53 protein-coding genes, 2 rRNA genes and 1 pseudogene (1 of these 56 running past the window's edge) are annotated in these 57671 nt (G+C 66.5%); 28 read left to right on the top strand and 28 right to left on the bottom strand.

What is annotated here, in order from left to right; translation table 11 throughout:
* The 7 genes and pseudogenes from rrf (AB4Y63_RS14885) to AB4Y63_RS14915 all read left to right on the top strand — a co-directional run.
* A 5S ribosomal RNA gene (rrf, locus tag AB4Y63_RS14885) occupies positions 1-94 on the top strand; the annotation flags it as partial.
* 151 nt (positions 95-245) lie between these two features.
* Positions 246-362: ribosomal RNA gene (gene rrf, locus AB4Y63_RS14890) — 5S ribosomal RNA — on the top strand.
* Positions 363-525: 163 nt separating this feature from the next.
* On the top strand, positions 526-1290 hold the full coding sequence (locus AB4Y63_RS14895; RefSeq protein WP_441791848.1) for an alpha/beta fold hydrolase: 765 nt from the start codon (positions 526-528) through the stop codon (positions 1288-1290).
* 62 nt (positions 1291-1352) lie between these two features.
* Positions 1353-2009 carry a GNAT family N-acetyltransferase gene (locus AB4Y63_RS14900; RefSeq protein WP_441791849.1) on the top strand — a complete coding sequence of 219 codons (657 nt, stop codon included), beginning with the start codon at positions 1353-1355 and terminating at the stop codon, positions 2007-2009.
* 81 nt (positions 2010-2090) lie between these two features.
* On the top strand, positions 2091-3047 hold the full coding sequence (locus tag AB4Y63_RS14905; RefSeq protein ID WP_441791850.1) for a DMT family transporter: 957 nt from the start codon (positions 2091-2093) through the stop codon (positions 3045-3047).
* A 9-nt stretch (positions 3048-3056) separates the two neighbouring features.
* Positions 3057-3350 (top strand): annotated as a pseudogene (locus AB4Y63_RS14910) (chorismate mutase); the annotation flags it as partial.
* A gap of 143 nt (positions 3351-3493) precedes the next feature.
* Entirely contained in the window at positions 3494-4426 is a 933-nt protein-coding gene (locus tag AB4Y63_RS14915; RefSeq protein ID WP_441791851.1) for an SDR family NAD(P)-dependent oxidoreductase, read from the top strand.
* Here AB4Y63_RS14915 and AB4Y63_RS14920 read toward each other — a convergent pair whose 3' ends face one another.
* The 6 genes from AB4Y63_RS14920 to AB4Y63_RS14945 all read right to left on the bottom strand — a co-directional run bounded on the left by AB4Y63_RS14920 (position 4427) and on the right by AB4Y63_RS14945 (position 9749).
* Positions 4427-5287: a MurR/RpiR family transcriptional regulator gene (locus AB4Y63_RS14920; protein WP_441791852.1), complete on the bottom strand. Its 861-nt coding sequence runs from the start codon at positions 5285-5287 to the stop codon at positions 4427-4429.
* Positions 5271-6137, bottom strand: a complete 867-nt coding sequence (gene phnE / locus AB4Y63_RS14925) for a phosphonate ABC transporter, permease protein PhnE (RefSeq protein ID WP_441791853.1) — start codon at positions 6135-6137, stop codon at positions 5271-5273. The genes AB4Y63_RS14920 and phnE (AB4Y63_RS14925) overlap by 17 nt, the downstream gene beginning before the upstream one ends.
* On the bottom strand, positions 6134-6928 hold the full coding sequence (gene phnE / locus AB4Y63_RS14930; RefSeq protein ID WP_441791854.1) for a phosphonate ABC transporter, permease protein PhnE: 795 nt from the start codon (positions 6926-6928) through the stop codon (positions 6134-6136). Before phnE (AB4Y63_RS14930) ends, phnE (AB4Y63_RS14925) begins: the two co-directional genes overlap by 4 nt.
* Positions 6925-7680: a phosphonate ABC transporter ATP-binding protein gene (phnC, locus tag AB4Y63_RS14935; protein WP_441791855.1), complete on the bottom strand. Its 756-nt coding sequence runs from the start codon at positions 7678-7680 to the stop codon at positions 6925-6927. Before phnC (AB4Y63_RS14935) ends, phnE (AB4Y63_RS14930) begins: the two co-directional genes overlap by 4 nt.
* Positions 7631-8818, bottom strand: coding sequence for a phosphate/phosphite/phosphonate ABC transporter substrate-binding protein (phnD, locus tag AB4Y63_RS14940; protein ID WP_441791856.1), 1188 nt, complete (start codon positions 8816-8818; stop codon positions 7631-7633). The genes phnC (AB4Y63_RS14935) and phnD overlap by 50 nt, the downstream gene beginning before the upstream one ends.
* Before the next feature lie 133 nt (positions 8819-8951).
* Positions 8952-9749 (bottom strand): HAD family hydrolase, encoded by a 798-nt coding sequence (locus AB4Y63_RS14945; RefSeq protein WP_441791857.1) that lies wholly within the window; start codon positions 9747-9749, stop codon positions 8952-8954.
* Between the two features lie 220 nt (positions 9750-9969).
* Here AB4Y63_RS14945 and AB4Y63_RS14950 point away from each other — a divergent pair, with 220 nt between their 5' ends.
* Positions 9970-10641 carry an amino acid deaminase gene (locus AB4Y63_RS14950; RefSeq protein ID WP_441791858.1) on the top strand — a complete coding sequence of 224 codons (672 nt, stop codon included), beginning with the start codon at positions 9970-9972 and terminating at the stop codon, positions 10639-10641.
* Between the two features lie 145 nt (positions 10642-10786).
* Here the strand turns inward: AB4Y63_RS14950 and AB4Y63_RS14955 are convergent, their stop codons facing one another.
* The gene (locus AB4Y63_RS14955; protein WP_441791859.1) at positions 10787-11758 is read right to left on the bottom strand and encodes a DUF559 domain-containing protein; all 972 of its coding nucleotides are present in this window, start codon (positions 11756-11758) and stop codon (positions 10787-10789) included.
* A 389-nt stretch (positions 11759-12147) separates the two neighbouring features.
* Positions 12148-14469, bottom strand: coding sequence for a phosphoribosylformylglycinamidine synthase subunit PurL (purL, locus tag AB4Y63_RS14960; protein WP_441791860.1), 2322 nt, complete (start codon positions 14467-14469; stop codon positions 12148-12150).
* Positions 14470-14690: 221 nt separating this feature from the next.
* Between purL and AB4Y63_RS14965 the strand changes: the two genes are divergently transcribed.
* From AB4Y63_RS14965 to AB4Y63_RS14990, 6 genes are read left to right on the top strand one after another with little or no spacing between them, the layout of a single operon-like run.
* A complete protein-coding gene (locus AB4Y63_RS14965) occupies positions 14691-15626 on the top strand; it encodes a phosphate/phosphite/phosphonate ABC transporter substrate-binding protein (protein ID WP_441791861.1) in 936 nt (311 codons plus the stop codon).
* 53 nt (positions 15627-15679) lie between these two features.
* Entirely contained in the window at positions 15680-16570 is an 891-nt protein-coding gene (phnC, locus tag AB4Y63_RS14970; protein ID WP_441791862.1) for a phosphonate ABC transporter ATP-binding protein, read from the top strand.
* Entirely contained in the window at positions 16567-18369 is a 1803-nt protein-coding gene (locus tag AB4Y63_RS14975) for a PhnE/PtxC family ABC transporter permease (protein ID WP_441791863.1), read from the top strand. The genes phnC (AB4Y63_RS14970) and AB4Y63_RS14975 overlap by 4 nt, the downstream gene beginning before the upstream one ends.
* Positions 18366-19637, top strand: coding sequence for an FAD-dependent oxidoreductase (locus AB4Y63_RS14980; RefSeq protein ID WP_441791864.1), 1272 nt, complete (start codon positions 18366-18368; stop codon positions 19635-19637). Before AB4Y63_RS14975 ends, AB4Y63_RS14980 begins: the two co-directional genes overlap by 4 nt.
* Before the next feature lie 10 nt (positions 19638-19647).
* A complete protein-coding gene (locus AB4Y63_RS14985) occupies positions 19648-20535 on the top strand; it encodes a phosphonatase-like hydrolase (protein ID WP_441791865.1) in 888 nt (295 codons plus the stop codon).
* Between the two features lie 44 nt (positions 20536-20579).
* A complete protein-coding gene (locus tag AB4Y63_RS14990) occupies positions 20580-21761 on the top strand; it encodes an alcohol dehydrogenase catalytic domain-containing protein (protein ID WP_441791866.1) in 1182 nt (393 codons plus the stop codon).
* A gap of 149 nt (positions 21762-21910) precedes the next feature.
* On the opposite strand, the gene AB4Y63_RS14995 is transcribed toward AB4Y63_RS14990, so the two are convergent.
* On the bottom strand, positions 21911-22372 hold the full coding sequence (locus AB4Y63_RS14995) for a DUF3817 domain-containing protein (RefSeq protein WP_441791867.1): 462 nt from the start codon (positions 22370-22372) through the stop codon (positions 21911-21913).
* A 165-nt stretch (positions 22373-22537) separates the two neighbouring features.
* Complete coding sequence (locus AB4Y63_RS15000) at positions 22538-24121, bottom strand: AMP-binding protein (protein WP_441791868.1); 1584 nt, start codon at positions 24119-24121, stop codon at positions 22538-22540.
* 179 nt (positions 24122-24300) lie between these two features.
* Here AB4Y63_RS15000 and AB4Y63_RS15005 point away from each other — a divergent pair, with 179 nt between their 5' ends.
* Together AB4Y63_RS15005 and AB4Y63_RS15010 are read left to right on the top strand one after the other, a co-directional pair.
* Complete coding sequence (locus AB4Y63_RS15005) at positions 24301-24993, top strand: TetR/AcrR family transcriptional regulator (RefSeq protein WP_441791869.1); 693 nt, start codon at positions 24301-24303, stop codon at positions 24991-24993.
* Positions 24990-26651 carry a DHA2 family efflux MFS transporter permease subunit gene (locus AB4Y63_RS15010; protein WP_441791870.1) on the top strand — a complete coding sequence of 554 codons (1662 nt, stop codon included), beginning with the start codon at positions 24990-24992 and terminating at the stop codon, positions 26649-26651. The genes AB4Y63_RS15005 and AB4Y63_RS15010 overlap by 4 nt, the downstream gene beginning before the upstream one ends.
* A 204-nt stretch (positions 26652-26855) precedes the next feature.
* Here the strand turns inward: AB4Y63_RS15010 and purQ are convergent, their stop codons facing one another.
* The 5 genes from purQ to kynA form a co-directional block, all read right to left on the bottom strand.
* The gene (gene purQ, locus AB4Y63_RS15015; protein ID WP_441791871.1) at positions 26856-27554 is read right to left on the bottom strand and encodes a phosphoribosylformylglycinamidine synthase subunit PurQ; all 699 of its coding nucleotides are present in this window, start codon (positions 27552-27554) and stop codon (positions 26856-26858) included.
* The gene (gene purS, locus AB4Y63_RS15020; protein ID WP_441791872.1) at positions 27554-27826 is read right to left on the bottom strand and encodes a phosphoribosylformylglycinamidine synthase subunit PurS; all 273 of its coding nucleotides are present in this window, start codon (positions 27824-27826) and stop codon (positions 27554-27556) included. The genes purQ and purS overlap by 1 nt, the downstream gene beginning before the upstream one ends.
* 229 nt (positions 27827-28055) lie before the next feature.
* Complete coding sequence (locus AB4Y63_RS15025) at positions 28056-29414, bottom strand: kynureninase (RefSeq protein ID WP_441791873.1); 1359 nt, start codon at positions 29412-29414, stop codon at positions 28056-28058.
* Positions 29411-30352: an amidohydrolase family protein gene (locus AB4Y63_RS15030; protein WP_441791874.1), complete on the bottom strand. Its 942-nt coding sequence runs from the start codon at positions 30350-30352 to the stop codon at positions 29411-29413. The genes AB4Y63_RS15025 and AB4Y63_RS15030 overlap by 4 nt, the downstream gene beginning before the upstream one ends.
* Positions 30353-30452: 100 nt before the next feature.
* Entirely contained in the window at positions 30453-31307 is an 855-nt protein-coding gene (gene kynA / locus AB4Y63_RS15035; RefSeq protein ID WP_441791875.1) for a tryptophan 2,3-dioxygenase, read from the bottom strand.
* A 251-nt stretch (positions 31308-31558) separates the two neighbouring features.
* On the opposite strand from kynA, the gene AB4Y63_RS15040 reads away from it, so the two are divergent.
* Entirely contained in the window at positions 31559-32260 is a 702-nt protein-coding gene (locus AB4Y63_RS15040) for a TetR/AcrR family transcriptional regulator (RefSeq protein WP_441791876.1), read from the top strand.
* A 33-nt stretch (positions 32261-32293) separates the two neighbouring features.
* Here AB4Y63_RS15040 and AB4Y63_RS15045 read toward each other — a convergent pair whose 3' ends face one another.
* Positions 32294-33163 (bottom strand): VOC family protein, encoded by an 870-nt coding sequence (locus AB4Y63_RS15045; RefSeq protein ID WP_441791877.1) that lies wholly within the window; start codon positions 33161-33163, stop codon positions 32294-32296.
* 152 nt (positions 33164-33315) lie between these two features.
* On the bottom strand, positions 33316-33690 hold the full coding sequence (locus AB4Y63_RS15050) for a VOC family protein (RefSeq protein ID WP_441791878.1): 375 nt from the start codon (positions 33688-33690) through the stop codon (positions 33316-33318).
* Positions 33691-33885: 195 nt separating this feature from the next.
* Here AB4Y63_RS15050 and AB4Y63_RS15055 point away from each other — a divergent pair, with 195 nt between their 5' ends.
* The gene (locus AB4Y63_RS15055) at positions 33886-34749 is read left to right on the top strand and encodes a glycosyltransferase (RefSeq protein ID WP_441791879.1); all 864 of its coding nucleotides are present in this window, start codon (positions 33886-33888) and stop codon (positions 34747-34749) included.
* A gap of 19 nt (positions 34750-34768) precedes the next feature.
* Here the strand turns inward: AB4Y63_RS15055 and AB4Y63_RS15060 are convergent, their stop codons facing one another.
* Positions 34769-35740 carry a phosphoribosylaminoimidazolesuccinocarboxamide synthase gene (locus AB4Y63_RS15060; protein ID WP_441791880.1) on the bottom strand — a complete coding sequence of 324 codons (972 nt, stop codon included), beginning with the start codon at positions 35738-35740 and terminating at the stop codon, positions 34769-34771.
* A gap of 174 nt (positions 35741-35914) precedes the next feature.
* On the opposite strand from AB4Y63_RS15060, the gene AB4Y63_RS15065 reads away from it, so the two are divergent.
* Positions 35915-37522: a DHA2 family efflux MFS transporter permease subunit gene (locus AB4Y63_RS15065; protein ID WP_441791881.1), complete on the top strand. Its 1608-nt coding sequence runs from the start codon at positions 35915-35917 to the stop codon at positions 37520-37522.
* A gap of 107 nt (positions 37523-37629) precedes the next feature.
* Here AB4Y63_RS15065 and purD read toward each other — a convergent pair whose 3' ends face one another.
* Together purD and AB4Y63_RS15075 are read right to left on the bottom strand one after the other, a co-directional pair.
* Positions 37630-38910: a phosphoribosylamine--glycine ligase gene (gene purD, locus AB4Y63_RS15070; protein WP_441791882.1), complete on the bottom strand. Its 1281-nt coding sequence runs from the start codon at positions 38908-38910 to the stop codon at positions 37630-37632.
* Positions 38907-39140 carry a hypothetical protein gene (locus AB4Y63_RS15075; RefSeq protein WP_441791883.1) on the bottom strand — a complete coding sequence of 78 codons (234 nt, stop codon included), beginning with the start codon at positions 39138-39140 and terminating at the stop codon, positions 38907-38909. Before AB4Y63_RS15075 ends, purD begins: the two co-directional genes overlap by 4 nt.
* Before the next feature lie 125 nt (positions 39141-39265).
* Between AB4Y63_RS15075 and AB4Y63_RS15080 the strand changes: the two genes are divergently transcribed.
* From AB4Y63_RS15080 to AB4Y63_RS15090, 3 genes are all read left to right on the top strand, one after another.
* On the top strand, positions 39266-39631 hold the full coding sequence (locus AB4Y63_RS15080) for a sterol carrier family protein (protein WP_441791884.1): 366 nt from the start codon (positions 39266-39268) through the stop codon (positions 39629-39631).
* An 89-nt stretch (positions 39632-39720) separates the two neighbouring features.
* Entirely contained in the window at positions 39721-40281 is a 561-nt protein-coding gene (locus AB4Y63_RS15085) for an SAP domain-containing protein (protein ID WP_441791885.1), read from the top strand.
* Between the two features lie 83 nt (positions 40282-40364).
* Positions 40365-41540, top strand: coding sequence for an IS30 family transposase (locus AB4Y63_RS15090; protein WP_441792040.1), 1176 nt, complete (start codon positions 40365-40367; stop codon positions 41538-41540).
* A 90-nt stretch (positions 41541-41630) separates the two neighbouring features.
* Here the strand turns inward: AB4Y63_RS15090 and AB4Y63_RS15095 are convergent, their stop codons facing one another.
* From AB4Y63_RS15095 to AB4Y63_RS15110, 4 genes are all read right to left on the bottom strand, one after another.
* The gene (locus AB4Y63_RS15095; protein WP_441791886.1) at positions 41631-42548 is read right to left on the bottom strand and encodes a ribokinase; all 918 of its coding nucleotides are present in this window, start codon (positions 42546-42548) and stop codon (positions 41631-41633) included.
* A 205-nt stretch (positions 42549-42753) separates the two neighbouring features.
* The gene (locus AB4Y63_RS15100; protein WP_441791887.1) at positions 42754-43536 is read right to left on the bottom strand and encodes a heme ABC transporter ATP-binding protein; all 783 of its coding nucleotides are present in this window, start codon (positions 43534-43536) and stop codon (positions 42754-42756) included.
* Complete coding sequence (locus AB4Y63_RS15105; RefSeq protein ID WP_441791888.1) at positions 43533-44699, bottom strand: FecCD family ABC transporter permease; 1167 nt, start codon at positions 44697-44699, stop codon at positions 43533-43535. The genes AB4Y63_RS15100 and AB4Y63_RS15105 overlap by 4 nt, the downstream gene beginning before the upstream one ends.
* Positions 44692-45837 (bottom strand): heme/hemin ABC transporter substrate-binding protein, encoded by a 1146-nt coding sequence (locus tag AB4Y63_RS15110; RefSeq protein ID WP_441791889.1) that lies wholly within the window; start codon positions 45835-45837, stop codon positions 44692-44694. The genes AB4Y63_RS15105 and AB4Y63_RS15110 overlap by 8 nt, the downstream gene beginning before the upstream one ends.
* Before the next feature lie 248 nt (positions 45838-46085).
* Between AB4Y63_RS15110 and AB4Y63_RS15115 the strand changes: the two genes are divergently transcribed.
* The 4 genes from AB4Y63_RS15115 to purM all read left to right on the top strand — a co-directional run bounded on the left by AB4Y63_RS15115 (position 46086) and on the right by purM (position 51721).
* Positions 46086-48470, top strand: coding sequence for an HtaA domain-containing protein (locus AB4Y63_RS15115; protein WP_441791890.1), 2385 nt, complete (start codon positions 46086-46088; stop codon positions 48468-48470).
* 138 nt (positions 48471-48608) lie between these two features.
* A complete protein-coding gene (locus AB4Y63_RS15120; RefSeq protein WP_441791891.1) occupies positions 48609-49019 on the top strand; it encodes a hypothetical protein in 411 nt (136 codons plus the stop codon).
* A gap of 12 nt (positions 49020-49031) precedes the next feature.
* A complete protein-coding gene (purF, locus tag AB4Y63_RS15125; protein WP_441791892.1) occupies positions 49032-50621 on the top strand; it encodes an amidophosphoribosyltransferase in 1590 nt (529 codons plus the stop codon).
* Complete coding sequence (gene purM, locus AB4Y63_RS15130) at positions 50618-51721, top strand: phosphoribosylformylglycinamidine cyclo-ligase (RefSeq protein WP_441791893.1); 1104 nt, start codon at positions 50618-50620, stop codon at positions 51719-51721. Before purF ends, purM begins: the two co-directional genes overlap by 4 nt.
* 210 nt (positions 51722-51931) lie before the next feature.
* Here purM and AB4Y63_RS15135 read toward each other — a convergent pair whose 3' ends face one another.
* Positions 51932-52186: a DUF3073 domain-containing protein gene (locus AB4Y63_RS15135; protein WP_441791894.1), complete on the bottom strand. Its 255-nt coding sequence runs from the start codon at positions 52184-52186 to the stop codon at positions 51932-51934.
* A 132-nt stretch (positions 52187-52318) separates the two neighbouring features.
* On the opposite strand from AB4Y63_RS15135, the gene AB4Y63_RS15140 reads away from it, so the two are divergent.
* Entirely contained in the window at positions 52319-53428 is a 1110-nt protein-coding gene (locus AB4Y63_RS15140) for an NAD(P)-binding domain-containing protein (RefSeq protein ID WP_441791895.1), read from the top strand.
* A 130-nt stretch (positions 53429-53558) separates the two neighbouring features.
* On the opposite strand, the gene AB4Y63_RS15145 is transcribed toward AB4Y63_RS15140, so the two are convergent.
* Positions 53559-55718 (bottom strand): APC family permease, encoded by a 2160-nt coding sequence (locus tag AB4Y63_RS15145; RefSeq protein ID WP_441791896.1) that lies wholly within the window; start codon positions 55716-55718, stop codon positions 53559-53561.
* Positions 55719-55865: 147 nt separating this feature from the next.
* Positions 55866-56315 carry a MarR family winged helix-turn-helix transcriptional regulator gene (locus AB4Y63_RS15150; RefSeq protein ID WP_441791897.1) on the bottom strand — a complete coding sequence of 150 codons (450 nt, stop codon included), beginning with the start codon at positions 56313-56315 and terminating at the stop codon, positions 55866-55868.
* Between the two features lie 56 nt (positions 56316-56371).
* On the opposite strand from AB4Y63_RS15150, the gene AB4Y63_RS15155 reads away from it, so the two are divergent.
* The gene (locus tag AB4Y63_RS15155; RefSeq protein WP_441791898.1) at positions 56372-56653 is read left to right on the top strand and encodes a hypothetical protein; all 282 of its coding nucleotides are present in this window, start codon (positions 56372-56374) and stop codon (positions 56651-56653) included.
* Between the two features lie 81 nt (positions 56654-56734).
* On the opposite strand, the gene fgd is transcribed toward AB4Y63_RS15155, so the two are convergent.
* Positions 56735-57671: the 3' portion of a glucose-6-phosphate dehydrogenase (coenzyme-F420) gene (fgd, locus tag AB4Y63_RS15160; RefSeq protein WP_441792041.1), read on the bottom strand. The gene runs 68 nt beyond the window's last position; 937 of the gene's 1005 nt are visible here — the last part of the coding sequence; the start codon falls outside the window, past its right edge — the gene reads right to left on this strand; it ends in the stop codon at positions 56735-56737.

The raw sequence follows: 57671 nt of genomic DNA on the forward strand, positions 1-57671 counted from the left end.
GCCCGGTCACATTCTTCCGAACCCGGAAGCTAAGACTCTCAGCGCCGATGGTACTGCAGGGGGGACCCTGTGGGAGAGTAGGACACCGCCGGACTTAACTTAGCAACACCAAGAAAGCCACCCCACGGGGTGGCTTTCTTGCGTTAACGACCCGGCCCGAAAACGGGAATCGCCGGCGGTAAGCGGCCGCGGTCAGAGGCCCGGCTGAAGCCGTGTAGGCTTATGACATATCAACTATGTGCTGTTTCGGTGGCCATAGCGAGTGGGAAACGCCCGGTCACATTCCGAACCCGGAAGCTAAGACACTCAGCGCCGATGGTACTGCAGGGGGGACCCTGTGGGAGAGTAGGACACCGCCGGACTAACATTGTGAGAAAGCCGCCCCTCGGGGCGGCTTTCTTGCTTTAACCGGTGGGTGTGCAGAGCTGGTGCTCCGGGCATCCGTTTCTTCTCTTCCGGTGGGGTGGCTCACTGCGTAGGGTGAGCCTGAGGCGGCTGCAGCAGCCGGCCGGAGGAGGCATCCCGATGGACCACGTCACGTCGACAGATGGAACCCGCATCGCGTTCGACCGCACGGGGAACGGCCCGGCAATCGTGATGGTTGTCGGGGCATTCTGTACCCGTCTCACGACGAAAACACTGTCCTACGTCTTGGCGCCTCACTACACGATCTTCGAGTACGACCGACGTGGGCGCGGGGACAGCGGTGACGCACCCAGCTACGCGGTGGAGCGTGAATATGAGGACCTGGCCGCAATCATCGCCGAAGCAGGAGGGTCAGCCTTCGTGTACGGTCACTCCTCCGGCGCCGCGCTGGCCCTCGGGGCTGCGGCGCAGGGCGTGCCGATGAGGAAGATCGCCGTGTACGAACCACCGTTCTTTCCGGGGCAGGAATCTCCCGGGGCCTTTACCGAGGAGGTGCGCGAGCTGCTGGCGGCCGGTGACCGCGAAGAGGCGGCGTTACGCTTCATCGTCAACACCGGCGCGCCGCGGGAGGCCGCCGAGCAGATCAGGAACGCGCCATTCTGGCCGGACATGTTGGCCATTGCTCACACTCTTCCCTCTGACTTGACGCTGAGTGATCTGGGCGCCGTCGACCTGAACTGGACCGCGGGCATCCGGGAGCCGATTCTCGCCCTGTTCGGCGGCGAGAGCGCCGACTGGGCCTCGAACGCTGCCCGGCTGATTGCGGAGACGGCCCCAGATGCGCGCGCGAGCGTTGTCGAGGGACAAGCGCACGGAGTGTCAGACGAGACGCTCGCGCCCGTGCTGCGAGATTTCTTCGTCTGAAACGGTGTAAATGACACCTGTCGGTAAACGACAGGACACCTCGTGCTGCGAGAATTTTTGGTATGAACGCCCTCCGCCCCGAGCCCACCACATTGGTGGGTCAATTCATCTCGCTCGAACCGCTGACCCCGGAATTGCTGCCCGAGCTGCATCGTGCGATTGCGCAGCCAGCCGTCTTCGCCGGCGGGTTCGGTGGCGGCCCCGCCGGACTCCACGTGGATCGGGAGGCCTTTATTGCGTGGGCGGGACGCTACTACCAGTGGGCGGGACTCCCGTTCGCGGTTCGCGTGACTGGAGGCGCACACGATGGCGAAGTGGTCGGTGCGACGGGGCTCGGCGACCTTGATCTGTATAACGAATCGGCCCAGCTCGGCTGGAGTGCCTATGACCCGCGGGTCTGGGGAACTGCGGTGAATGCGGAGGCCAAACTGATGCTGCTCAGTCTGGCGTTCGACCACGGATTCGGTCGCGTCATGATCCAGGCGGATGCGGTGAACGAGCGTTCCCGCGCGGCGATCGTCGGCATCGGTGCGACTTTCGAGGGCGTACTGCGACGCAACCGGCAACGACCAGACGGAAGCTGGCGGGACAGCGCCATCCACTCGGTCGTCGGCGACGACTGGCCGCGGGTACGCGCCGGCTTGCTCGCCCGGCTTGACCGGTTCGACGGACAGCCGGTCGCCTACCGCACCCGGGAGTTGGCGCACTCGCTGCCCTGATTCGAGCCATTCTTCGGCACATTCCAGACAGATGGCCGCCGCTCGAAACACGGGCCTAGTGAGCCACGATACTGTCGGATGATGAGTGAGATTCCAGTGCGACGCACGAGCACCATCACCCTTCAGTTTCTCGGCATGGGGCTCATCTGGGGTTCCAGTTTTCTTTTCATGAAGGTTGCGCTCGAGGGTGTCTCGTTCGGCCAGATCGCCTGGTCCCGGCTGATCCTCGGCGGGCTGACGCTGGGGCTGATCGTGCTCGCCACCCGGCCTCGAGTGAATGGCGGGCCGGTGCTCCCCAGAGAGCCGGTCGTCTGGCTGCACTTCGTGCTGATCGCAATCACCGGATGCGTCATTCCGCACCTGCTCTTCGCGTGGGCCGAGCAATACGTGTCATCGAGCCTCGCCAGCATCTACAACGCGGTGACCCCGATCACGACGGCGGTGCTCGCGACTCTCGCCTTTCGGGTTGAAAAACTCGGCCGCAGCCAAATCATCGGCGTCTTCGTGGGCATCGTGGGAGTGTTCGTGATCATCGCGCCCTGGCAGTACTCCTCACTCACCGGTGACTTCTGGGGCCAGCTCGCCTGTCTCGGGGCTGCGGTCTCGTATGGAATCACCTTTGGGTACACCCGTAAGTATTTGAGCGGCCGCCCGATCGCCGGTTCTACCTTCGCCTTTCTGAACATCGGCCTGGCCGGCGCGATCATGCTCCTTCTCACTCCGGTGTTGGCCCTCAGCCCAGTCAGCCTCACCTGGCCGATCGTGCTCGGTCTGCTGGCGCTCGGGGCGCTCGGTACCGGAATCGCCTACATCTGGAACATCAACGTGCTGCGCGCCTGGGGTCCGACCAACGCATCGACGGTTACCTATGTCACACCAGTGGTCGGAGTGGTGCTCGGGGTGCTTGTGCTCTCCGAACGATTCTCCTGGCATGAACCGCTCGGCGCGGGTCTCGTACTGGTCGGCATCCTGCTCACCCAGAAACGACTGGGATTTGCTGCGCGAGGCACGGCGCCCGACCTCGCCAGGGCGCGCTAGGGTCGAGGAATGGCACAGGACGAGCATGAAGCGTTGGAACAACTGACAAGCATCAGGCAGAGCATTGACAATATCGATGCAGCTCTGATTCACCTGCTTGCCGAGCGGTTCAAGTTCACTCAACAAGTTGGCCGACTGAAAGCAGCTCATGGGCTTCCTCCGACGGATCCCGATCGCGAACGTCGGCAGACGCAACGCCTGCGCACCCTGGCCGAGGGGGCACACCTCGATCCCGCCTTTGCCGAGAAATGGTTCAACTTCGTCGTCGCCGAAGTGATTCAGCACCACGAGGAAATCGCGGGTGGCGCGGCCACCGGCAACGCCAGCACCGGCAACGTCACCACCACCAGCGCGCGACCCGCTCCGGCAACGGATGCGACCCCGCACCCGACCCCGCACCCAGGCGTGCACCCGGTGCCGCATCCGTCGCCGTCACGACCGACCTCGTGACCTGGAACCCGACCGCGCTTCCCTCCGCATCGGGTCAGACCTTCGTTGTGACCGGCGCCAATGCAGGGCTCGGCTATTTCACGTCCGAACAGCTCGCACGAACCGGCGCCCAGGTCGTGCTGGCCTGCCGCAATCCGGTGCGGGCGGATGCCGCCGTCGCTGCCATCCGCCGGCGGGTGCCCGGCGCCGCCGTGTCGACCCTGTCGATCGATGTGTCAGATCTTGCCTCGGTGCGTTCAGCCGCGGAAGCGCTGCAGGAGTTGCCGCGGATCGACGGTTTGATTCTGAACGCGGGAATCGTGCATCCTCCGCGCCACCGCGAGGTCAGCGTCGACGGCAACGAACTCGTCTTCGCCACCAATTTTCTCGGCCACTTCGCACTCACCGCGGCGCTGCTGCCGCGTCTGGTGGAGACGCCCGGCAGCCGAGTGATCGCGCTCGGCTCCATGATCAGCCGGCTGATGGACTCTTCGCTCGACGACCTGCAGCTATTCGATCGCTACAATCCGTGGACGGCGTATGCGCAGTCGAAGATTGCCATGCAGGTCTTCGGGTTCGAGCTCGACCGCAGGGTTCGCGCCGCCGGTCAGGGCGGGGCAGCGGGCGTGCAAGCGTTGGTCGCGCACCCCGGCTACTCGATCTCGGGACGCACGCCCGGCATCCGTGGGGTCAACGAGCCCGGCCGTGCGAAACGATTCGTTGACAACCTGCAGGCACCGATCACCCAGGGGAAGGATCGCGGCGCGTGGCCCATTGTGCGTGCGGTGCTCGACCCGACCGCGGTCGGCGGCCAGTACTACGGGCCGCGCTTCACGACGAAGGGGCAACCGAGTCTGCAACAGCCCACGCGCACCTCGCGTGACAGGGAGGTTGCCGCCCGATTGTTCGCGCGTGCGGAAGATTTCGCGGGCGTCGCATACCCGGTCTAGCTACTCGCTCAGGTTGTCGCTCAGAATCTCAAGCACCGACGACCGAGTGGTGCGCGCGCGTTCACCGAGACGAACCGCGACCACTTCGACGAGCGACTCCAGCAGGATGACGTGCGGAACACGCGAGGTGTGTTCCAGCTCGTGCCGGAACGAACCGTGCGCCGGAGCGACGACGAGCGCCACATCAGCCAGACTGACGAGTGGCGACGCCGCGAACGAGGTCACCACGATCAGCGCTGCACCCGTCTGCTGCACCGAGCGAGCGGCTTTCAAGCTGGACTCGTTGGCGCCGCTGCCGCTGATGATGAGAGCGGCATCCGTGGCACCGAGCTGGCGCGCAGCGATCTGTTGGCCGATCGAATCAGCGACGAACTCGGTCGGACGACCGATTGCGGTGAGACGCATCGCGAGGTCGGAGGCGAGCGGCGACGACAATCCATTGGCCAGCGCCAAGAGCCGGGTCGCGCCGGTCAGCGTGACGACGGCCTGCTCAACGGCGGTTTCGGTGAGCGCGCTGGCAATCTGGGGAAGCGATGCGGCGAGGGTGTCGATGTCCGAGCGGATGCGGCCGAGCGCCGATTCACCATAGTCTTCGGTCCGACCACTGAACTGGGCGAGCTGCCGCGTCAGCGCGACCCGCAGCTGCGGGTAGCCGCGATAACCCAGGCTCTGGCAGGTGCGGATGACTGTCGAGCGGGCAACACTGGCGCGATCGGCCAACTCCTGCGCGGTGAGCTCGAGCACGCCCTCCGCATCGTCGACGATGAGCTCGACGACTCGGCGTTCGCTCGGGTTCAGCGAGTTCAACACCGTGGCGATGCGAGTCGTCACGGAGGCGTCGGGGTTACCGGTCCAGCTCACGAATTTTTGCCCCTTCGGTGATGCGTCGGCGAATCGCGCCCGACACCGCGTCGAGCGCCATGGTCACGACCACGACGACGAGGAGCAGAACGCCGACCGTCGACCATTCTCGATACTGAGTGTACGAGGTGAGCATGTCGCCGATGCCGCCGACACCGATCAATCCGAGAACGGCCGATGACCGCACGTTGATCTCGAAGCGGTAGAGCCAGAACGAGATGAATTCGGGGGTGACCGACGGCCAGACACCCCAGCGAATGACTTGCGAGGTCGATCCGCCTGCTGCCCGCACGGCTTCGATCGGCCCGGGGTCGGCCCCTTCGATTGATTCGTAGCCCCACTTGCCCAGCGTGCCGATGCTGTTCACCGCCAGCGCGAGCGCGCCGGTGAGCGGTGTCAGCCCGGTGACCGAGAGGATGATGATGGCGATGATGATCTCGGGGACCGCGCGGATGACGGCGAAGAGCACCCGCAGGATCCATCGGGTCGGCGCCGGGGCGAAACCACGGGCGGAGAGGAAGCTGAGCGGCAGGGAGATCACCAGACCGATGACGGTGCCCACCCAGGCCATTTCGACGGAACGCCAGGTTTGGTACAGGGCTTCGCCGAGCTTGTCCCAGTTGGGGTTGGAGAACATCAGCCAGAGATAGCGCACGACATCGGCCGGCAAGCTCGACAGTCTGCTCCAATTGATGTCGATCGACCAGAACGCGACAACGACGATCAGGGTGACGATCACGGTCGCGGCCAGCCGCCCCCAGCGCGCCGGTTTGGCCGGCAGGGTCAGCGCGTGGTGCAACTCCGGGGTGGGCTGAGGCGCCGCAGGGCGCGTGGGGGTGAGGAGACTCATACGAGCCTCCGCCGGATGGCGTCGCTGACAGCGTCGATGACAAGAACCACGATGAGGATCTCCAGGATGATCAGCGAGAGCTGGTCGTAGCGGTAGAAGGTGCGTACGGCATCGATGAGCAAGCCGAGGCCGCCGGCGCCGACGAGACCGAGCACCGTCGAGGCGCGCACGTTGAGTTCGAGCACGTACAGGGTCTGATTGATGAACGCGGGCATCGCATCCGTCAGCGCAATGGCGCGATTGATCTGCAGCTGGGTGCCGCCGGCCGCGCGACCGGCCTCCAGCGGCCCGGCATCGTTCGCCTCGATCGCCTCGGACACCATTTTCACGATGATGCCGACGTTGAACAACACGAGGGCGATGATTCCGGGCAGCGCTCCGACACCGACCATGGCCACCAAAATGGATGCATAGAGCAGGTCAGGGATGGAGCGCACGGCGTTCAGGAGCGTGCGCAGCGCACCCCGGGTCCACCGGTTCGGGTTTGTCAGCCGGGCGGCCCAGAGGCTGAGCGGCAGCGAGATGACCGCACCGATGAACGTGGCGATGACCGCCATCTGCAGCGTCTCGACGAGTGGCGGAATGGTGCGGGGGAAGAAGGACCAGTCGGGCTGCAACAGCTCGACAATCTTGCCTGCACCGTTTTGCCAGTTGCGCACGATGGCGTCAAAACTGAAGGCGATGCCCCATTGCGGGCTGAGCGTGATTGTCGTGATGACGAGAACGACGGCAAGCGCGAGCCACGGCTTCCAGCGTCCGCGTGGCTTCGGAGGCAGTTCGAGCGTGCTCACGCGCCGAGCACATCCTCGTTCTGGATGGAGCGACCGTAAATCTCTTCGAAGACCGCGTCGCTCGCGGTGGCCGCCGGTCCGTCATAGACGACTTCGCCCGCGCGCAGGCCGATCAGACGCGTGCCGTACTGCCTGGCCAGGTCGAGCAAGTGCAGGTTGGTCAACACCGTGATGCCGAGCTCCTGGTTGATCTGCCGCAGGTCGCGCATCACGCCGTGAGCGGTGGGCGGGTCGAGACTGGCGACCGGTTCGTCGGCCAGTACAAGCTTCGGTTGCTGGGACAGCGCCCGTGCAATCGCCACGCGCTGCTGTTGCCCGCCGGAGAGTGAGGATGCCCGGTCGTAGGCCTTCGCCAGGATCTCAACCCGGTTGAGCGCCTCGTAGGCGATCTGTTTGTCGGCTGCCGTGTACAGCCCGAGCAGGGTGCGCCAGGTCGACGTGTGAGCGAGGCGGCCGACCAGCACATTATTGAGCACGCTCGTGCGCCTCGCCAGGTTGAAGCTTTGAAAGATCATGCCGATCTCGCCGCGCAACTGGCGCAGTTCCCGGCCGCGCGCGGACTGAAGCTGGTGTCCGCCGACCTCGAGCGAGCCCGAGGTGATCGGAACGAGGCCGTTGATCGTACGAATCAGGCTGCTCTTGCCGGAACCGGAGAGCCCGACCACTGACACCATCTCTCCTGCGTTGATGTCGAGCGAGACCTTATTGAGCGCGATGACGCCGTTGGGGTAGCGCACGGTGACGTCCCGCATCCGGATCGACCAGGGTGCGGCTCCGTCTGACGCTGGTGACGACGGCACTGAGGCGCGAGGCGAGGCGGGTGAGGCGTGTGCTGATGCGCGTGCTGAATCCGCCGGCGCGGCGGCCGGGGCGTGTGCCCCGGTCGCCGCAGTGGTGTGTTGCTGAGTCATGGATTACTGCAGGCCCAGCTTCGTGGCGGCATCCGCGACAACGCTCAGCGAGTCGGGGTCGGCCGGTGCGAGCTTGGTGATCGAGTAGATCGAGGTGAGCACCTTCGAGCCCTCCTCGGTGGCGGAGTAGTCGGCGAGAGCATTGGTGATCTTCTTCTGCAGCGGGCGAGAGGTCCTTCGTCACGGCGACGCCGTCATTCGGGATTTCGGTGCTGAGTGCGAAGACGACGACCTTCTGGCCGACATCCGGGGTGTCCTTCATCACGATGTCGCGGGCATCCCAGAAGCTGAAGCCGACCTCGGCGTCGCCGTTGTAGACGGCGAGAACCGAGGCGTCGTTGGCGGTGACGGGGATCTGCTGGATGTCGGAGTCGGTGTCGAGCCCGGCATTCTTCAGGGCGAGCATCGGGTAGATGTAGCCGGCGGGCGAGCCCGGGCCGAGTACAGCAACCTTCGCGCCGGCGATCTTCGTGATCGAGTCGAGGCCGGCCGGGCCCGCGAGGGCATCCGCACCGTTGCAGTAGAGCTTGCCGTCACGTTCGACGGGGGTGTCATCGCAGTACTTGTCGGGGTTGTTGGTCATGAACTGAGCGGGGTAGGTGATGTTTCCGTTGCGCTCGGTCTGCAGAACGACGGATGCGCCGTAGCGGTCGCTGGCCTGCCACAGCTGCAGCGACGGCAGGAAGCCGATCTGGGCCTGGCCGGCGCCCATGGCTTCGACGGCGGCCTGGTAGTCCTTCGACACGACACCGGTGACGGGAATACCGAGTGCCTCGGTCAGCATGTCGGTGAGCGGGGCCGCGGTGTCGACAAGCCCGGCCTGGTCTTGCGACGGAACGAGGGCGAGGGTCAGCGAGGTGGGGTCGGCGGCGGCTTCGGGCGTCGCCGGCGAGTCGGTGGTCGCTGCCGAACAGCCGGCCAGGGTGACCACGGCGAACGACGCCAGCGCGACGAGTGAGAGGGCTTTCTTGGTGAACACGTGTCTACCTTTGTTTGGGGTGAGGAACAGGTGGAAGTGGCGGAGCAGGTGATGCGGGTGGTGCGGGTGATGCGTGGAGCGGGTAGTGAGGGTCGTGCGGGTTATGCGGTTCGTGCGGGAGTGAAGTTGGGGGTTAGAGTGCTGCGGCGGCGGGAACGACGGCCGGAGCGGTGAGCCAGGCGCGAAGCGCGGGGTACAGCTCCGGGAGCTGCTCGGCCTGAAATGTCGGCGTCGCGTCGGGGGCGGGACTGCCGCCGACCAGCGCCGTGCTCGCGCCGCGACGGTGGGCGGGCGCCAGGTCGTTCACCCAGACGTCGCCAATGCTGAGCAGCGCGTGAGCGGGTGACACGCGGCGCTCGCCGGCGGTGGACGGGCCCGCCCCGACCCGGTCGAGCCAGGTATCGAGGATCGCGTCGAGCCCGCCCGGTTTGCCGACCGAGGGATGGATGGCGTCGAAGGCGCCGGCCAGCCCGAGGGCGTCCAGCGCCTCGTTGAGGCGGATGTCCGGGGCATTGGTCGCGAGCACCAGGTGCGCATGCTCGCGGGCCTCAGCAAGAAAATCCGCCAGGCCGAGGGGGGTGATGACGGGCGCCGCATCCGTGGCCAGCTCGAACCGGCTCTTCATATAGGCGGCGTCGCGATCGGCCGCCGTGACGGGAAACTGCAGCGACAGGAGCCGAACGAGGTCGTACCCGTCGATCGGCGGGGCGCCGTCGGCGGTCTGGGCGGTGCCAGAGAAATCCGCCCGCGCCTCAGCGACGAGGATGCCAGAGGGCCGGGCCAAGCCGCCATCGACGGCGGCGAGGAAGGCGTATGCCTCGTCAATGGGCAGTCCTTGCGCGATGTACCGTGCATACGAACGAACCGGTCCGAGCCCGAGGGATACCGTCCCATCAAAGTCGAAAACCAGTACTCGATCGCGAAGTGTCACGCTCATCCTTTCGGTGTGGCCACGCAGCTCGTGGACGCAACGTCCACCGTAGACACGCTCTATGGACGAAATCACTATCATTTGGTTACGGGCGGGTGAACAATTCCGTGAACGGGATGCGCCACTGGCGCTTCGATGCCAGAGGAATGGCGGGTCGACCGGGCGTCTCCCGCGCGACCGGCGACTGCGGAGTCGGCCGTCGGCTGCCTAACATGGTCAGGTGATGTTCGAGCAGATTGTGCAGGATGCGCGGGCCGGACGGTTCGCGGCGTGGGGCTGGTCGACGGTCGTCGACGAGAACATCGGCGTGCCGGTCATCGAGCGTGCGGAGTTCGATCGGCTGCATGCCGCCGCGGGCGTGGGCGCTCGCTGGCCGATCGGCAACGCGGGTCTGATTCACGTTTACGGCTATCTGCTGTCGAGGGTTGAAACGCCGTACGGGCTCAAGCGTGAGCGGTGGGAAGGCGGCCACTTGGCGCGCGCCTTCGGCCTGCCTGCGCAGGCGTTCCTGCTGGCGGATGCGGCCGCCGCCGGAGAGACCGTGCTGCAACGCGTGACCGACGCGGTGATGCCGCATCTGGAGAATCCGGCCCCGGAAAGTGGCGACATCCTGGTCTTCGACGACCGGGTGGCCACCGGGCGCGGGCCGTCATTCCGGACGGTCGTCGTGCATCGTGTGTTCGACGCGGCGCACCCTGTTCCCGCGGCACTTCTCTATGGCGTGCACGACGGTGAACGGATGCGGGCGATCACGACGTTCCCGCTGGCATCCGTTTCGCCGGAGTCACTCGCTGCTCTCGAGCAGGATCAGCCGCGGATGCGCTACAACGCGGCACTGCCGCTGCCGGCACCCGACGCGCTGCCGCCGCGCTCGCCGCTCAGCCGCGCCTAGCCGGCCCACACCTGCGACCGATGCCGACGAAGCTGGCGCGTGCGCTCAAACTGTCGGCTTCCTGGCGAGGCGCGCGACGGTTTGAGCGCACGCGCGAGTATCGGGGCGGCGATTAGTCGCTTCGAAACGCGGAGGCGGGTCCGTGTCACTCGCCGGGACGCCACCCGGCGTCCAGGAGGGCGCGGCGAATTCGCTCGGCGGTTGCGTGTGAGGCGCTCCCGAGGTGCGTCTTGTTCACCTTGATCACACGCCATCCCTCCGCCATGAGTGCATCGAGTCGATCGATGTCGCGGTGGAATTGCACCTCATCGTCGCGATGGTGCCCGCCGTCGTATTCGATCAGAATTTTGTACTGCCGATAGACCAGATCGCCATAAGCCAGAAACTCGCCGAATCGGTTCGTCAGGGCCGGATTCACCTCCGGTTCGGGAAGTCCGGCCCGCACAATGAGCAGTCGAGTCTGAGTCTCTCGAGCCGAATCGGTGCGAGGGCGCACCAACGTGAGCGCCTCTCGAAGCCGACGGGCTCCAGGGTGGCCCGTGTGACGCACGACTGCCGCTGCGAGTTCCTCCATGGTGGCCAGCGGCTTGTGCCGACGAACGAGCGCATCGCCCAACATCACCAGTTCATCGAGGGCGAGCACGGCCGACAGCTGAGTCCAGACATCGATGGYGGATGAGACGGGGAGTTGATCGACGAGGATCACGTGCGCGTGTTCGACGGGTATCAAATGCCCTCGCACGCCACGCCCTTTCCTGCGACGAGTTCGCAGAATCGTGGCCACGTCCACGTCGGTCTGCTCGAGGAGGCGGAGCGGCAGCGGTAGTCCGTGGAGGAGCGCGGCAGTGACATGACTGAAGAACTGGCCGGTCGGCATCCGCACCGCGTACTCGCGAGCGCGTTGCCGGGATTCGTCGCGCAGACGGAGCCACCGGGGCGACCTGCTTTCGCCGGGGGCATCGGCAACGGATCGGATGGCGGGTGCGCGGATGCCGTGGAAGGGACTCCGGAGATCGCGTCGACGCAATCGTTCGGCGCTGACACCCTGCATCTGAGCGAGTGCCACATCGAAAGGAACACCGTGGAGCTCGAGGGGGAGCTTTGTCGGCTTGCTCATCGCACGATGGTGACAGGTGCCCAGCGCTCCCGCTCGCGTTATCCACACCCTTCCCGTCCAGGGACGCCTGTGCGCTCAAACTGTCGCCTGGCAGGCGAGGCAAGCGACGTATTGGGCGCACGCGCGGTCGCTCGCGGGCTGCCCGATCGGGACCGTCGTCACGCGTGCGCTTGAATCGTTGCCTGGCCGACGGGGGAGGCGACGATTTGGGCGCACGCGCGGATTTCCGGGGGATATCAATCGCGACCGTCGTCACGGCTGCGCTCAAACTGTCGGCGCCACGGAAGGGGAGGCGACGACTTGGGCGCACGCGCGAGAAAGCGCGAAGGCGAGCCCGGCCGAGGCCGAGCCCGCCTTCAGCGAGTTGCGCGAGTGTGCACGCGGAGGCGTTAGCCCCCGACGACCGGCCCGAAGTGCGCCGGCAACGTGCCGCGGTGACGGGCCTGCAGCTCGTCGAGCGAGACCGTGAACTGGTCCTGAATCTCGATGCCGGGCGCCGTGGCATCCGTCACGCCGATGCGCAGCACCGGGTAGTTGCGGCCTTCGCAGAGTCCGAGGAACTTCACGTCGTCTTCGCGCGGAACCGAGACGATCACGCGACCGGTCGATTCCGAGAAGAGGGCGACGGATGCGTCGATCCCGTCGCGCTCGCAGATGTCACCGATCCAGACGCGGGCGCCGACACCGAAACGCAGCACGGCTTCGGCCAGGGCCTGAGCGAGCCCGCCCTCGCTGAGGTCGTGAGCGCTGTCGACGAGCGAACCCTGCGATGCGGCGTGCAGCAGACCGGCGAGGTCAGCCTCACGGCCGAGGTCGACAGCCGGCGGACGGCCACCGAGGTGGTCGTGCACGACGCCGGCCCAGGCCGAACCATCGAGTTCAACAGAGGTGGTGCCGAGCAGGTAGATGTTGTGTCCGTCGTCCTGCCAGCCACTCGGAACGCGGCGGGCGACGTCGTCGATCACGCCGAGCACGGCGATGACCGGCGTCGGGTGGATCGGCACATCGCCGGTCTGGTTGTAGAACGACACGTTGCCGCCGGTGACCGGGATCTCCAGCTCGAGACATCCGTCGGAGAGGCCCTCAACGGTCTGCACGAACTGCCACATGACCTCGGGGTTCTCGGGAGAGCCGAAGTTCAGGCAGTCGCTGATGCCGACCGGCACCGCGCCAGTGGTGGCCACGTTGCGGTAGGCCTCGGCCAGGGCCAGCTGGGCGCCCTGGTACGGGTCGAGCTGGCAGTAGCGGCCGTTGGCGTCGGTGGCCACGGCGAAGCCGAGACCTGACTCCTCGTCGATGCGGATCATGCCGCCGTCGTCGGGGAACGACAGCGCCGTGTTGCCGAGCACGTACTTGTCGTACTGGTTGGTGATCCAGCTCGGGTCGGCCAGGTTCGGCGAGCCGAGCAGGTCGAGGAACTGTGTGCGGAGGGTCTCGGCGTCGAGGGCACGCGGCAAAACGGATGCCGTGTCAGCCTGCAGCGCGTCGAGCCAGGCCGGGTAGGCAACGGGACGCTCGTAGACCGGGCCGTCGACGGCGACGGTGCGCGGGTCGACGTTGACGATCTCTTCGCCGTGCCAGTTGATGATCAGGCGACCGGAGTCGGTGACCTCGCCGAGCACGCTGGTTTCGACATCCCACTTGCTCGTGACGGCGAGGAAACCCTCGAGCTTCGACGGCTCGACGATGGCCATCATGCGTTCCTGGCTCTCCGACATCAGAATCTCTTCTGCGGTGAGGTTGGGGTCGCGCAGCAGCACCTTCTCGAGCTCGATGAACATGCCACCGTCGCCGTTGGAGGCCAGCTCGCTCGTGGCGCAGGAGATGCCGGCGGCACCGAGGTCCTGGATGCCCTCGACGAGCTTCTCGCGGTACAGCTCAAGGCAGCACTCGATGAGCACCTTCTCGGCGAACGGGTCGCCGACCTGAACGGCCGGACGCTTGGTCGGGCCGCCCTCGCTGAAGGTGTCAGAAGCCAGAATGGATGCGCCGCCGATGCCGTCGCCGCCGGTGCGGGCACCGAAGAGAACGACCTTGTTGCCGGGGCCTGTGGCGTTGGCGAGGTGCAGGTCTTCGTGGCGGAGCACGCCGACCGAGAGCGCGTTGACGAGCGGGTTGGCCTGGTAGACGGAGTCGAAGACTGTCTCGCCACCGATGTTCGGCAGGCCGAGGCAGTTGCCGTAGGCGGAGATGCCGGCGACGACGCCGTGCACGACGCGGGCGGTGTCGGGGTCGTCGATGGCGCCGAAGCGGAGGGCATCCATTACGGCGACCGGGCGGGCGCCCATCGAGATGATGTCGCGCACGATTCCGCCGACGCCGGTTGCGGCGCCCTGGAACGGCTCAATGTAAGAGGGGTGGTTGTGGCTTTCGATCTTGAAGGTGACGGCCCAGCCCTCACCGACATCGATGACGCCGGCGTTCTCGCCCATGCCGACCATGAGGTTCTTCTTCATGGCGGGGGAGACCTTCTCGCCGAACTGGCGCAGGTACATCTTCGAGCTCTTGTAGGAGCAGTGCTCGCTCCACATCACCGAGTACATGGCCAGCTCGCCCGACGTGGGGCGGCGGCCGAGGATCTCGCGAATGGTGGCGTACTCATCGGGCTTGAGGCCGAGCGCGTCGTACGGCTGCTCTTTCTCCGGCGTGGCGATGGCGTTGGTGACGGTGTCAGGGACACCACGGACGGAGGGATTGGAAACAACGGTCACGAGTGGCGAACTCCTCAGAGAAATCGGGTGCCTGACGCGTTCAAGTGTACCCGGCTGGCTTGCCTGCTTTGGAGGGGCGGTTCACGGTGGGAAATGAGTCGCGTCGTCTGGGATTCACCTGCCTGTAACCCTTTCGTGGGGCGGCGTTAGGCGCGCCTGCTTAGCGTGGGGACACGAACACAGCATTCGTTTTCTCGCCCTCGTAGCTCGAAAGGCCCTTCATGAAACTCAGCATCAAGACCCTGATCGCCGCCGGTGCGGTGACTCTGCTCGCCGCCGGTCTCAGCGCCTGTTCCGCGACTCCGACGACCGGTGGGGCGGATGGAGCAACTGACGATGCCAGCACCGTCAGTTTCGCCGTCGACGAGAACACCCTCGTCTTCGGAGTCGTCCCCGACTCGGTCGACACCGAGACCAACTACCAGCCGCTGATGGACTACATCGCCAAGAAGACCGGCAAGACCGTCGAGTACCACGAGTCCACCGACTACGCCGCGCTGATCGAAGCGTCGATCGCCGGCAAGATCGACGTCGCCTCCTTCTCGGGCTTCACCTACGTCACCGCCAAGAACAACGGCGCGAAGATCACGCCGGTCTCGTCGATCGTCACCGAAGAGGGCCAGGAGCCCGGCTACTTCTCGCAGGCCATCGTGCCGGTCGGCAGCGACATCAAGACCATCGCCGACATGAAGGGCAAGAAGGTCTGCTTCGTTGACCCGTCGTCGACCTCCGGCTACCTGTTCCCGAGCTACAACCTGCTGCAGGCGGGCGTTGACCCCGAGAAGGATGTCACCCCCGTCTTCGCCGGCAAGCACGACGTCAGCGTTCAGAAGGTCGGCGAAGGCAAGGAGTGCGACGCCGGATTCGCCGAGGACAGCGAGGTCGCCAAGAGCGACAAGGTGACCGTCATCGACCAGACGATGGTTCCCGGTGCACCGGTTGTCGTTTCTGACACCCTTCCCGCCGACTTGAAGGCACAGCTGACCGAGATCCTCGCGCAGGTCAGCATCGACCAGATCATCGCTGCCGGCATCGACAGCGCCGACTCGGATGCCTTCCGCAGCGTCTTCTTCGAGACCCAGCCGGTCGACGACGCCTACTACGACACCATCCGCGACATCTGCGAGAAGACCAACGCCACCCAGTGCCAGGGCTAACCCCCTTCTCGCACTGACCCGCTGAATCGACTCCACCCGAATTGAGACTCACCATGAACAGCACCCCGATCATCGCCGTGGCCGACGTCACGAAGACCTTTGGCCACACCGTTGCACTTGACGGGGTATCGCTCCAGGTGAATCCCGGCGAGATCGTGGTGCTGCTCGGATTGTCGGGATCGGGCAAGTCGACCCTGCTCCGGCACCTCGACGGACTCGAGGTTCCGACCAGCGGAACCGTCACCGTGCTCGGCGAGGAGGTGTCGTCGCTGTCCGGGCGACGCCTCCGCGCCCTGCGCGGTCAGGTCGGCTTCGTCTTTCAGCAGTTCGAGCTGGTCGGCTCGCTGACCGTGCTCGAAAATGTGCTGACCGGTGCGCTCGGCACCCTGCGCGGACCACGGCTCGGACTGTGGAGCTACCCGCGCGCACAGAAGCTCACGGCGCTCGGCCATCTCGACCGGGTCGGCCTGCTTGCTCGCGCCTACCAACGCGCTGACACCCTCTCCGGCGGTCAGCAACAGCGGGTGGCCATCGCCCGCGCACTTATGCAAGACCCCAAGATTCTGCTGGCCGACGAACCCGTCGCCTCGCTCGACCCCGAGTCGAGCGACCAGGTGATGGCGCTCATCCGTGAGATCGCTACCGACCAAAACCTCACCGTTGTCTGCAGCCTGCACCAGGTGGATCTCGCGCTTTCATGGGGCGACCGTATCGTGGGCCTCCGACACGGGCAGGTCGTGCTCGATACGCCGACCCAGGGGCTGTCGAAGAGCGAAGTGATGGAGATCTACGGCCGCGTCGCCACCACGACCACCGAGCTCGAAGCGATTCAGACCGAGCTCGGCATCACCGACGACCTGACCGAACCGGCCGGCGAACTCGCCGGCGAACTCGCCGCTGATCTGACCGGCGGCCGCACCCCGAGTGAGCTGTCGATCCGATGACCGCGCTGGCCCCCGCGCGCTTCGGCGCATCGGACCCGACCGGGCTGCTGGCCCGAATGCCGCGCCGCCGGGTATCGCCCGAGCGCATCGCCGCAGGGCTGACCATCGTCGCGCTGCTCGTCGCCTCCGCCGTCTCACTGGCCGGCATCGACATCTCGATTCCGAAGATGCTGGAGAGCGCCGCCAACGCCAGCCGCTTCTTCGCCCGCGTCGGAACGATCAGCTTTCCCGAACCCGCCGAACTGCTCTACCTCACCGCCTTGACCGTCGGCCTTGTGCTCACCGGCACCCTGCTCGCCGCGGCCGTGTCGGTTCCGATCGCCTGGATCTCGGCCTCGAACACCACGCCCGGCCCGGTCTGGCGAGTGGCGGGCCGCTTCTTCGGGGTGCTCACCCGCGCCGTTCCGGACGTCGTGTTCGCGATGGTCTTCGTGCTGATGTTCTCGCTCGGTTCGCTGCCCGGCATCCTGGCCATCGGCATCCACTCGATCGGCATGATCTCGAAGATGTTCGCCGACGCGATCGAGCAGATCGACGAGGGCCCCCGTCTGGCGATCCGCGCGGCCGGCGGCACCCGGTTCCAAGAATTCTTCTCCGGCGTGCTGCCGCAGGTGCTGCCGTCGTGGGTGGCGACGGTGCTGCACCGCAACGACATCAACCTGCGCGGCTCGGTCATCCTCGGCTATGTCGGGGTGGTCGGCCTCGGCATGGAAATGTCACACGCCTTCAAATCGCTGAACTACTCGCTCGGCCTCGGCATCGCTCTGGTCATCTTCGGCCTGTGCGTGCTGATGGAGATCATCTCCAGTGTGCTGCGCACCGCCATGCTCGGCATAGCACCGACCGGGCGCGGGCTCGGCGACCGGATGCTGCGCGCGGCATCCCGGCGTCGGCAGGCGACCGCGGGTTCGGCCACGCGGGCCCATTCCGGATCGTCGTCTGCCGACACAGTTCAGCTGCGCACCCAGACAACGACCCACGCGCCCGCGCCCCAGGGTCCGGACGCCCTCACCGCTGCCCTTCACCGCCCATGGGATGCTGCACGCATCCGCAACACGGCCTGGGGTTGGATCGCACTCGCCGTGGTGATCGGCGGGGTGCTGATCTGCAACATCCAGTGGGGCGACCTGCTGACGGTCTGGGGCTACATCCCGCAGATCGCCGCGTCATTCTGGCCGCCGAGCTTCGGCAATTACGGGGCAGCCACCCTGTTCGCCGCAATGGGCCAGACCATCGCGATCGCCCTGGCCGCAACACTGCTCACCCTCGTCTTCTCGCTGCTGATCGGCTCGTTGGCGGCCCGCAACGTGGCCCCGAACGGCGCGGTGCACGCGTCGATGCGGCTGCTGCTGGTGATCATCCGAGGCATCCCGGAGATCATCCTCGCCATCGTGCTCATCGTCGTGACCGGGCTCGGCACCCAGGCCGGCACCATCGCGCTCGCCTTCGGCGGGGTGGGCCTGCTCGGCAAGCTCATCGCCGACTCCTTCGAAGAGGTGAAGCCGGGGCCGGAGCGGGCGCTGCGAGCGACCGGGGCAAGCCGCAGTCAGGTCTACGCCGCTGCCACCCTGCCGCAGGGCATGAAAGCATTGATCGGGCACGGCTTCTACATGCTCGACACCAACATTCGCGCGGCGACGATTCTCGGAATCGTCGGCGGTGGCGGCGTCGGTTACTACTTGCTGAACGCCGGGCAGGGGTCGAAATACGACCTCGTCACGGCTATCGTGCTGATGATTCTGGTCACCGTTCTGGTTGTCGAAGGGCTTGCAATGTGGATGCGCCGGGTGTTCCGATGAGCGGGACCGCGGTGAATTCATCGCAGTTCGATGTGGCCGTCGTCGGCTCGGGAATCGTCGGCCTCGGCCACGCGCTCGCCGCGGTGCGCCGCGGGCTCCGCGTCGTCGTGATCGACCGCTCGGCCGAGATCACCGGAGCTTCGGTACGCAATTTCGGCCACCTCTGCTTCACCCCGCAGGCCGGCCAGGCGCGTGAGTTCGCGCTCGCCTCACGCGAGATCTGGCTGAGCGTAGCGACGGATGCCGGCATCTGGCTGCGCGAATCGGGCACGTTCGTGATCGCCCGGCACGACGACGAGATGCACGTCTTGAGCGGCTTGGCGGAGGCGCGCAGCGCGGCCGCACGCACCGGAACGCTCGGCCCAGAATTGCCCGGCCCAGAATTGCCCGGCCCAGAGTTGCCCGGCTCCGCCGTGCCCGTGCCCGGCTCCGCCGTGCCAGGCAACCGGGCGGAGGTCGAACTCCTCACCGCGGCCGAAACCGAAGCGCGCATGCCCGTCGCACCCGGCAGCGCGGTCGGCGGAGCCTTTCTGCCGTACGACCTGCAGGCTGATCCGCGCCAGGCCGCCGGCGCGCTGGCGGCCTACCTCGCGCGCCGGGGCGTCGAATTTCGCTATCGCACGGCGGTCACCGCCGTGAGTTCGGGCCGGGTCGAGACGACGCGCGGCACGATCACCGCCGGAACCGTCTTCGTGGCGGTCAACCACGACATCGACCAGCTGTATCCCGAGATCGCCGCCGATCACGGCATCCGTCGGTGCGGCCTCGACATGCTCCGCGTCGTCGCCGATCTGAGAATGCCGCTCGCCGCACCCCTGCTGACCGGCTGGTCGCTGGTGCGTTACGGAGCTTTCAACGCCACCCCGGCGGCCGCCGTGCTGCGGGAACGACTCGACCGGGAATATCCCGAGCTGGCCGCCCTCGACCTCAACCAGATGTACACGCAGCTGCCCGACGGCTCGCTGATCGTGGGGGATACCCACTACCGGGGCGACGCGATTACGCCCTTCCAGAGCGAGCACGCGTTCGATGAGCTGCTGCGTCTCGCCGCCGAGCTGTTCGGTGTGGGGCGTCCGCGGGTGCTCGAACGCTGGCAGGGCGTGTACGCGTCGGCACCCAGTGAATTTCTGATCGAGCAACCCGAGCCGGGCGTGCACCTCGTCGCCGCGACCACCGGCATCGGCATGACCTGCGGCCTCGGCCTCGCCGAGCAGGTGAGCGCCCGCGCGCTTGACTCCACGCTTTCTTCACCCCGATCCACACTCTGAAAGGCACATGATGAGCACGTTTGACGGAATCGTTCCCGCAACCGACCAGGCCGGCGAGGCCGACGCGACCAACTCGGTCGCGCACCCCGAGAAGGCCAAGCGAGACAGCGGAGTTGCGCGTACCGGCGCTCTCGAGGTTGACGCTGTCGACATCGAAGCGCTCGTGCTCGAGGCGTTTGAGGCCAGCATCGACGACGAAGCCGACGAAGAAGGCGGAGTCACGGTTGAGGTCGAACTCGTCGTCTTCGACATGGCCGGCACCACCGTGCGCGACGATGGATTGGTCGAACGGGCATTCGTGCTCGCAGCGGATCGCACCGGCATCACGTCGAGCCCCGAACAGCGAGAAGAAGCGATCGACTATGTGCGCGAGACGATGGGGCAGTCGAAGATCGAGGTGTTTCGCGCATTGACCGGCGACGAGGATGCCGCGGTGCGCGCCAACGAAGCGTTTGAGCTCGCGTATTCCGAGCTGGTCGCATCCGTCGGGGTCGAAGCCATTCCCGGCGCCGCTGAGGTGATGCGGGAACTGCGCGAAGGCGGCGTCAAGGTGGCGCTGACGACCGGATTCTCCAGGGTCACCCTCGACGCCCTGCTCGACGCACTCGGCTGGCACGATATCGCCGACGTGACTCTGGCGCCGTCGGATGCCGGGCGCGGCCGCCCGTTCCCGGACATGCCGCTGACCGCACTGCTCCGCACCGGAACGACGAACGTCGGCGCCATGGTCGTCATCGGCGACACCGCGAGCGACATGCTCTCGGGCGTCAACGCCGGCGCCGGCCTCGTGGTCGGGGTGCTGAGCGGTGCACACGACGAGGATGCGCTCGAGGAAGCGGGAGCGGATGCCGTGATCACGAGCGTCGCCGACCTGCCCGACCTGCTGGGGCTGCGCTAACCCGTCGCAACCAGCGAAGATCCAACACCAAACCGAGGAACACCATGCACCAGTCAACTCTCACGGGCCGCAGCGTCGACGTTCTCCTGCGCCCATCCCCGCACGCGATGGTCTGGTCGGGGGTCGGCCAGCCGCACGATCAGCTTGCGGTTCCCGGAGTGTCGCTGGCCCCCGGCGATGTGCTCGTCGAGATCGAGCTGGCCACGGTCTGTGGCTCCGACCTGCACACGGTGCACGGGGATCGCGGGGCGGCGACCCCGCTGGTGCTCGGTCATGAGCAGATCGGCCGCGTCGTCGCACTCGGCGAGAACGCACGCACCGCGGCGGGGCTGCCCGTGGCTCTCGGCGACCGAATCATTTGGACGGTCACCGTCAGCTGCGGCGTCTGCGACCGGTGCCGTACGGGGATGACGCAGAAATGCCGCACCCTCGCCAAGTATGGGCATGACCGGGTACACCGCGGCTGGGAGCTGAGCGGCGGATTCGCCACCCACGTCCATGTGCTCGCCGGGTCGCCGATCGTGATCGTCGACGATGCGCTTCCGGCCGAGGTCGCGGCGCCGGCCTCCTGCGCGACGGCGACCGTTGCTGCGGCGCTTGCCGCGGCATCCGCTCTCGTGCCGGTGGGGGGCGCCACCGTTCTCGTGTCGGGCGCCGGGCTGCTGGGGCTCACGGCGTGCGCGATGGCGACGGATGCTGGCGCGACCGTCATCGTCACCGATCCAGATCCGGAACGTCGCCGCCGCGCCCTCGCGTTCGGTGCGGCGGCGGTGGCCGACCCGCTCGCGAGGCCGGCCTCACCGAGCTCGCTGGCCGCCGTGCTCGGCGGGATGCTGGTCGGCGGCGACGACGAGGTATCGATCGCGCTGGAGATGTCGGGCGCACCGGCGGCGGTGCGCACGGCGATTGACGCGGTCGGCGTCGGAGGCGTCGTCATCCTGGTGGGAAGCGTCTCGCCGGGCCCGAGCATTGCGCTCGACCCGGAATCGATCGTGCGCCGGCTTGTCACGATCCGGGGCGTGCACAACTACACCGCCGCCGATCTCGAGCGGGCCGTGGCCTACCTGGCGGGCGCGTGGCGGCGCCATCCGTTTGCCGGGCTGGTCGGCGAACGCTTCGCTTTGCACGACTTGGATGCCGCGCTCGCTCATGCGGCGACGGGTAAAGACGTGCGGGTGGGAATCGACCCGCGGCGGCCGGACTCGGCCGGGAATCCAGCCGAATAGCGGAAATAACGGCCAATCACAACGGGGGAGTGGGCCGGAACCAGGGGGAATCGCAATCGGGCACACCGAAACGAGGGCATACAGAAACGGCCGGGCGTTGCCGCCCGGCCGTTCGTGTTAATCGGTAGATCGGTAGATCAGTCGATCGGTTACTTCCAGCCGCCGGGAGGGCCGACGATCAGGAATGCGCTCATGATCACAATGATGCCGACGACGAACAGGGTGACGAGCGTCTTCGGGTGGTTCAAAAACCAGCGCAGCAGCTTGGACACCCAGGTGTGGTCGCGCGGGTGATCGGTGGCCGTCGTGCGCCAGATGCCTTCGAGCTTGCGGTTGCGGTCGAGCCAGATGTCGAACGGAATCGTGGCGTAGGGCACGATCGCGGTGAACACGGCGAAGACGATGAGCTTGACGCTCCAACGCTGGTTGACACCGACGAGCACGGCGGTCAAGGCATAGGTGATGAAGACGAAACCGTGGATCGATCCGGCAATGAGCACCGGAAGGCCGCCCATGTTGCCGACATATTTGAGCAGCATGCCCGTGATGAGCAGTGTCCAGGTCACCGCCTCAGCGATAGCGACGGTGCGGTAGAACAAGCGTGGAGACACGGGGCATCACTCCAGAAATGGGCAAGACGGGGGAGGGGGACTCTCAATACTCGCAGTCCGGCGCTGAGAGACGCATCGAACGAAAGTTTGAACCCGTGCGCGCCGGTGGTCGAGCTTGTCGAGACCCGGTCACCCGGTCTCGACAGGCTCGACCACCGGCTTCTGCTACACCGTGACCCGAACCCGCAGGTCCTTCCTCAGAATCTTGCCGGAGCTTGACTTCGGGATGATGTCGATGAACTCCACCCGGCGCACCTTCTTGTGCGGCGAGACGCGCTCCTCGACGAACGCCATCACCTCGTCGCCGGTCACCGTCGCGCCGGCCACGATCACGACGAATGCCTTCGGAATCTCCTGGCCATCGTCATCCAGCACCCCGATCACGGCCGAGTCGGCAATCAGCGGATGCGTCAGCAGCAACGCTTCAAGCTCGGCGGGCGCGATCTGGTAGCCCTTGTATTTGATCAGTTCCTTGCTGCGGTCGACGATCCGCACGACGCCCTCTGCGCTGACTGTGGCGATGTCGCCGGTGTGCAAGAACCCCTCGGCGTCGAGTGTCTCGGCGGTCGCCTGCTCATTGTTCAGATAGCCGAGCATGATGTTCGGCCCGTGCACGAGCAGCTCGCCCGGTTCGCTCACGCCCTCGGCCGGCACCTCGATCTCCTCACCGGTCGCGGTGGAGATCAGCTTGCAGACGACGTTGGGAATGGTGAAGCCCACCGATCCGGGCGGTAGATCGAGCGCGTCCTGCGGAATCAGGTGGGTGACCGGGCTCGCCTCCGTCATGCCGTAACCCTGCAGCATCCGGCAGCCGAGACGGTGTCCGACGGCGTCGGAGAGCGCGCCGTCGAGTGGGGCCGCTCCGGAGAGGATCGTGTGCACGCTCGACAGGTCGTAGGAGTCGACGAGCGGATGCTTCGCCAGGGCGACCGCGATCGGCGGGGCAATGAACACGTAGCTGCAGGCGTGGTCCTGAATGATGCGCAAGAACTCGGGCAGCTCGAACTTCGCCATCGTCACGAGCCGGGCCCGCTGCTTGAACGCGAGGTTCAGCAACACGGTCATGCCGTAAATGTGGAAGAAGGGCAGCAGCGCGAGCAGCCGGTCATCGGCCACGACCGTGAGCAGGTTTCTGGCCTGCTCGACATTGGCGACCAGGTTGCGGTGGCTGAGCATGACGCCCTTGGGTCGCCCGGTGGTGCCCGACGAGTAGGGCAGCACAGCGACGTGGGTGGCGGGATTGAACGTGACCGCCGGGGCATCCGCTACTTCGGCCAGCAGATCGGCGAGCGACGGATGCCCCGCCACGCTGTCGATCACGATGAGATGCTCGGCGTCGAAACCGACAGACTCGGCGGCCGGCTGGGCGGAGGGGAGCAGCGGCGAGATGGTGAACAACCAGGTGGCGCCCGAATCGACGAGCTGGTTCGCCACATCCTGGGCGGTGTAGAGCGAGTTGATGGTGGTGACGGTAGCCCCTGAGCGCAGAATGCCGTGGAAGACGCTTGCAAACGCTGGAATGTTCGGGCAGAGCAGGCCGACGACCGTGCCGGGCCCGACGCCGCGATTGGCCAGTGCGCCGGCCACCCGGTCGATGTGCTCGATCAGTGTGCGATAGGTCGTGCTCGCCCCGGTCGCCCCGTCGACGATGGCCACTCGGTGGAGATCGGCGCCGACCAGATCTCCGAAAAGGTAGTCGTAGATGCTGAGTTCGGGAATCACGACATCGGGGAAGGGGCTTCTGAACACGAGCAATCTCCTTTGATTGTGGTGAGCACAGTATGCCGGTTCCTTCCCCGACAGCCGGCCGGGCGAGCTGAAAATTCCCTGATTGTGCACTGCTGCATCGTTGCAATCATGTAATCTTGCAGTCGTGCAATAATTGATCTGCACAGAACCGCCCACCGGTCAACAAAACGAATGGCCCTATGAACACCACCGATAATCTCGGTCTCCGCGATCGCAAGCGCCGGGATACCCGCGCCCGGTTGGAGGCCGCCGCCGTCAGCCTCGTGCTGCGCGACGGGTTGGAGCAGACGACGGTTGACGCGATCAGCGAACTGGCCGACGTCTCGCCGCGCACCTTCTTCAACTATTTCGAAAGCAAAGACGCGGCGATCCTCGGAGTGCGTCATGTCGAAGTGACCGACGAACTCGTCATCGAGCACCTCGCCGACAGCGCCGGGCTCGGACCGGTTGAGTCGGTCGTGCGCTTCTTCCTCAGCCTGGTCGGTTCGCCATTGTCGCATTCGACGATCCAGCAGGATCGAATGACCGTGGTGCGGCGCTACCCGCAACTGTTGACGAGCCAGTTTCTGCAGATGACGCAGATGGCCGAACGACTGAACCTGGCCGTGCAAGAAATTCTCGCTCAGCATCCGCAATTCAGCACCGATGCGAGAGCCGATGCGAGCAGCAACCCGAGCGCCGACACCGACGCCGCCGGCCAAGCCGCCCGGGCCGAAATCATGTTCGCCCTGTGCAGCAGTGGCGTGCGCGTCGCAATGAAGGAATGGGCGGCCGGCGAACCCGGAGCTGACTCCGATGCCGACACCGCCCGCACCGAGATTGAACACCGAGCGATCGCGCTCGTCAGAGAGATAACAGAAAGACTCACATGACCGACACCGTTACGGCGCCACCCCAGGCGTCACCCGAAACCAAACGCCACATCCTTCTTGTCTTCGCCGGGCTCATGGTCACCATGCTGCTCGCGTCGCTCGACCAGACGATCTTCAGCACCGCGCTGCCGACCATTGTCGGTGAGCTCAACGGTGTCGACCACATGCTCTGGGTCACGACCGCCTACATTCTGGCGTCGACCATCATGCTTCCCGTGTATGGCAAGCTCGGCGACCTGATCGGGCGCAAGGGCCTGTTCATCGGCGCGATCGCACTCTTCATCGCCGGTTCGGTCGTCGGTGGGCTCGCCCCCGACATGACCTGGCTGATCACCGGCCGCGCCATTCAGGGCCTCGGTGGCGGCGGCTTGATGATCCTCTCGCAGGCGATCATCGCGGATGTCGTACCGGCGCGTGAGCGTGGAAAGTACATGGGCATCATGGGCGGCGTGTTCGCGCTCTCGTCTGTGGCCGGCCCGCTGCTCGGCGGCTGGTTCACCGAAGGGATCGGCTGGCGCTGGGCGTTCTGGATGAACATTCCCCTCGGAATTCTCGCCATCGCATCCGCCATCGTCTTCCTGAAGCTGCCGAAGTACGAGCACGCCAAGCCGCGCATCGACGTCGCCGGCATGGGTCTGCTCGCCATCGCCTCCACCTGCCTCGTGCTCGTCACGACCTGGGGCGGCACGACCTATGACTGGGATTCGCTGACGATCATCGGCCTGATCGCCGGAACCGTCATTGCCGGTGTCGCGTTCGTGCTGGTGGAGCGTCGCGCCGCCGAGCCGATCATGCCGCTGCACCTGTTCAAGGACCGCAACTTCAACCTCACCACGATCGCCGGTCTGATCACCGGTGTTGCGATGTTCGGCGCGATGGCCTACATCCCCACCTACCTGCAGATGGTGACCGGGGCCAACGCCACCGAAGCCGGCTTCATGATGATCCCGATGATGGCTGCGCTCTTGATCAGCTCAATCGGTTCGGGCGCCCTCGTCAGCAAGACCGGTCGCTACAAGTGGCTGCCGATCGTCGGAACCGCCATTGTCGCCCTCTCGCTGCTGCTGATGTCGACGATGACCCCCGATCTTGAGATCTGGATCCTCTGCGCCTACCTCGCGGTCATGGGCATCGGCCTCGGAATGAGCATGCAGATCCTCATCCTGATCGTGCAGAACTCGTTCCCCGTCACCGAGGTCGGCACGGCCACCGCGTCGAACAACTACTTCCGTCAGATCGGTGCCTCACTCGGTTCCGCTGTGGTCGGCAGCCTGTTCGTCGCCCGGCTCACCGAGCTGATGACCGAACGGATGCCCGCAACCGGTGGGTCGGCGGAGGGCGGCTTGAACTCGCTCACCCCCGCTGTCGTCAAGGGGCTGCCGGAGTCGGTGCGCAACATCATCATCGGCGGCTACAACGACGCTTTGACGCCGGTGTTCCTCTACATGGTGCCGCTGATCCTGGTCGCCGTGATCCTGCTCTGCTTCGTCAAGGAGATCCCGCTGGCAACCACGATCGATCGTGGGCCGAAGGCTGGGTCGCTCGAGGCCGAGGCTGCGGCATTGATTGAAGCGGATGCGTCGGCTCTGGCCGACGCCAACACCGGCGCCGACAACGGCGATGCGGTGCCGGTCGGCGCGGGGAACGACGGCAAGTAGCCCCTCTCGTTGGTCGAGGAGCGCCCGACGGAGTCGGCCGCGTCTCGAGACCACGCGAGCCAATCCTCAAACGCAACCAGCGTGAGAGGGTCGGCCGGACGAGGTCTCGAGACGCTCGCTGGCGCTCGCTCGTCGACCACCGGGATGAAATATGACGAAGGGCCCGGCGCATTCGCGCCGGGCCCTTCGTCATGTCAGTGCGGGTTACGCGTTGACCAGGGTCTGCGTGATCACGGAGGTGAAGAACGCGAGGCCGTCCACGCCGGAGCGCATCGCAACATCCGTGTCGGGGCCGAAGCCGGGCTCGACCGCGTGCTCGGGGTGCGGCATGAGGCCGACGACGTTGCCGCGGGCGTTAGAGACGCCGGCGATGTCGTTGAGCGAGCCGTTCGGGTTCACGCCGAGGTAGCGGAAGACGACCTGGCCTTCGCCCTCGAGGCGGGCCAGGGTGTCGGCCGAGGCGATGAACCCGCCCTCGCCGTTCTTCAACGGGATGGTGATCTCGGCGCCAGCTTCGAAGTCGCCGGTCCAGGCGGTCGTGTTGTTCTCGACGCGCAGCTTCTGGTCGCGGCAGATGAAAGCGCCGTGGTCGTTGCGGATCAGGCCGCCTTCGAGCAGGTGCGCCTCGGCCAGCATCTGGAAGCCGTTGCAGATGCCGAGCACGGGCATCCCCTTGTTCGCCGCGTCGATGACCTCGGTCATGATCGGAGAGAGGCTCGCGATGGCGCCGCAGCGCAGGTAGTCGCCGTAGCTGAACCCTCCGGGCAGCACAAGCGCGTCAACGCCGTGCAGGTCGTGGTCGCCGTGCCAGAGAGCAACGGCTTCGGCACCGGCCAGACGGATGGCGCGCTGGGCGTCACGGTCGTCGAGCGAACCGGGGAAGGTGACGACGCCGATGCGCATTAGTTGCCAGCGGCCGCAGCCGCTTCCTCTGCAACGTGGATGCCGACGACATCTTCGATGACGGAGTTCGAGAGCACGGTGTCGGCGAGTTCCTGAACTTCGGCCAGCACCGCGTCAGTCACAGCGCCGTCGACGGTGATTTCGAAACGCTTGCCGACGCGCACGCCGGAGAAAGTGGTCTTACCGAGGCGACCGAGGGCGCCGGCGACGGCTTTTCCCTGCGGGTCGAGCAATTCGGCCTTGGGCATAACTTCAACAACGATGGTCGGCATGGCGCACTCCGCAGGGCTCGAGAATGGGATGCCTCGATTCTACCTGCCGCCTTCGCCGTCGATGGCCGCGCTTCCGGCGGTCGAACGTTCTGGTGGTCGAACGTTCCGGTGGTCGAGCTTGTCGAGACCCGGCGAGCCGACCTCTAACACGGGTTGCGTCAGAGGAGCATCGCGCGAGGTCACTTCGACAAGCTCAGTACATCGCTCGACAAGCTCGGCCCCCGGGCCACTAGTGCGCGCCGTGCTGCGCGTCGGCGGCCAGGATTCTGAGCAGGGCATCGCGGATCGCCGCGACTCCGGCATACGTCTCGACGTAGCTCGTCGACAGCGGCGAGAGACCGATGCGCAGCGCCCCCGGTCCGCGGAAATCGGGGATGACGTCCTGCTCCCAGAGCACCCGGGTGACCTCCTTCATCGCCGGATGCTCAATCGTGACGTGCCCGCCGCGTCGCGCCGGGTCGCGCGGTGACGCCACGACCACGCCGAGCGGAACCAGCCAGTCCTCGACCAGACTCATCGCGAACTCGGTCAGGCCGACCGACTTCGTTCGCACCGCATCGATGCCCGCGGCCTCGATCATGGCGATCGTGTCTTGCATCGCGAGCATGCCGACGATGGCGGGGGTTCCGCTCATGAAGCGACGGACGCCGTCAGCCGGCACATAGCCAGGGCCCATCTCGAAGATGGCCTTCGTTCCCATCCAGCCTTGGATCGGCTGCGCGAGTTCGCCCTGCAAGTCGGCGCGCACGTAGCCGAACGCCGGGGAGCCTGGGCCGCCGTTGAGGTACTTGTAGGTGCAGCCGACCGCCAGGTCGGCACCCGACGCGTCGAGGTCGACGGCGACTGAACCGACCGAGTGGCAGAGGTCCCAGAGCACGAGTGCTCCGGCCTCATGAGCGATTGCGCTGATGGCCGGCATGTCGGCGAGAAAGCCGGAACGGTAGGCCACATGGCTGAGCACGACGAGGGCGGTCTGCGGTCCGACGACCGCACGAACCTGCTCGGGCGTGACGCCGCCGAAACCGTCGGGCTCGATCCAGCGCAGGGTGAGGCCGCGTTCTGCGGCGATCCCCTCAAGCACATAGCGGTCGGTCGGAAAGTTGTCGGTGTCGACGACGATCTCGGTACGACCGGGGTACGTGGGGCCGCTGCGCGCATCGACAGCGGCCCGGGCGAGCTTGTACAGCGTGACGGTGGTCGAATCGCCGATGAAGACCTGGCCGGCGGCCGCGCCCAAGGCGGCACGACCGAGGGCGTCGCCGATCTTCAGCGGGAGCTCCATCCACTCTTCGTCCCACCCGCGGATGAGCCGGGTGCCCCAGCCAGTGGTCAGGAATTCGGTGATGCGTTCGACGCTGGCTCGGGTCGGGCGACCGAGGGAGTTGCCGTCGAAATAGACGATGGGCGGTGGCGCAGTGTCGGGGTCCGCGCCGTCATTCTCGATTCCGACGAACTTGCCGCGGTAGTGCGCGAGGCCGTCGATTCGGTCTTTGCGGCGCGCGAAGTCGAGGTGCGGGTCGCGGGGGCCGGATGACGGAGTGTTCGAGGCGGTGTGCTCGGCGAACGGGTTGGTGGAGCTGGATGTCATTGCAGGTCCTCGAGTTCGAGTCGGCTGACGGCGCGTGCGGTGCACAGCCAATCGACGAATGCGGGCGGATCGCTCGGGCGAGCGCCGGGAATGAACGTGATGCGGGCGGGGTGGGTGGAAGCGACGGGCCGGTTCGGGTTCGGGCTTGACTCGGGGGCAGGCGAACCGCCGGGCCCCGGCCCGGTCAGCGCGCTGAGCACGTTTTCGGGGGATAGGCCAGCTGCCAGGAGGGCTTCGATTTCCCGTCGATTCAGCCCAACCGGCAATGGGCCGTTGCCGAGATCGGTGCCGTAGAGCACGCGCCCGCCGGCCTGATGAAACCGACGCAGATTGTCGGACGCCACGGCGAACTCCTCGGTGGGATCACCCCAGCCGTGAATATCGAGGGTGCTGATCCAGGTCATCGAGAGGGCCATCGCGGCAATCATCCCGTCGGGCAGCCATTCGCTGAACGGGGTGTGCGCGAACGCATCGACCCCGGCGGCAAACGCGCGCTCGGCTTGGCCGCGACCCTCGGCATGGGCGACAACCGGCAGGCCGAGCTCATGCGCCCGAGCCACAGTCGCGGCCAGCACGTCGTCTCCGGGCACGGGGCCGGTCTCGGCGTTGAGCGCGATCTTGACCACGGATGCCCCTGCCGCCCATTGTGCGTCGACGGCCGCCGCGGCATCCGATGCGTTTGCGATCTCGGCGACGCTGCCTGGCGGTGTCCAGTCTTGGCGCGCCGGATAGCCGCCGGGCGCCGTGAGGAACTGGTGCGCGAATGCGATATCGGGCAGCTGAGCGTCAGCTTCCTGCGCCGCGGACGGTGCCGGTGAGGCCGGCCAGCCGCCCAGATCAAGAACGCGGGCGATTCCGCCGCGCACGAGGAGCGACGGGTCGATCAGGGCTAGGTGGACATGGGCGTCGAGGAAGCCAGGGAGGACCGTCGACGTCATGTCACACGGCCGGGACGTCGGATGGCTGGGGGAAGCGTGGCACTTTTCGAGGCTTCCGGGGTCAGGGCTGCCGCCTTTCGCAACGCTTCGCGTTGCGCGATCATGTCCCGATTTCGGTGCGCACCGCGAACAGCTCGGGAAAGAAGGTGAGCTCCAGGGCCTTCTGCAAGAACGCGGCACCGCTCGACCCGCCGGTTCCGGTCTTCATCCCGATGATGCGTTGCACCGTCTTCAGATGCCGAAAACGCCAGAGCTGAAAGTTGTCTTCCAGGTCGACGAGCTCTTCGCAGGCCTCATAGGCCGCCCAATTCTCGCTCGCATTCTCGTATATGCCCCGAAAGGTATGAACGAGTTCTGGGTGCAGCACCCAGGCCTCGGTGACGTCCCGCTCCAGCACGTCGGCGGAGATCTCGAACCCGGCGCGGTGCAGATAGCGCAGAAACTCGTCGTAGATGCTCGGAGCCTCAAGAACCTCGGTGAGCAGCGCGTGTGCATCCGGATCGCTTTCGAAGACGCTGAGCATGCGGCGGTTCTTGTTGCCGAGGATGAACTCGACGGCGCGATATTGGTAGGACTGAAAGCCCGAGGAGTTGCCGAGGAATCCGCGGAACTCGGCATACTCGGTGGGTGTCAGTGTGGCGAGTACCGACCACTGTTCGGTCAGTGTGCGCTGGATGTGCTTGACCCGGGCGATGCTCTTCAACGCCGGTGCGAGCTGATCGGAGCGCAACCACGCGGCGGCGGCCCGCAACTCGTGAAGCACAAGTTTCAACCAGAGTTCGGTGGTCTGGTGCTGAATGATGAACAGCATCTCGTCGTGGTGGGCCGGCTTGCTGACCGGACGTTGAGCACTGAGCAGAGTGTCGAGGTCGAGGTAGGAGCCGTAGCTCATTCGGTCACGAAAGTCGGTAACGATCTCAGGTTCGAACTCGCGTGTGTTCTTCTCGACGCCCACTGGCACTCCAATTCTGAATTCGGCACGATGCACGACGGCTCGGCCCAATTCGGTTCCCTGCATTCTTGGGCTTCCCGGCGTGAGTCGCAACATTTGGGAGAATTCCGAACAACACCGGCCGCGGGCGATGCGTCAGAACGGGGCGGAGTCGGCGGGACGGAGCAGGCCGGAGGGGTAGCGCTGTCAGCGGGGTGGCGTAGCCTCAGGGCAAGGAACGGCCATACGCAGAAAGGCGATCTAGAATCATCCTCATGACATCGTCTGCACGCGCCGCCCAGGAACCGGCTCAGCCACGGCGCAAAGACGCCCGGTTGAACCGTGAGCGACTGGTGACCGAGGCGCGGGCATTGATTGCCGAAAACGGTGTCGATGCTTCGCTCGAAGAGATCGCGCGCCGTGCCGATGTCGGGGTCGCCACGCTGTACCGCAACTTCCCGAGCCGCGATGACCTGGTGCGCGCGCTCTACGACATTGCTTTGGCCGAACTCGGCACCGTCCGTGAAGAAATCGTCGCCGCGCCGACGGCCTGGGACGGCGTCGTCGTCTATGCCGAACGCGTCGCCGAATGGTTGGTCGCCGACCCCTCCCTCCCGCCGATTCTGCGACGGATGGCGGTCATCGACCCGACCTACCGGCCCGCGGTCGAATTCGAGACATTCCTGACCTCGTTGGTGGCGCAGGCCAAGCGCGACGGCGATCTGCGTGGCGATGTCGCCGCCGTCGACGTGGCGATGATCGTGACGATGGTCGGATCTCTCGGAACCCTCGGCGACGGCTACAGCGGCCAATGGCGCCGACAGCTGTCGATCGCCCTCGACGGACTGCGCGGGGCCGGACTCGACCGGCCGAAGCTGCCAGGACGTCCGCTCAACATGAACGAGTTTCAGGCGACGGTCTATGGTCTGACCCGGGGCGCGAAGCGCCGGGCGACCCGGGGCTCTGCGCGCGACTAGCGCCCCGTTTCGCTCACCGGCTGAGGCCGTTGGCTAGGCCGTGCGCACCCGAATCACGTTGGCCCACGGGTCGTCGAAGCTGAGGGTCTGACCGTCGTGACGGGTCGCAACGCCGAAGTGGGACATCCGTTCGCCGAGCGCCCCGAGATCGTCGCTCGACGGCACCACGATGTCGACCTGGCCGAGCCCGAGGGCGAGACGGCGCTTGCCGGCGCCTGAGCTGTTCCAGGTGTTCATCGCCATGTGGTGGTGGTAGCCGCCGGCCGAGACGAACAACGCCGAGTTGCCCATTTCGGCAGTGGAATCGAAGCCCAGCTGGTCGACGTAGAACGCGCGGGCGCTCGCCACATCGCCGACCGAGAGGTGAACGTGCCCGACGACGGCGTTGCCGAACGACGGGTCGGTCTGGCCCTGTTCGGTGAGGTGTTCGCTGATGAACGCGTTCGGGTCGAGGTAGAGGGTGGCCATTTCGACGGAGCCGTGGGTCCAGCTCCAGGCGGTGCGCTGGCGGTCCCAGTAGAGCTCGATGCCGTTGCCCTCCGGATCGGTGAAGTAGAACGCCTCACTGACGAGGTGGTCGGCGCTGCCGGTGAAGGTGCCGGGATGCTTGGTGGCGATCGAGTAGACGGCCGCGGCGAGCTGTGCCTGGGTGTCGAACAGGATTGCGGTGTGAAAGAGTCCGGCCGCGCGGGGCTCCGGCGAGGCCAGCTCGGGGGCATGCTGCAGAATCACGATCGGGGTCATGCCGCGGCCGAGCACGGCCACCGGCCCCTCGTGGCTCAGCACGGTCAGCGTCACGGCGTCGCGGTAGTACGCGATCATCGCATCGAGATTTCCAACGCGCAGGGTTACCGCGCCCATACCGGTGTCGGCAGCCAACAGTTCATTCACAGATCGAGCCATGTCAGGGGTAACGGACGCCGGTGGGTGAGTATTCCGTCGGGGCGTTTCTGCGGCCGGGCGTTCCGCCGAGTTTGTGTGTTGCGGTCGACTTTGCCTGGCGCATCAGGGGAACTCGACCGGAAGTGTCAAACTCGGCGGATCGCGCGGCCCGCTCAGTCTTGGTGCAGCTGAATGAAGTTTCCGCAACCGTCGTCGAAGATGGCGGTCGTGCCGGCGGCATCCGTTGACGGTTCTTGCGTGAACGGCACGCCGAGCTCGCTGAGGCGCTCGAATTCGGCCTGCACGTCGGCGGTGCCGAACACGATCGCCGGGATGCCGAGCTTATGCAGGCCCTTCTTGTAAGCCTGGGCGACTGAATTGTCGCTCGGCTCAAGAAGCAGCCCGACGAGGGGGTCGTCGGGAGACTTCACGACGTAAAGCTGGTACTCCGGCATCGCCATCAGCTTTTCGAAGCCGAGCTTTTCGGTGTAGAAGTCGAATGCGCTCGCCGGATCGTCCACGTGGATGCTGCACATTTTGATTCGCATGTGCAGAAGCCTACGCGCACCCACCGACGGGGACCGAGATGTTGCGACGAGCCCGACGGCGCGGTGCATGGCTGATCTTTTCGCTAGGCTCCTGCAGGGGCTCTGGGGCTTCTCGCCTGTTGCGACCGAGCACAGCCCGCCCCGCCAGTGCCGTGTCCGCACGAGCAGCTGCCTATTCACCGTGAGGACGGCTTTGTGAACGACCCGATTCTGCCCACCGTTTCGATTGTCATCCCCGCCTACAACGAAGAGGCCGGCATCCGGCAGTGCCTCCTGGCGGCGATCGATCAGACGGTCCCCGCCCACGAGATCATCGTTGTGGACAACCGCTCGACGGATGGCACCAAAGCCCTCGTCGAGGCGATGCAGTCCGAGTTCCCGAACGCGGGCATCAGAATCATCAGCCAGGACGCCGAGCAAGGCATCACCCCCACCCGAAACGCGGGCTTCAACGCGGCCACCTCCAACGTGATCGGACGCATCGATTCCGATTCGATGATCGCGGGGAATTGGGTGGAAGAGGTCCAGCGTGCGTTCGCAGCCGGCGATTTCGCCGCGGCCAGTGGGTCGGTCGAGTACTACGACATGCCGATGAAGCAATTCGGTCATCGCGCTGACGACACGTTTCGCAAGCTCCAAGTGAAGCTCGCCGGCAAGTACGTCTTCCTGTTCGGCACCAATATGGCGATCACACAGGATGCCTGGCGAGCGGTGCGCGACCAGGTTTGCGCTGACCGCGAGGATCTGATGCACGAAGACCTCGACCTCGCCGTGCACCTGGCCTTGCAGGGCCACACCGTCGGCTATGTGTCCGCTATGGTCGCCGGAATGTCGGCCCGCCGACTCGATTCGGCGCCGCGCGACTATGTCTACTACGTGGAAAGGTTCAAGCGCACCTACGCCGCCCACGGGATCCACGACCCACGCCTGCTGACCCCGATGGTCGTGCTCCTCGCCCTCTACCCGGCACTGCATGCCGAACGACGCCTGCACGAGCACCACACCGCCCAGCTCTGGGGAGGCGTCCCTCAGACGCCAACCCTCGCCGTTGCCGACTAGTCACGTCCGTAGATTCGGACTACTGGTCGCTGCTCCCGCTGGGCGACGAGGTCAGGCGCTCGAGCAGCTCGCGGTAACGCGCCGCCGTCTGCTCGACGATGTGCGTCGGCAGCAGCGGCGGGGTGCCGGTCTGATCCCAGTTGGCGGCGAGCCAATCGCGCACGATTTGCTTGTCGAAGCTGGCCATCCGCTCGGCCGGAGTCGTGCCGGTCTGCCAGGCTTCGGCATCCCAGTAGCGGCTCGAATCGCTCGTGAGCACCTCGTCGCCGAGCGTGATGACGCCGGTCTCGGGGTCGGCGCCGAACTCGAACTTGGTGTCGGCCAGAATCACACCGGCCTTCTCGGCGATCGCAGATGCGGTGGCGAAGATCGACAGAGAGGCGTCGCGGAGTGCCGCGGCTCCAGTCGGCCCGACCAGCTCGACGGTGCGCTCGAACGAGATGTTCTCGTCGTGCTCGCCCATCGGCGCCTTCCAGGCCGGAGTGTAGATCGGTTCGGGCAGGCGGTCGCCGTTCTGCAGTCCGGCGGGCAGCGAAATGCCGCACACCGTCTGCTCGCGTTGGTATTCCTTCCAGCCGGAGCCGGTCAGGTAGCCGCGCACGACACACTCGACCGGGAACATGTCGAGGGTCTTGCAGAGCATCGCGCGCCCGGCCACAGCGTCGGGGATGAGGCTGGCCGCGGTGCCGTTGGCGATCGCGTGGTCGGGAACCAGGTGGTTCGGCACGTCAACGAGCTGGTCGAACCACCACAGGCTGAGCGTGGTGAGCAGCTCGCCCTTACCCGGGATGCCGGGTTCGAGCACGTGGTCGAAGGCGCTGACGCGGTCGCTGGCGACCACGAGAATCCGGCCGCCGGGCGCGGACTCTGCCGCGGCATCCGTGCCGGTGGTGTCCGGAAGGTACAGGTCGCGCACCTTGCCGGAGTAGCTGTGGCGCCACCCGGGCAGGTCGACGGCGACGGATGCGGGCGGCTGATTCTCGATAGTCACGTCTCCATTGTCGCGCAACTGCGCGTACGCTACTGAAGGCCCCTTCTGCGGAGGGGATGCTCCGCTCGCAGGAGGGCCCCATTCGAGGCGCACGCGAGAGTGGCAGCCGGCCCATTGTCGCCCGGTATCTGCCGGCATCAGCCCGGTATCACGCACCTCAGCAAGGACTTTTCAATGCAAAACGTCGTTAGACCCTGGCCGGCCCTCTGGGCGCTCGTGCTCGGTTTCTTCATGATTCTGGTCGACAGCACCATCGTCTCGGTGGCCACGCCGGCAATCATCGTCGGCCTCGACGCCGACATCAACTCGGTGATCTGGGTGATGAGCGCCTATCTGCTCGCCTACGCGGTGCCGCTGCTCATCACCGGGCGCCTCGGCGACCGGTTCGGCCCGAAGAACATTTACCTGATCGGTCTCGTGATCTTCACCGCGGCATCCGTCTGGTGTGGTCTGTCGGGCTCGATTGAGATGCTCATCGCCGCCCGCGTGCTGCAAGGCGTCGGCGCGGCGTTGATGACGCCGCAGACGATGGCGGTGATCACCCGCATTTTCCCGCCGGATCGTCGCGGCCAGGCGATGGGCCTCTGGGGCGCCGTTGCCGGAATCGCCGTTCTCGTCGGGCCGATCCTTGGCGGCGTGATCGTCGACAGCCTCGGCTGGGAATGGATCTTCTTCATCAACTTGCCGATCGGCGTGATCGCGTTCGTTTTCGCGTGGCGCTTGGTTCCGACGCTTCCGACGCACACACACCGCTTCGACATCCTCGGTGTCATCTTGAGCGCTGTCGGCCTGTTCCTGGTCGTCTACGGAATTCAGGAAGGCGAGAACTACGACTGGGGCACGATTGTCGGCCCGATCAGCGTCTGGAGCCTCATCGGCGCCGGTGTTCTCGTGCTCGCTGCCTTCGTCTACTGGCAGTCGATCAATAAGGGCGAGCCGCTGCTCCCGCTGAAACTCTTCCGTGAACGCAACTTCTCGCTTTCCAATGTGGCAATCACCGCCGTGGGGTTCTCGATCACCGCGATGTCGCTGCCGCTGCTGATCTACGCACAGACCGTGCGCGAACTGACCCCCACCCAGTCGGCGCTGCTCATGGTGCCGATGGCGGTCATCTCCGGCGCCCTCGCGCCGGTCTCAGGCAAGCTCGTCGACAAGGTCAACCCCAAGTGGGTGGCCCTCGTCGGGCTGCTGTGCCTGGCCGGCGGCCTGTTCTGGCTCGGCTCGATTATGACGGCGGATGTCCCGATTTGGGTGCTGCTGTTGCCGATGGCCGTGCTCGGTGTGGCGAACGCCGGAATCTGGGCTCCGCTGTCGACCACGGCGACGCGCAACTTGGCCCCGGCCGACGCCGGTGCCGGTTCGGGCGTCTACAACACAACCCGTCAGATGGGTGCGGTGCTCGGCAGCGCCGGAATCGCCGCCATCATGCAGGCCCGTCTCATCGCCGAGCTTCCGGCCGGCGCCGGTGCGGCTGCGCAGGGTGGAGCCGGCGGGGCCGGTGGCCTGCCCGAGGTGCTGCACGAAGGATTCAGCACGGCCATGGGCCAGTCGCTGTTCCTGCCGGCGGCCGTTGCGCTGATCGGCGCGGTGGCCGTGCTGTTCTTCGTCAAGCCGGCGCCGGTGGCGTGGGGCCCGCGAGCTGCTGCAGCAGCTGTGCCCGCACCCGCAGCGGGAACCGTGGCCGCATCCGTTTCTGCCGAGGTGCCGGCATACGTTTCCGGCGACGTGCTGGCGGAAGCGTCGGAGCCGGTTTCGGAGTCGGAGCCAGTGCCCACGAAGTAGGCGCGGGGCGCTGTTGCGCAATTCAGAAGAGGGGCCGGGTATCCGCACAGTGCGGATGCCCGGCCCCTCTTCTGTTCCTGAGGATTCGTGCTGAGGTCTCGCCCGACTCAGTTCGCGACGCGCGCCGCGATGTCGGTGCGGAACTGAGCACCCTCGAGCGCAATCTGACCGATCGCGTCGTAGGCACGAGCCCGCGCATCGGTGAAGTCGCTGCCGACCGCGACGACGCTGAGCACGCGGCCACCGGTTGCGATGAAGGTGTTGCCGTCGAGTCGGGTCGCCGCGTGCGCGATCGAGACGCCGGGCACGGCGGATGCGGCGTCGAGTCCGGTGATCGCACGCCCGGTGATCGGGGTCTCCGGATAGTTTTCGCTGGCCAGAACCACGGTCACTGCGACATCCGTTGAAAACTCGGGACGGGCGACGTGTGCGAGCTCACCGAGCGCGGCGGCCAGCAGCAGACCGGAGAGCGGCGTGATCAGTCGCGGCAGAACGACCTGGGTCTCGGGGTCGCCGAAGCGTGCGTTGAACTCGATGACGCGGATGCCCGCATCCGTCAGAATGAGCCCGCAGTAGAGCAGCCCGATGAACGGGGTGTCTTCGGCGGCCAGCTGGCGCACGGTGGGCAGGGCGACGGTTTCGATGATCTCGTCGACGAAGGCCTGCTCGCTGCCGAACTGGGTGTCGAGCCAGGGCAGCGGGGAATAGGCGCCCATGCCGCCGGTGTTCGGGCCGGCGTCGCCGTCGGCGAGGCGTTTGAAGTCCTGGGCGGGGGAGAGCGGCAGCACGTTGTGGCCGTCGCTAAGCAGGAAGAGGGAGACCTCCTGGCCGTCGAGGAACTCCTCGATCAGCACGCTGCCGTGCTGCAACCAGAAAGTGGAGTGGGCAAGCGCGGCGTCGCGGTCGGACGTGACGAGCACGCCCTTGCCGGCGGCGAGGCCGTCGGCCTTGACGACATACGGGGCACCGAACTCATCGAGGGCCGCTTCGGCCTCGGCCAGGGTGCCGGCGCGCACGGCGCGGCCGGTGGGAACACCGGCCTCATCCATGATGCGCTTGGCGAAGGTCTTGCTGCCTTCGAGGGCGGCGGCGGCCTTGCCCGGCCCGAAGACGGGGATGCCGCGGGTGCGGAGCGCATCGGCGACACCGGCGACGAGCGGGGCTTCCGGCCCGATCACGACGAGCTCGATGCTGTGCAGGGTGGCGTAGTTGGTGACGGCTTCCGGGTCGTTCGCGTCGAGCGCGACGACGGGAACGTCGGCGGCGATTCCGGCATTGCCGGGCGCCGCGATGACCTCGTGACGAGGCTCGCCGCTTCGGTCTTCACGAAGCAGTGCGGTGATGATTGCGTGCTCGCGGGCACCAGAGCCAAGAACCAGTATTTTCACTGGTTCAGGTTACCGGATGCGGCTGGCGCCGTCCCGTCGTCGTGGGCGGGGGCATCCGTCGGCTTGCCCTGCACGGTGGTGGCTAACTCCGGGAATTTCAGGTTCTGTCTGGTTTCGGGCCCGGAATGACGCGGGTGCAGTCTGTCGACAGCGAGGATTGCCGGAGTTAGCCACACATCGGCGGGAGCAACGCGGCCAGCGGGAGCCGGTATCCGTCCGCGAGTTGTCACAGATAGCCCCTTCAGCCGAGTTCAAGGGGCTATCTGTGGCAACTCGCGAGTAACGGGCGTGCCCGGCGTGTGCACGCGAGCGCGGACCGGTAGGCCGGGGATGACGCACGGGCGACAATTGAGGCATGGCACGAGCGAGAATCGACGACCCGGCGGGACTGAGCGCTGTGCGCGAATGGGCGGGGGCACCGGATGTCGCACCGCGCGACGTGCGCGCCCTGGCCGTGCGCTACACCCTCCAGTTGCTGGCCGAGAAGGCCGAAGGCAACACTCTCGAGGTGCGGGTGCCGCCCTTCGGCGCCGTGCAATGCATCGAGGGTCCTCGGCACACGCGGGGAACACCGCCGAACGTCGTCGAGATGGATGCCGCCACCTGGCTCGAACTCGCAACGAGCCGGCTGGTGTGGTCCGACGGGATCGCGACCGGCCGCATCCATGCGTCGGGTCAGCGGGCCGACCTGTCTGGCGAGCTACCGATCGTCGGCTTCTGAACCGGCGCGACGGCGGGGCGGCGGGGCCGGACGCGCGGGCCGCTCCCGACGCAACGGAGCCGCCCGGCGAGCGTGAGCCAAGGCACGCGGTGACAGATTCCCTGCCGCAGCGCCCCGAGCTTTCCGCGACGCTGGGCGGCCCGGAGTTCGCGCGCTGGTATTGGACGAAAGACGAGCTCGCTGCCTTCAGCCGCACCCGTGGACTTCCCACTTCCGGCGGCAAGCTCGTGCTGGCCAGCCGAATCGGCGCGTTTCTCGAGGGTCGTGCGCAGCCCGCTGCCGCCCCGCGCCCGGCGCCCGGCAGGCAGCTGAAGGAACCCCTTTCTGCTCGGACCGTTGTGCCGCGAGGCCAGCGGTGCAGCCAGATACTTCGAGCCTGGTTCACCGATCAACTCGGGCCCGGCTTTCACTTCGATGCGCCGATGCGCGAGTTCTTCGCAACCGGTGACGGTACCGCGACCCTCGCGGACGCGCTCGCGCACTGGGCGAACACCCGCAACGCCGAGCCCTCCGAGATCGCACCGCAGTTCGAGCTCAATCGGTTCACTCGCGACTGGCACCTGAGAAACCCGGGCGGCGACCGCGAGCAGATGCTGCGGGCGTGGAAGCGACACCGTTCGCTGCCGGCCGACCTGCGAAAACGCCCCTGAGGTGCCAATTTCTGCTAGTTGCGAGCGCGCAAAGTCATACGGTCGTAGCAACGCTCTGATTCAAGGAGCGTTCCAAGGTCAAACTGTTTCCCCCAGATACGCGCACGGAGTTCGTTGATTTGGTGTGCGCAGGAGTTTCGGTGAACGACGCGTGCCGTCGTTTGGGCGTGGCAAGGCGAACCGGATCGAAGTGGTGGAACCGGTCTGGGCGGATGAAGTTAGACATGGGACGCGAGGGTGGCCTCTCAGATCCGGCACCCTCCCCGACCGGGCCCGGCGAACGGGCGTTGAGCTTGGCGGAGCGAGGCATGATCCAGATGGGCCGGCGGAGCGGGATGAGCTACGCAGACATCGGTGAAGCGATCGGCCGGAACAAGTCGGTGGTCTGGCGGGAGGTGAACCGCAACACCAGCTCGGACGGGACCTACTACGCGTCGCGGGCGCACACGAAAGCGCATCAGTCGCGCCGGCGGCCGAAGCCGTTGAAGCTGGTCGAGAACGAGGCGCTCTGCGCGCTGATCGCGGTCTGGATGGGTGACGGGTGGAGCCCGAAACTGATCTCGTCGATGTTGGCGTTCTACTTCGGCGATGATCAGACTATGCAGGTGAGTCACGAGACGATCTACCAGGCGCTCTACGTTCAAACCCGCGGCAGCCTGCGCGCGGACCTGGCCGAGAAGCTGAGCCTGAAGCGGAAGAAACGTGTTCCGCACGACGCGGACCGGAAGTCGAACAGCCCCTACAAGGAGGCGTTCAAGATCAGCCAGCGGCCGGCCGAAGTCGCGGACCGGGCAGTCCCCGGGCATTGGGAGGGCGACCTCATCATCGGCTGTGATGGGACCGCGATCGGCACCCTGGTGGAGCGGGTGACCCGGTTCACGATCCTGCTCCACCTGCCGGGCGATCACACCGCCGAGACGGTCGCCGCCGCGATGATCAGCGAGATGGGGAAACTGCCCGATCACCTGCGCCGCTCGGTCACCTGGGACCGCGGCACGGAACTTGCCGAATACGCCAAAATCCAAACCGACCTGAACACGACGCTCTACTTCTGCGACCCGCACTCGCCCTGGCAGCGCGGCACCAACGAGAACACGAACCGGCTCTTACGGTTCTGGTTCGAGAAAGGCTCAGACCTCTCCGTTCACACCCCGGACGAGCTCCGACTGGTCGCCGCGAAGCTGAACCGCCGACCCCGCCCCACCCTCAACCTCGAGACCCCGGCCAACCGGCTGGCCCAGCTGCTCCTCGCAGCATGACAACCCCGCGTTGCTCCCACCGCTTGACTTTGCCGCGCCCGCGACTAGCAAAAGTTGGCACCTCACGGCCAAGTACGGCCAAGTACGGCGCTAGGCGAGGATCGCCGCGACCTCCGCGAGGGTCGGCATCGAGCTGGTCGCGCCGGCCCGCGTGACCGAGACCGATGAGGCGGTCGTCGCCCAACGCACGGCGTCGATCATCTCGTCCTCGGTCGGGGCAGCGGTCTGGTCCGCGCGCGACGCCAGGCGCGCGACGAGTGAGCCGACGAAGGTGTCGCCGGCGGCCGTCGTGTCGATCGCCTTCACCGGGCGGGCCGGCGCGACGCCGAGCACGGTTCCGTTGTGCGCGATGACCGAGCCCTGCGAGCCGAGGGTCACGATCGCCCAGGTGTTGCCGGCGCTCAGCGCTTCGGCGGCCGCCACAGGGTCGCTCTCGCCGGTCAGTTCGGCGGCTTCAATCTGGTTCGGCACGATCAGATCGACCGAGGCCAGAAAACCGTCGGGCAACGGCATGACCGGCGCCGGCGTGAGCACGGTGAAGACGCCGGCGGCGCGGGCGAGCGCGATTCCCTCGACGAGCACCGACAACGGCAGCTCGCACTGCATCACGAGATAGCCGCTGCCTTCGATGGATGCGCGCTGCGGCTCGCTGAGTGAGGTGACGGTTGCGTTCGCGCCCGACACCACCACGATCGAGTTCTCACCGGAGTCGACAACGGAGATGTGCGCGGTGCCGGTGGGGGCATCCGTCGTGGCCAGGCCATCGGTGCGCATGCCTTCGGTCGTCATCAGCGCGCGGAGTTCAGAACCGTAGGCGTCGCTGCCCACCGCCCCCAGAAACTCAACCGATCCGCCGAGTCGCGCCGCTGCGACCGCCTGGTTCAATCCCTTGCCGCCGGGAACCGTGCTGAAGCCCGATCCGAATATCGTTTCGCCCGGGAGCGGAAGTCGAGATTGCCGAACAACAAGGTCCATATTGGCGCTGCCGAGCACCGCGATCGTAGTCATCCGCACAGTCTGCCAGTCCACGCGAGCTGTTCGCATCTCGAGGCTTGCTCGGCTCGGCGGCGCCGCCGCCGGCGGCTTCGAAGCGTGACGCGGGCGCCTCGCACGTCGCACGCATCCGAGGCAACACCGCGCTGAGGGGTCGCACATCGACCTTCGTTGACCCCGGGAAGGTCGATATGCGACCCCTCAGGGCGAAAAAACGGTGCTAGCCGGCCCGTCGCACCGGAACCACGAGCAGTGCATCGCTCGACGGATGCCGAATCACCTCGACCGGATGCCGGTAGACGGCGCTGATCCGCTCGGCGGTGAGCACCTCGTCGGGGGTTCCGCTGGCCACCACCCGCCCCTGCTCCAGCAGGGTGATCCGGTCGGACCAGGCCGCGGCAAGGGTCAGATCGTGCAGCACCACGACCACCGCGTGGCCAGCCCTGGCGCGGTCGCGCGCCACCTGCAGCACGGCTTCCTGATGGCCGAGATCGAGCGCGGCTGTCGGCTCGTCGAGCAGCAGGATGCCGGTGTTCTGTGCCAGCACCCGGGCGAAAGCCGCCCGGGCACGCTCGCCGCCGGAGAGCGAGGGGATGCGGCGATGCTCGAGGTGCCGAACGTCGGCGGCGGAGAGCGCCGCCGTTACCAGGGAGTCGTCGTCGTCTTCCTGACTGGTGCGCGCCCAGGGGGCCCGCCCCATTTCGACGACCTGGCGCACGGTGAATCCGAAGAACACCGTGTGGTCCTGCAGCAGCACGGCGCGCTGTCGGGCGAGTTCCCGCAACGACACCTCCTCCAGCGGAAGGCCGTTGATTCTCACGCCGCCGGCGGATGCCGCCTGGTCGCCGGCGATCACGCCGAGGAGGGTTGATTTTCCGGCACCGTTCGGCCCGATCAACGCATGCACCTCGCCGGCGCGGGCGGTGAAGCTGACCGCGTCGATGATGCGACGTCCGTCGATCTCGACGGTGACGGCATCCGTTTCCAGAGCGGGCGCACTCATGCCCAGCCCCCTTCGCGCTGCCGGGTGCGTCGCAGCAGCCAGAAGAAGAACGGCCCGCCGACGAGCGCGGTGAGCATGCCGATCGGCAAATCGGCCATCGGAACCGCGGTGCGCGCCACGAGATCGGCCGTGACGAGCAGCAGGGCGCCGCCGAGCACGCTCGCGATCAGCAGCGGCAGGTGGGCCGGACCGATGATCATGCGCATGAGGTGCGGAATGACGAGGCCGACGAAGCCGATGATCCCGGCGAACGAGACCGCGGCGCAGACCAGAAGGGCCACGATCACGATGACAACGATGCGCACGAGCTCCACATTGACGCCGAGGTGACGGGCGCTGCGCTCGCCGAGTGAGAACAGGTCGAGCGTGCGGGCGAGCAGAAAGGCCACGATCAGTCCTACTGCGATCAACGGCAGCATCACCCCGACCTGCTCCCAGCGGGCACCGTTCAGGCTGCCAAGTTGCCAGAACACGATCTGCTCGCGCGCGCCGGTGTCGCCGAGAAAGGTGAGCAGGGCGAGCCCGGCGCCGGCCACCGCATTGACCGCGATGCCGGTGAGCACCAGGGTCACGATCTCGGTGCGGCCATTCGACCGGCTGGACAGATAGATCACCAGCGTGGTCACCAGTCCGGCGACGAACGCGACGGCCGCGATGGTCCATTCGCCGATGAAGGTCCAGCCGAAGACGATGCTGACGGATGCCCCGAGCGCGGCCCCTGAGGACACCCCCACCACACTCGGCTCGGCCAGCGGGTTGCCGAAAACCGCCTGCATGAGCAGGCCGGCCGCAGCCAGGGCGGCACCGATCAGCAGCGCCATCACGATGCGCGGAAAGCGGATCGTCCAGAGGGCGGCATCGGTCAGCTGGGCGGCGGAGTTCTGCGCGGTGTCGATGCCGAGCGCCCGCCCGATCGAGGCGATCACGTCGGCGGGGGAGACCTGAACCTGCCCGCTCCCGGCCGCGACGAGCACGACGAGCAGAAGAGCCGAGCTGAGGCCGATGTAGAGCCACGTGCGGCGGGCGGCGCCGGGAGGGCGACGGGCCGCACGGCGGCCGGCGTTCGGCTCGAGGGGAGGCGAGGCAGGCGCCGAACCGGGCGGCAGGCCGATCGTCGAGTCTTGCGCCGAATCAGGCGGCGTGCCGGCGAGCGTCTCAGTCATGGCTTGCCCCGTCCGCGCCCGGCGCGTAGATGGCCCGGGCGAGGGCATCGAGAACCTCGGGCGTGCGCGGGCCGAACGCCAGCACCTGGTCGTCGGCCATGTTGACGATGCGGCGGTTCTGCCCGGCCGGGGTCGCCGCAATCGCCGGGATGCTCTCAAGCAGGCCGTCGACGCCGCCGACGGATTCGAGGCCGGTCGTCATCACCAGCAGCAGGTCGGGCGCCGTCGCGACGAGGGCCTCCGCCGTGAGCGGCTTCATCCCCTGCCAGCCGATCTCCGAGGCCACGTCGATCCCGCCGAGGCTGTCGATCAGGGAATCGGCACCGGATTCGGCCCCGAAAATGTAGTAGATGCTCGCCGCCCCGCGCATGTAGAGAAAGAGGATGCGGGGGCGATCCGCAACCGCGGTCGGGGCCAGGGCCGCGATGTCGGCGATGGTGGTGGCCGTGTCGGCGGCGAGCCGTGCGTTCAGTTTCTGCCCGACCTCTGGAACGCCGAGCGCCGTGGCAACCTGATCGATCAGGATTTCGTTGTCACCGATGCTGCGCTGTGCCGTGATCACGACGATCGGGATGCCCGCCTCGCGCAGCTGGGTGAGCACGTCACGCGATCCCACCGTGCGGTCGGTGAGGATGAGGGTCGGAGTCAGGCTGAGCACCGCCTCAGCCGCGAGCTCGTGTCCGTTCTGGGTCACCAGGGGGAGGTCGGCCGTGCCGGGGAACTCCGTCGAGTTGTCGCGGGCGACCACCCGGTCGCCGAGCCCCAGCGCGAAGACGGTGGCGGCCAGGGTGCCCGACCGGTCGATCGCGATGATGCGGTCGACATCCGTCACCGTGACGGAATTGCCATCGTTGTCGGTCACAGTGACGGGCAATGCCGGCGCCGGATGCTTCGCGATCGGCTCGACGGCGCGCGTGGGCAGGCAGGCGGTGGATTCCCCGATCAGTGATGTCGGCGGGCCGGCCGCCGTCACCTCGGAAAGCGGAACGTCAGCACCCGGGCAGTCGGGAGCGGAGCTTGAAGCGGAGGAATCACTCGGCTTGACGGTGGCGATCGCGCTGCAGCCGACGAGAGATGTGGCGACGATGACGGCGAAAAAAGCGCTGGTCAGACGGCTTTGCGAAGAGGAGAGGGGCACAATTATTTAGGATAGCCTATCCTCAGCTTGACAGTATCTTCGCGCAGCCCCTACGGTAAGCATAGCCTCACCTAACCTGGCGGGGCTTCCCTTGTTCTGGTTCTCGCGCAGCGCCGCGACGCATCTTTCGGTGCGCTCGTCGTCGGTCGTGCGGCCCGCCGGTGGCGTTCCTGCCGGCGTGCCCTCGACGCGCCTTCGGCGTGCCCGTCGGCGTGCGCGAACTTCACCATGTCTGGAGTTTTCGTTCCATGATCCACACGTCCCCGCCGGCGAACCGGTTCCGCACGATACTGGCGACTCTTGTCGTCGGCCTTCTCGTCGGCGGTGCATCCGTCGGGACGGCAGCGCCGGCGCTCGCCGCTGAAGCAGCCGCGACACCGACCGTCACCGCAACCGAGGCCCCGGTCGGCGGCGGTCAGGTCACCGTCTCGGGAAGCGGTTTCGCGGCGGTGGGTCCAGGGTTTTACCTGGCGCTGGCACCGGCCGGACTGGCCGGCTTCTACCCCGCTTCCGGGCAGATGCTCGGAACCCAGGTGATTGTCCCGGCCACTGACGGCACGTTCGCCGCCACCATGACCGTGCCGGCTCCCGTCGAGGGCGGCTTCGCTTTCTACACCTCCAAGGCCCATGGCATCGGAATTTCTGACAAGAGCGAGGACACCGTCACGCCGGTGCGGTTCGCTGCGCCTCCAACGCCAGAGCCAACGCCGGAGCCGACTGTGGAGCCCACACCGGAACCCACCGCCCCGCCGACTCCGGTGCCGTCGCCCGAGCCACCGGTGACGCCGGCCCCGGTTCCGACTGTGACGGTGTCGAAGACGACCGGTCTGAACGCGGATGGCGAGACCGTCACCGTGCGTGGCACCGGTTTCTTGCCGTCCGCCCCGGCGACGTCGGGCACGCGCCCGCCGCTGGCCGGAACGTTCACCGGCACGTACGTCGCATTCGGCAAGTTCGCGGATGTCTGGCAGCCGTCGACCGGCGCTGCGTCAGCGACGCGAGTGACCGGCGACTCGAAGTGGGCTTTGCTCGCTGCCAACATGGCGACCGTGGGCGGTGCGCCCGCCGGGGCGGTTGAGTTGAAGGCCGACGGCACGTTCGAGACCACGCTGACCGTGAAGAAGGGCTACGACAAAGAGCCGGCCACCGGCAACTACGGCATCTACACCTACCCGGGCGGCGGAGCGAAGTTTGCACCGTTCGAGACGAAAACCGCGCTCACCTTCGCGGACTCGACCACACTCCCGCCGGTCACGCCGCCGGTGACACCCACGACGCCTCCGGTGGTTCCGCCCGTGACGCCTCCGGTAACCCCGCCGGTTTCCACGCGGGCGCCCGCAACCGGGTCGCTCAGCTGGGGAGTCAGCCAGGCGTTCCAGGACTACATCACCGGCCCGATCGCCCGCGGCAGCATTAGCGTCTCGAACGGCGCCACGTCGGGCGGGGGCAACTACCGCTTCGGTCAGGCCGGCGGCTCTTACAGCGCCGACACTCAGACCGGAACGGTGAATTACGCCGGCGCCGTGCGTTTCGTTGGGCACGGCGGCATCCTCGACCTCAACTTCTCCTCCCCGACCGTGCGCATCGATTCGGCAACGAGCGGCGTCTTCCAGATCACAGTCAACGGAAGCCGGGTTGACCTCGGCACGGTGAATCTTGCGGCTCGGAGCGCGATGCAGAATGGCGCGTTCACCGTGACGGATGCCCCGGTCACCTTGACCAGTGCCGGCGCCACCGCGTTCCAAGGCTTCTATGCCGCCGGAACCGCACTCGCACCGCTCAGCTTCACGATCGGTGCCGTCGGCGCTGCCCCAGCCGGCGAGCAGGGAACCATCAGTCGGGCCGTCTTCGCCTCGACGAAACCCGCAGTTGTCACTGAGCAGCCGCCCGTCACAGTGGCGGCCGGATGCACCGTGTCGGCCGCGACGCTCAGCTGGGGCTTCAAGGAAGGGTTCCGCAGCTACCTCACCGGCGCCATCGCCAATGGTGACTGGGTTCTCGGCGGCGGAACGACCTATGCCGACGGACAGTTCGGTTGGACCGGGGGAACCGGGGCCATCGACTCGGCAGCCTCAACCGGCCTCGTTTCCTGGGGCGGCGACGTGCGCTTCACCGGGCACGAGGGCATCCTCGACACGAAAATCGGGAACCCTCGTCTCGAGTTCGTCGATGCGGCAACCGCCTACCTCGTCGTCGACGTCAGCGGCAGCACTCAGATGGGTGAAGCAGTGGATGCCGCTGGAGTGCGTTTTGTGCAGCTCGACCTGGCCGCATCCGCCCCGACCGTCGTGACAGCCGAGGGGGCGTCACCGACTCAGACGGTTACGCTCCGCAACGTTCCGGCGACACTGACCGCGGCGGGTTCCGCAGCGTTTGGAACCTATCCGGCCGGCGAGGCGTTCGACCCGGTGAGTGCCACGTTCGCCCTGGCGCCCGACTGTGCGGAAGGGGTTGCCGCTGTGACGAATCTTGAACGCGCTGACGAGGCGACGCCGGTCTCCGCAGTTCCTGCGGCCAATGTTGACCAGTCCAACTGGCTGCTCTGGAGCATCATTGCGGTGCTTCTCGCCGCCGTCATCGTGCTCGCGATCCTGTTCCGTCGCAGCGTGATCGCCGGCCGCTCGACGAAGTAGCCCCGTACGGCACGCTCGCCCCGGCCCCTCCCGCACTTGCGGGGGAGCCGGGGCGCTGCTGTCTGCGGCCGGCCCGTCCGGTTTCGACGGCCCCAGCGACGGCCCCAGCGCAGGCGACACTCATGCGACAATAGAACCGTGAGTTCTGCAGAACAGCCAGCACAGCCCGACACCCCCAACGAACCCGATCACACGGCTCCCGAATCCGGTGAGCCGGTCGTGACTGAGACCACCGCTCTGGTGCATCGCTCCCCGCGCTACTTCAACTTCATGTTGGTCGGCGCGATCATCGGCGCCGTCGTCGCCTTCGTGCTCACTGTCGCATTCCCCGACAACCCCGACTTCGGCAAAACCCAGGTTTTCGGGTTTCTGCTGCTGGCCGGCGTGACCTTTGGCGTCGCCCTCGGCTCGCTCGTCGCCCTCATTCTCGACCGCGTCGGCCGCTCGCGCACCGTCGTCGTCGACAAGATCGTTGAAAAAGCTACACCCGCCGATCCGGCCCCGGATGCTGACCACAGCAGCCGTTCTTCCAACGAAAACTCAGAGTAAAGGGGCTGCGGCGTGCCTGGTGGCGACGGACTGTTAAGTCACGATCTTCTTCCCGGTGAGAAGGGGCCGCAGGATGCCTGTGGAGTCTTCGGTGTCTGGGCTCCCGGCGAAGAGGTGGCGAAGCTCAGCTACTTCGGCCTCTACGCGCTGCAGCACCGCGGCCAGGAATCGGCTGGTATCGCCACGAGCGACGGCAGCAAGATCCTCATCTACAAAGACATGGGACTCGTCTCCCAGGTCTTCAACGAGTCGGCGCTGAGCACGCTCCTCGGGCACATCGCCGTCGGGCACACGCGCTACTCGACGACCGGATCGTCGAGCTGGCAGAACGCGCAGCCGACTCTCGGCCGCACGACCAGCGGCACCGTCGCCCTCGGCCACAACGGCAATCTGACGAACACCGCCGAGCTGATGCAGCTCGTGCACGAGCGCTACCCCGAAGCTGACGGCGAGCTGCGTCGCGGAAACACCACCGACACGGCGGTCATCACCGCGCTGCTCATCGGCGATAAGGAGCACACGCTCGAGCAGACCGCTCTCGAAGTGCTGCCGCGCCTGCGCGGCGCCTACTGCCTGGTCTTCATGGACGAGTCCACCCTCTACGCCGCCCGCGACCCACAGGGCGTTCGCCCGCTGGTGCTCGGCCGCCTCGAGCGCGGCTGGGTCGTCGCCTCCGAGACCGCTGCCCTCGACATCGTCGGCGCCAGCTTTGTGCGCGAGGTCGAGCCGGGTGAGCTGATCACCATCGACGAGAACGGCCTGCGCACGCAGCGGTTCGCCGAGTCCAAGCCTGCCGGCTGCGTCTTCGAATACGTCTACCTCGCCCGCCCCGACACCACCATCGCCGGTCGTGGCGTGCACGAGGCTCGCGTTGAGATGGGTCGCAAGCTCGCGGCCGAGCATCCGGTCGAGGCCGACCTTGTCATCCCGACTCCTGAGTCGGGAACCCCGGCGGCCATCGGTTACGCCCAGGCCTCCGGCATCCCGTTCGGCCAGGGTCTTGTCAAGAACTCCTACGTCGGCCGCACCTTCATTCAGCCCTCGGAAACCATCCGTCAGCGGGGCATCAAGCTCAAGCTCAACCCGCTCAAAGAGGTCATCAAGGGCAAGCGTTTGATCGTCGTCGACGACTCGATCGTGCGCGGTAACACCCAGCGCGCCCTGGTCAACATGTTGCGCGAGGCCGGCGCCGCCGAGGTGCACGTGCGCATCTCGAGCCCGCCCATCACCTGGCCGTGCTTCTACGGCATCGACTTCGCGTCGCGGGCCGAACTCATCGCAACCGGCCTCGGTGTCGACGAGGTGCGTCAGGCGATTGGGGCCGACTCGCTCGGTTACCTCTCAGAAGACGGCATGATCGCCTCGACCGAGCAGCCGCGCGAGCGCCTCTGCACGGCGTGCTTCACGGGCGAATACCCGATTCCGCTGCCCGATTCGCAGCACCTCGGCAAGAACCTGCTCGAGCGTCAGCCGGCATCAAACGGATGCGACCCCGGCCCCGACGCGGAGTTCGAGTCGGTGCTCGAGGTGGCCCCCTCCCTCACCGTTTCAACCCCCGGCGCACCCGTGCGTTCCATCGGCGATCCAGGAAGACAAGAATGAGCAACGCTTCATACGCCGCAGCCGGCGTCGACACCACCGCAGGCGACCTCGCCGTCGAACTGATGAAGGCGGCCGTCAGCCGCACTCACGGACCCGAGGTTCAGGGCGGCTTCGGTGGTTTCGCCGGCCTCTACGACGTCTCGTTCCTGACCAGCTTCCGCCGGCCGCTGCTCGCCACCTCCACCGATGGCGTCGGCACGAAGGTCGCGATCGCGCAGGCCATCGACAAGCACGACACCATCGGCCAGGACCTCGTGGGCATGGTCGTCGATGACATCATCGTGGTCGGTGCCCGCCCCCTCTTCATGACCGACTACATCGCTTGCGGCAAGGTCGTTCCTGAACGCATCGCCTCGATCGTGGCCGGAATCGCGACCGCCTGTGCCGCCACCGGCACCGCGCTCGTCGGCGGCGAGACGGCGGAACACCCGGGCCTGCTCGGACCCGACGACTACGACGTGGCCGGCGCGGCCACCGGAGCCGTCGAGGCCGACGAGGTGCTCGGCGCCGACCGCGTCGAGCATGGTGACATCGTCATCGCCATGGCGTCGTCCGGCCTGCACTCCAATGGCTTCTCCCTCGTTCGCCACATCCTGGCCGAGCGCGGCGTTGCCTTCACCGACACCTCCGCCGAACTCGGCGGCCTCGTCGGTGAAGTGCTGCTCGAGCCCACCCGCCTCTACACCGCGCCGTTGCTGCGCGTGCTGGCCGAGCCGAGCCTGGCCGGAGCCGTACACTCGCTCAGCCACGTCACCGGCGGCGGCATTGCGGCCAACCTCGCCCGTGTTCTGCCCCTCGGCTCCTGGGCCGAACTGGAGCGCTCCACCTGGTCGCCGTTGCCGGTCTTCCGGGTGCTCAGCGACATGGCCGGTTCGACGCTCGAAAGCTCTGAGGGCACCTGGAACCTCGGCATCGGCATGTTCGCCGTCGTCAGGGCGGATGCCGCGCCCGCGGTCATCGCTCTGCTGGAGGCCGATGGCATCCCCTCCTGGGTTGCCGGGCGCGTCTCCACCGAAGTGCGCGATTTCACCGGATTCGAACAGGGTGCCAAGGGCGTCAACGGCGGCGCCGTGCGCCTGACCGGTTCGTTCGCGGTCTAGTCCTCCGACAGGCGACGTCTCAGGCAGACGCTGTCTCGAACAGACACCGCCTCACGCGAGGCTCGGCGCATTCCGTGTCGGGCCTCGCGTCAGCTTCGGGCCCATCCAAAAATGGGTCGCCGAAAGCCGAGCGTCGCTGCATTCGCTGCGACGCTCGGCTGTGCGGCAATGAACCAGGTCGATATCTCGCCGAATCGGCGATAGTACCGACTACGCGCGCTTTTGCTCGTCTTCGGGGGCGTAGTGGTCGACATAGTCGTCAGACTCGGCCGGCTCGTACTCCGGCCACTTGGCCAGGTCTTCGTCCAACCGATCTTCGCCGATTCGGCTTTCACCGATGCGAGGGTCGTCGGAAGGATGCCCCGTGAGCTCACGCTCAAGCGCGTTGTAGTTGGTGTCCGGGCTGAAATACTTCAACTCACGGGCAACCTTGGTGTGCTTTGCTTTTTGACGGCCGCGCCCCATGCGTGACCCCCTTACGATGCCAGGCCAAGTGAGGCGATGCCACTTGGGATTTACCGAACCGAATGTATGAAAACTAACCGCTAGTTTAGCATGGTGGGCCCGTTGCCCTGCGGCAGTGGTGCGAATCTCAATGTGAGCGATAGGGGAGTGGTGGCGAGCGAGCAAAGTGTGCCCGTCGTGATCATCGGCGCGGGCCAAGCCGGACTCTCCGTCGCCTACTATTTGCGGCGTTTCGAGATGGTTGCCGGCCGGGATTTCGTGATCTTCGACCGCGGGCCAGACGCCGGCGGCGCCTGGCAGCACCGGTGGGATTCGCTGCGCCTCGGCACGGCACACCACGTCAATGACCTTCCCGGTATGGCCGAGTTGGGCATCAGCTTTGACACGGCCGACCGCTCCCTGCCGGCGAGGGATGTCGTTGCCGACTACTACCGTCGCTATGAGGAGCACTTCGAGCTGCGGGTGGAGCGCCCGGTCGCCGTGACGTCCGTTTTCAACCGCCGTGCTGACCTCGTGGTGGCGTCGACGTCGCCGACTCCCGAATACGGTGAGCGCGAGACGACTGCTCGGCTGCTGGTGAACGCGACCGGCACCTGGGGTGCTCCGTTCGTTCCCTACTATCCCGGCGCGAACACCTTCGCCGGCCGCCATGTGCACACGGCGCAGTATCGATCGGCGGAGGAGTTCGCCGGTCAGCGGGTCGTCGTGGTGGGTGGCGGAACGTCGGCGATCGGCTTCCTCCTCGAACTCGAAAATGTCGCTGCCGAACTGACCTGGGCGGCCCGTCGCCCGATCGACTGGGTGCACACCGAAGAGCTCGACCTGGAGGGCGCCTCGGCAGCCGTTGCCGCCCAGGATGAGGCGGCCCGTAGCGGCCGGGCCCTGCCGAGCATCGTCAGCGGAACGGGTGTGCCCGTCAGTCGCCGCATCGCCGCCGGCATCGAACGCGGTCTCCTTGTCGCCCGCCCCATCTTCACCGCGATCGAACCGAACGGGGTGCGCTGGTCAGATGGCAGCTTCACCGAAGCGGATGCGATCATCTGGGCGTCGGGATTCCGGCCGGAACTGCGCCACCTCGCGCCGCTCAAGCTGCGGGAGAAGGCGGGCGGGCTGACCGTCGGCGCCGGGGCATCCTGGACCGACCCGCGCATCTTCTTGGCCGGCTACGGCCCGCAGGCGAGCACCATCGGTGCGAACCGGGCCGGTCGCATGATCGCGCGGCAGATTGTGGCGCTGCTCTAACAGACACGTTGGTCGAGCTTGTCGAGACCACGTCTGCCAACCTCCGATCGCGGGGTGCGTTTGAGGTTCGGCTCTCTGGATCTCGACAAGCTCGATCGCCGGAACGACTCAAGCTGAGAGTTGGTGATCCCTACTTGCGCTTGCGCCTGCGGGATGCCGACGGGCGCGACTGCGGTGGCGGTCCGGCCACGACCGGTGCCGCCTTCTGTTCACTCGCCTTGTGCTCACCCGGCTTGTACTCACCCGGTGTCGCAACCGCCGCGGGTGCCAGGGGCTTCCGCGGGATCGGGCGAGGACGCACCGGCTCGCCACGGCGATCCTGGCCGGGAATCGGCCGTGACCGACGCCCGTAGATCAGCTCAGACGAGTCGAGCAGCCACGGCACGAGCGCGATCGTCACGCCGTGCACGAGCATCAGCTTCTGACGGATGCGACGCGCCTTGTGGTTGTGCAGCAGGTTCTCCCACCAGTGTCCGACGATGTAGATCGGCGTGTAGATGGTGACGACTTCTGAACCGTGCGCGGCGCGGTGTTCCTTGACGTAGTTGATCAGCGGGTAGCTGATGTCGCGGTAGGGCGACTCGACGACGCGCAGAGGCACCTGGATGTTCTGTTTCACCCAGTCGCGCTTGAGCTGCTTCGTCTCCTCGTCGTCGATCGACACGTGCACGGCCTCGATACTTTCGTGCCGTGCGGCGATCGCGTAGTCCAACGCTTTCAGGGTGGGCTTCTGCATTTTGCCGACGAGCACGATGGCGTGGTCACCCTGCGAGCCGAAGGTGGTGACGGGGTCGACCTCGATCTCCTTGGCGACATCCCGGTAGTAGCGGTTGACGCCGAGCATCAGGATGAACAGCACCGGCATCAACACGAACACGAGCCAGGCGCCGTGGGTGAACTTGGTGATGGTGACGACGATCAGCACCACGAAGGTGAGCATGGCGCCGAAGCCGTTGATCGTCAGGCTGCCGATGATGGAGGCGCGGTTCGGCGGATTCGTCTTCAGCAGGGCGAGCCAGTGGCGCACCATGCCGGTTTGGCCGAGCGTGAATGACACGAAAACGCCGATGATGTAGAGCTGAATCAGTACCGTCAGGTTGGCCTGGAAGACGATCAGGATCAGGCAGGCGGCGAGGGCGAGCAGCAGCACGCCGTTCGAGTAGATCAGGCGGTCGCCGCGGGTGCTCAGCGACTTGGGGGCGTAGGAGTCCTTCGCCAACACCGAGCCGAGCAGCGGGAAGCCGTTGAACGCCGTGTTGGCGGCCAGCAACAGCACGGCGGCCGTGGCAGCCTGCAGCACATAGAACAGGATCGTGTTGTTGCCGAACGTCGCCGCCCCGATCTGGGCGATCAGGCTGCGTTGCGGCGAGGTGGCGCAGTCGGTCCAGCCAATCAGATCGCAGGGGTTCTCGGCGTAGTGAACGCCCGAGACAAGAGCAAGTGTGGTCAGCCCGATGAACAGTGTGACGGCGATGCCGCCCATCAAGACGAGGGTCTTCTGCGCGTTCTTGATCTTCGGGCGGCGGAAGGCCGGAACACCGTTGGCGATGGCCTCGACACCGGTCAGGGCGCTACATCCGCTGGCGAACGAGCGCAGCAGCAGCAGGATGAACGCCGCCTGGCCGAGATTCTCGGCCTGTACGCCGTAGCTGGCTGACTCCGCGACAGGAGGGTCACCCATCACCGTGCGCGCGAGGCCGACGATGACGAGCAGTCCGGCGGTGGCGATGAAGAGGTAGGTCGGAAGGGCGAACGCCGTGCTCGACTCTCGAATGCCACGCAGGTTGGCCGCGGCGAGAATGACCACGAAGACGACGGCCATCTCCACCCTGAGCGGAGCCAGCTCCGGGAACGCCGAGATGATGTTGTCGACACCGCTGGCAATCGACACGACGACGGTCATCACATAGTCGACGAGCAGGGCGGATGCCACCACCAGGCCGGCCTTCTCGCCGATGTTCTTCGAGGCGACCTCGTAGTCGCCGCCACCAGAGGGGTAGGCCTTGATCAGCTGGCGGTACGACGCGACGACGACGAGCATGAGCACGACGACGGCGGCACCCACCCACGGGGTGAAGCTGAGCATCGCCAGGCCGCCGATGGTCAGGATCATCATCAGTTCTTGCGGCGCGTAGGCGACGCTCGACAGTGCGTCACTGGCGAAAATCGGGAGCGCGAGGCGCTTGCCCAGCAGCTGACCCTCGAGGTGTTCGCTCGGGAGTGGGTCACCGATGATCCACCGTTTGGGCGACCGGTTTTCACTGGGTGGAGTAGATGCCTCTTTTGTCACGAGGGACGACACTACTCCACTCAAACTCCGAGAAAGTACGGAATTGATAACAACTCGGGTATCGATTGTGACCACCGTGCACGGCGCGCCAAAGGCGAAACGGCCAGGCACGCCGGAGGGATTCCCCCGCTTGCTTTCGGCCGGGTGTTACTCGCCCGTCGCTTGAGCCGCGCCGATGACCCGCCAGAGGGCGCTCCGCAGAGTGGCGAGTTCGTCGATGCTCATGCCCAGCTGGTCGATGATGCGTGGCGGGATGCTCTCAGCTTCTGCTCGCAGTCTCACCCCGAGGTCGGTCAGCGAGATGTCGAGCATCCGCTCGTCGATGCTGCTGCGTTCGCGGGAGACGAGGCCGGTACTCTCCAGTCGCTTGAGCAGCGGGGAGAGGGTGGCCGGCTCGAGTTGCAGGGCGGAGCCGAGGTCTTTGACCGAGCGGGGGCTGCGCTCCCAGAGGGCCAGCATCACGAGGTACTGCGGGTGGGTGAGGCCGTAGGGCTCCAGGATCGGGCGGTAGATCGCGTTGACGCTGCGCGAGGCGATGGCCAGGGCGAAGCAGACCTGCTCTTCGAGCTGGAGCAGGTTGGGCGCGTCAGTGGGCATTGCCCCTCCAGTTTCGTGATTCGCGACTCTCAGTATTACTTAGTACACTAATCATTATGGCACGAACGACAAATTCTTCGGGCGCCGGACGCAAAGCCGGCGGACTCACGGCGTGGGTCAACCGCACGCTCTTTCCGTGGATCGGGCCGCCGCCGCTCGGCCCGTACACCGACGAGCCGGAGGCCGAGGTGCGCGCCGCGAAGGCGCAGTCGGTCTGCCCGATGTGTGGCGAGCTGATGAGCGTGCACGAGATCGATCGCTCGGGGGAGCGCACGCAGATCTATCACCCGACGCCGGAGCAGGCGGCGGAACGCCGGAAGGCGCTCGAGGCGGGGTAGCGCGTCACGCGGGTCGAACGCCGTCACGCGCGTTGGGTTCAACGCGCGTAGCGGTTTTCGACCCGCGCCGCAGCCTTGGAGTTACGCCAGCGCGCGCAGACGCGGCGCCAGGTCGCGCTCGAACAGCTCGAGGAAGCGCTTCTGGTCGTGGCCAGGGGAGTGGAAGACCAGGTGGTTGAGGCCCGCGTCGAGGTACGGCTTGATCAGCGCCACCGCTTCGTCGGGATCTGACGAGACGATCCAGCGCTTCGCGACCTGCTCGATCGGCAGCGCGTCGGCCGCGGCCTCCATCTCGATCGGGTCTTCGATCGAGTGCTTCTGCTCCGGGGTGAGTGAGAGCGGCGCCCAGAAACGGGTGTTTTCGAGTGCCAGTTCGCGGTCGGTGTCGTAGGAGATCTTGATCTCGATCATCCGGTCAATGGCGGATGCGTCGCGTCCGGCCTTCTCGGCGCCCTCGGCGACGGCAGGAAGCAGCTGCTCGGTGTAGAGCTCCATGCCCTTGCCGGAGGTGCAGATGAATCCGTCGCCGGCACGGCCGGCGTAGCGGGCGACGAGGGGGCCGCCGGCGGCGATGTAAACCGGGATCCCACCATCCGGAACGTCGTAGATCGACGCGCCCTTCGTGGTGTAGTACTCGCCCTCGAAGTCGACGCGATCGCCGACCCAGAGCTGGCGCATCAGGTCGACCGACTCGCGCAGCCGGGCGAAGCGCTCCTTGAACTCGGGCCAGTCGCCGGTGTAGCCGGTCGCGATCTCGTTCAGTGCCTCGCCGGTGCCGACGCCGAGCAGGATGCGCCCCGGGTAGAGGCAGCCCATGGTGGCGAAGGCCTGGGCGATCACCGCCGGGTTGTACCGGAAGGTCGGGGTGAGCACCGAGGTGCCGATCTGCACACGCTTCGTGCGCTCGCCGACGGCTGTCATCCAGGCCAGCGAGAACGGGGCGTGCCCGCCGACGTGCCGCCAGGGCTGGAAATGGTCGCTCACGGTCACGCTGTCGAGCCCGTGTTCCTCGGCCATG

It is taken from the genome of Leifsonia sp. YAF41, from assembly GCF_052113185.1.
Taxonomy (GTDB): domain Bacteria; phylum Actinomycetota; class Actinomycetes; order Actinomycetales; family Microbacteriaceae; genus Cryobacterium.

Bases quoted from the DNA above. Each gene is read 5' to 3' on its own strand.
- AB4Y63_RS15150 (WP_441791897.1), bottom strand. From the start codon at position 56,315: ATGCCCACTGACGCGCCCAACCTGCTCCAGCTCGAAGAGCAGGTCTGC.
- AB4Y63_RS15080 (WP_441791884.1), top strand. From the start codon at position 39,266: ATGGCACGAGCGAGAATCGACGACCCGGCGGGACTGAGCGCTGTGCGC.
- AB4Y63_RS14980 (WP_441791864.1), top strand. From the start codon at position 18,366: ATGAGCGGGACCGCGGTGAATTCATCGCAGTTCGATGTGGCCGTCGTC.
- AB4Y63_RS14985 (WP_441791865.1), top strand. From the start codon at position 19,648: ATGAGCACGTTTGACGGAATCGTTCCCGCAACCGACCAGGCCGGCGAG.
- phnC (WP_441791855.1), bottom strand. From the start codon at position 7,680: ATGCGGGACGTCACCGTGCGCTACCCCAACGGCGTCATCGCGCTCAAT.
- AB4Y63_RS15050 (WP_441791878.1), bottom strand. From the start codon at position 33,690: ATGCGAATCAAAATGTGCAGCATCCACGTGGACGATCCGGCGAGCGCA.
- purM (WP_441791893.1), top strand. From the start codon at position 50,618: ATGAGCAACGCTTCATACGCCGCAGCCGGCGTCGACACCACCGCAGGC.
- purS (WP_441791872.1), bottom strand. From the start codon at position 27,826: ATGCCGACCATCGTTGTTGAAGTTATGCCCAAGGCCGAATTGCTCGAC.
- AB4Y63_RS15045 (WP_441791877.1), bottom strand. From the start codon at position 33,163: ATGGCTCGATCTGTGAATGAACTGTTGGCTGCCGACACCGGTATGGGC.
- AB4Y63_RS15005 (WP_441791869.1), top strand. From the start codon at position 24,301: ATGAACACCACCGATAATCTCGGTCTCCGCGATCGCAAGCGCCGGGAT.
- AB4Y63_RS15100 (WP_441791887.1), bottom strand. From the start codon at position 43,536: ATGAGTGCGCCCGCTCTGGAAACGGATGCCGTCACCGTCGAGATCGAC.
- AB4Y63_RS14895 (WP_441791848.1), top strand. From the start codon at position 526: ATGGACCACGTCACGTCGACAGATGGAACCCGCATCGCGTTCGACCGC.
- AB4Y63_RS14905 (WP_441791850.1), top strand. From the start codon at position 2,091: ATGAGTGAGATTCCAGTGCGACGCACGAGCACCATCACCCTTCAGTTT.
- AB4Y63_RS15095 (WP_441791886.1), bottom strand. From the start codon at position 42,548: ATGACTACGATCGCGGTGCTCGGCAGCGCCAATATGGACCTTGTTGTT.
- purQ (WP_441791871.1), bottom strand. From the start codon at position 27,554: ATGCGCATCGGCGTCGTCACCTTCCCCGGTTCGCTCGACGACCGTGAC.
- AB4Y63_RS15155 (WP_441791898.1), top strand. From the start codon at position 56,372: ATGGCACGAACGACAAATTCTTCGGGCGCCGGACGCAAAGCCGGCGGA.
- phnC (WP_441791862.1), top strand. From the start codon at position 15,680: ATGAACAGCACCCCGATCATCGCCGTGGCCGACGTCACGAAGACCTTT.
- AB4Y63_RS15115 (WP_441791890.1), top strand. From the start codon at position 46,086: ATGATCCACACGTCCCCGCCGGCGAACCGGTTCCGCACGATACTGGCG.
- AB4Y63_RS15065 (WP_441791881.1), top strand. From the start codon at position 35,915: ATGCAAAACGTCGTTAGACCCTGGCCGGCCCTCTGGGCGCTCGTGCTC.
- AB4Y63_RS14975 (WP_441791863.1), top strand. From the start codon at position 16,567: ATGACCGCGCTGGCCCCCGCGCGCTTCGGCGCATCGGACCCGACCGGG.
- AB4Y63_RS14990 (WP_441791866.1), top strand. From the start codon at position 20,580: ATGCACCAGTCAACTCTCACGGGCCGCAGCGTCGACGTTCTCCTGCGC.
- AB4Y63_RS15135 (WP_441791894.1), bottom strand. From the start codon at position 52,186: ATGGGGCGCGGCCGTCAAAAAGCAAAGCACACCAAGGTTGCCCGTGAG.
- AB4Y63_RS15030 (WP_441791874.1), bottom strand. From the start codon at position 30,352: ATGACGTCGACGGTCCTCCCTGGCTTCCTCGACGCCCATGTCCACCTA.
- AB4Y63_RS14900 (WP_441791849.1), top strand. From the start codon at position 1,353: ATGAACGCCCTCCGCCCCGAGCCCACCACATTGGTGGGTCAATTCATC.
- AB4Y63_RS15025 (WP_441791873.1), bottom strand. From the start codon at position 29,414: ATGACATCCAGCTCCACCAACCCGTTCGCCGAGCACACCGCCTCGAAC.
- AB4Y63_RS15040 (WP_441791876.1), top strand. From the start codon at position 31,559: ATGACATCGTCTGCACGCGCCGCCCAGGAACCGGCTCAGCCACGGCGC.
- phnE (WP_441791853.1), bottom strand. From the start codon at position 6,137: ATGAGTCTCCTCACCCCCACGCGCCCTGCGGCGCCTCAGCCCACCCCG.
- AB4Y63_RS15010 (WP_441791870.1), top strand. From the start codon at position 24,990: ATGACCGACACCGTTACGGCGCCACCCCAGGCGTCACCCGAAACCAAA.
- AB4Y63_RS15105 (WP_441791888.1), bottom strand. From the start codon at position 44,699: ATGACTGAGACGCTCGCCGGCACGCCGCCTGATTCGGCGCAAGACTCG.
- AB4Y63_RS14965 (WP_441791861.1), top strand. From the start codon at position 14,691: ATGAAACTCAGCATCAAGACCCTGATCGCCGCCGGTGCGGTGACTCTG.